The organism is Bradyrhizobium sp. Pha-3, assembly GCF_042258325.1.
GTDB classification, from domain to species: domain Bacteria; phylum Pseudomonadota; class Alphaproteobacteria; order Rhizobiales; family Xanthobacteraceae; genus Bradyrhizobium; species Bradyrhizobium elkanii.
In genome coordinates, this window is the sequence record NZ_CP170151.1 from 8084980 (window position 1) to 8142650 (window position 57671).

Annotated in this window: 47 protein-coding genes and 13 pseudogenes (1 of these 60 running past the window's edge); 28 read left to right on the forward strand and 32 right to left on the reverse strand. The window is 60.0% G+C overall.

Annotated features, from left to right (window positions below; all coding sequences use genetic code 11):
- Positions 1-309 carry the 5' end (the start) of an IS5 family transposase gene (locus tag ACE10X_RS38645; protein ID WP_026191823.1) on the reverse strand. The gene continues 1038 nt to the left of window position 1, outside the view, so 309 of the gene's 1347 nt are visible here — the first part of the coding sequence; its start codon is at positions 307-309; its stop codon lies off the left edge, out of view.
- Between the two features lie 335 nt (positions 310-644).
- Positions 645-1012, reverse strand: a pseudogene (locus ACE10X_RS38650) (acetyl-coenzyme A synthetase); the annotation flags it as partial.
- A gap of 60 nt (positions 1013-1072) precedes the next feature.
- Between ACE10X_RS38650 and ACE10X_RS38655 the strand changes: the two are divergent.
- The 4 genes from ACE10X_RS38655 to ACE10X_RS38670 all read left to right on the forward strand — a co-directional run bounded on the left by ACE10X_RS38655 (position 1073) and on the right by ACE10X_RS38670 (position 2972).
- Entirely contained in the window at positions 1073-1330 is a 258-nt protein-coding gene (locus tag ACE10X_RS38655; protein WP_244436045.1) for a helicase-related protein, read from the forward strand.
- A 103-nt stretch (positions 1331-1433) separates the two neighbouring features.
- On the forward strand, positions 1434-1694 hold the full coding sequence (locus tag ACE10X_RS38660; protein WP_016843623.1) for a hypothetical protein: 261 nt from the start codon (positions 1434-1436) through the stop codon (positions 1692-1694).
- The gene (locus ACE10X_RS38665; protein WP_016843624.1) at positions 1694-2272 is read left to right on the forward strand and encodes a hypothetical protein; all 579 of its coding nucleotides are present in this window, start codon (positions 1694-1696) and stop codon (positions 2270-2272) included. Before ACE10X_RS38660 ends, ACE10X_RS38665 begins: the two co-directional genes overlap by 1 nt.
- 346 nt (positions 2273-2618) lie before the next feature.
- Complete coding sequence (locus ACE10X_RS38670) at positions 2619-2972, forward strand: hypothetical protein (protein WP_016843625.1); 354 nt, start codon at positions 2619-2621, stop codon at positions 2970-2972.
- Positions 2973-3160: 188 nt separating this feature from the next.
- On the opposite strand, the pseudogene ACE10X_RS38675 reads toward ACE10X_RS38670, so the two are convergent.
- Positions 3161-3736: pseudogene (locus ACE10X_RS38675) on the reverse strand (ISNCY family transposase); the annotation flags it as partial.
- An 87-nt stretch (positions 3737-3823) separates the two neighbouring features.
- Positions 3824-4668 (reverse strand): annotated as a pseudogene (locus ACE10X_RS38680) (IS30 family transposase); the annotation flags it as partial.
- Positions 4669-5644: 976 nt separating this feature from the next.
- On the opposite strand from ACE10X_RS38680, the gene ACE10X_RS38685 reads away from it, so the two are divergent.
- Both ACE10X_RS38685 and ACE10X_RS38690 read left to right on the forward strand, forming a co-directional pair.
- Complete coding sequence (locus ACE10X_RS38685) at positions 5645-5896, forward strand: hypothetical protein (protein ID WP_375763673.1); 252 nt, start codon at positions 5645-5647, stop codon at positions 5894-5896.
- Positions 5897-6691: 795 nt separating this feature from the next.
- Positions 6692-7183 carry a hypothetical protein gene (locus ACE10X_RS38690; protein WP_075969327.1) on the forward strand — a complete coding sequence of 164 codons (492 nt, stop codon included), beginning with the start codon at positions 6692-6694 and terminating at the stop codon, positions 7181-7183.
- A gap of 14 nt (positions 7184-7197) precedes the next feature.
- Here ACE10X_RS38690 and ACE10X_RS38695 read toward each other — a convergent pair whose 3' ends face one another.
- The 3 genes and pseudogenes from ACE10X_RS38695 to ACE10X_RS38705 form a co-directional block, all read right to left on the reverse strand.
- Positions 7198-8259: a tyrosine-type recombinase/integrase gene (locus tag ACE10X_RS38695; protein WP_307724597.1), complete on the reverse strand. Its 1062-nt coding sequence runs from the start codon at positions 8257-8259 to the stop codon at positions 7198-7200.
- 144 nt (positions 8260-8403) lie between these two features.
- Positions 8404-8703 (reverse strand): annotated as a pseudogene (locus ACE10X_RS38700) (transposase); the annotation flags it as partial.
- A 30-nt stretch (positions 8704-8733) separates the two neighbouring features.
- Positions 8734-8943: a hypothetical protein gene (locus ACE10X_RS38705; RefSeq protein WP_157183396.1), complete on the reverse strand. Its 210-nt coding sequence runs from the start codon at positions 8941-8943 to the stop codon at positions 8734-8736.
- 142 nt (positions 8944-9085) lie between these two features.
- On the opposite strand from ACE10X_RS38705, the gene ACE10X_RS38710 reads away from it, so the two are divergent.
- The 4 genes from ACE10X_RS38710 to ACE10X_RS38725 all read left to right on the forward strand — a co-directional run bounded on the left by ACE10X_RS38710 (position 9086) and on the right by ACE10X_RS38725 (position 13533).
- Positions 9086-9586 carry a DUF1269 domain-containing protein gene (locus ACE10X_RS38710; protein ID WP_016839870.1) on the forward strand — a complete coding sequence of 167 codons (501 nt, stop codon included), beginning with the start codon at positions 9086-9088 and terminating at the stop codon, positions 9584-9586.
- A gap of 664 nt (positions 9587-10250) precedes the next feature.
- Positions 10251-11303: a patatin-like phospholipase family protein gene (locus ACE10X_RS38715; protein WP_050994015.1), complete on the forward strand. Its 1053-nt coding sequence runs from the start codon at positions 10251-10253 to the stop codon at positions 11301-11303.
- 4 nt (positions 11304-11307) lie between these two features.
- The gene (locus ACE10X_RS38720; RefSeq protein WP_016839867.1) at positions 11308-12762 is read left to right on the forward strand and encodes a GntP family permease; all 1455 of its coding nucleotides are present in this window, start codon (positions 11308-11310) and stop codon (positions 12760-12762) included.
- A 369-nt stretch (positions 12763-13131) separates the two neighbouring features.
- Complete coding sequence (locus ACE10X_RS38725) at positions 13132-13533, forward strand: hypothetical protein (protein ID WP_075969019.1); 402 nt, start codon at positions 13132-13134, stop codon at positions 13531-13533.
- 652 nt (positions 13534-14185) lie between these two features.
- On the opposite strand, the pseudogene ACE10X_RS38730 reads toward ACE10X_RS38725, so the two are convergent.
- The 6 genes and pseudogenes from ACE10X_RS38730 to ACE10X_RS38755 form a co-directional block, all read right to left on the reverse strand.
- Positions 14186-15938, reverse strand: a pseudogene (locus ACE10X_RS38730) (oleate hydratase); the annotation flags it as partial.
- A 40-nt stretch (positions 15939-15978) separates the two neighbouring features.
- Positions 15979-16737 carry a glucose 1-dehydrogenase gene (locus tag ACE10X_RS38735; RefSeq protein ID WP_018268828.1) on the reverse strand — a complete coding sequence of 253 codons (759 nt, stop codon included), beginning with the start codon at positions 16735-16737 and terminating at the stop codon, positions 15979-15981.
- Between the two features lie 22 nt (positions 16738-16759).
- Positions 16760-18424: an oleate hydratase gene (locus ACE10X_RS38740; RefSeq protein WP_198390619.1), complete on the reverse strand. Its 1665-nt coding sequence runs from the start codon at positions 18422-18424 to the stop codon at positions 16760-16762.
- Positions 18425-18921: 497 nt separating this feature from the next.
- The gene (locus ACE10X_RS38745) at positions 18922-19677 is read right to left on the reverse strand and encodes a hypothetical protein (RefSeq protein WP_018268830.1); all 756 of its coding nucleotides are present in this window, start codon (positions 19675-19677) and stop codon (positions 18922-18924) included.
- A complete protein-coding gene (locus ACE10X_RS38750) occupies positions 19640-20485 on the reverse strand; it encodes a hypothetical protein (protein WP_016839856.1) in 846 nt (281 codons plus the stop codon). The genes ACE10X_RS38745 and ACE10X_RS38750 overlap by 38 nt, the downstream gene beginning before the upstream one ends.
- 493 nt (positions 20486-20978) lie before the next feature.
- Complete coding sequence (locus ACE10X_RS38755; RefSeq protein ID WP_157183397.1) at positions 20979-21251, reverse strand: hypothetical protein; 273 nt, start codon at positions 21249-21251, stop codon at positions 20979-20981.
- Between the two features lie 889 nt (positions 21252-22140).
- On the opposite strand from ACE10X_RS38755, the gene ACE10X_RS38760 reads away from it, so the two are divergent.
- Complete coding sequence (locus ACE10X_RS38760) at positions 22141-22305, forward strand: hypothetical protein (RefSeq protein WP_018268832.1); 165 nt, start codon at positions 22141-22143, stop codon at positions 22303-22305.
- A gap of 164 nt (positions 22306-22469) precedes the next feature.
- On the opposite strand, the gene ACE10X_RS38765 is transcribed toward ACE10X_RS38760, so the two are convergent.
- Both ACE10X_RS38765 and ACE10X_RS38770 read right to left on the reverse strand, forming a co-directional pair.
- On the reverse strand, positions 22470-23981 hold the full coding sequence (locus tag ACE10X_RS38765; protein ID WP_011084703.1) for an ISNCY-like element ISBj12 family transposase: 1512 nt from the start codon (positions 23979-23981) through the stop codon (positions 22470-22472).
- 647 nt (positions 23982-24628) lie between these two features.
- On the reverse strand, positions 24629-24973 hold the full coding sequence (locus tag ACE10X_RS38770) for a hypothetical protein (RefSeq protein ID WP_210291314.1): 345 nt from the start codon (positions 24971-24973) through the stop codon (positions 24629-24631).
- 243 nt (positions 24974-25216) lie between these two features.
- On the opposite strand from ACE10X_RS38770, the gene ACE10X_RS38775 reads away from it, so the two are divergent.
- Complete coding sequence (locus ACE10X_RS38775; RefSeq protein ID WP_018268837.1) at positions 25217-26485, forward strand: IS256 family transposase; 1269 nt, start codon at positions 25217-25219, stop codon at positions 26483-26485.
- A 242-nt stretch (positions 26486-26727) separates the two neighbouring features.
- On the opposite strand, the gene ACE10X_RS38780 is transcribed toward ACE10X_RS38775, so the two are convergent.
- Complete coding sequence (locus ACE10X_RS38780) at positions 26728-28074, reverse strand: IS5 family transposase (protein WP_026191829.1); 1347 nt, start codon at positions 28072-28074, stop codon at positions 26728-26730.
- Between the two features lie 1340 nt (positions 28075-29414).
- On the opposite strand from ACE10X_RS38780, the gene ACE10X_RS38785 reads away from it, so the two are divergent.
- Positions 29415-29558 (forward strand): hypothetical protein, encoded by a 144-nt coding sequence (locus ACE10X_RS38785; protein ID WP_155258664.1) that lies wholly within the window; start codon positions 29415-29417, stop codon positions 29556-29558.
- A gap of 505 nt (positions 29559-30063) precedes the next feature.
- Positions 30064-30186 (forward strand): hypothetical protein, encoded by a 123-nt coding sequence (locus tag ACE10X_RS38790; protein WP_375049250.1) that lies wholly within the window; start codon positions 30064-30066, stop codon positions 30184-30186.
- Here the strand turns inward: ACE10X_RS38790 and ACE10X_RS38795 are convergent, their stop codons facing one another.
- Positions 30187-30885, reverse strand: coding sequence for a hypothetical protein (locus ACE10X_RS38795; RefSeq protein WP_018268842.1), 699 nt, complete (start codon positions 30883-30885; stop codon positions 30187-30189).
- Positions 30886-30940: 55 nt separating this feature from the next.
- On the opposite strand from ACE10X_RS38795, the gene ACE10X_RS38800 reads away from it, so the two are divergent.
- From ACE10X_RS38800 to ACE10X_RS38825, 6 genes and pseudogenes are all read left to right on the forward strand, one after another.
- Positions 30941-31357, forward strand: coding sequence for a hypothetical protein (locus ACE10X_RS38800; RefSeq protein ID WP_244436048.1), 417 nt, complete (start codon positions 30941-30943; stop codon positions 31355-31357).
- Positions 31358-32109: 752 nt separating this feature from the next.
- Positions 32110-32547, forward strand: a complete 438-nt coding sequence (locus tag ACE10X_RS38805) for a transposase (RefSeq protein WP_038388370.1) — start codon at positions 32110-32112, stop codon at positions 32545-32547.
- Positions 32544-32897 carry an IS66 family insertion sequence element accessory protein TnpB gene (tnpB, locus tag ACE10X_RS38810; protein WP_038388371.1) on the forward strand — a complete coding sequence of 118 codons (354 nt, stop codon included), beginning with the start codon at positions 32544-32546 and terminating at the stop codon, positions 32895-32897. The genes ACE10X_RS38805 and tnpB (ACE10X_RS38810) overlap by 4 nt, the downstream gene beginning before the upstream one ends.
- Positions 32898-32947: 50 nt before the next feature.
- The gene (locus ACE10X_RS38815; RefSeq protein WP_209910342.1) at positions 32948-34510 is read left to right on the forward strand and encodes an IS66 family transposase; all 1563 of its coding nucleotides are present in this window, start codon (positions 32948-32950) and stop codon (positions 34508-34510) included.
- A 29-nt stretch (positions 34511-34539) separates the two neighbouring features.
- Entirely contained in the window at positions 34540-35130 is a 591-nt protein-coding gene (locus ACE10X_RS38820; protein WP_018268847.1) for a UPF0149 family protein, read from the forward strand.
- A 275-nt stretch (positions 35131-35405) separates the two neighbouring features.
- Positions 35406-35555, forward strand: a pseudogene (locus tag ACE10X_RS38825) (IS110 family transposase); the annotation flags it as partial.
- Between the two features lie 64 nt (positions 35556-35619).
- Here ACE10X_RS38825 and ACE10X_RS38830 read toward each other — a convergent pair.
- Both ACE10X_RS38830 and ACE10X_RS38835 read right to left on the reverse strand, forming a co-directional pair.
- On the reverse strand, positions 35620-36126 hold the full coding sequence (locus tag ACE10X_RS38830; protein ID WP_018268848.1) for a GNAT family N-acetyltransferase: 507 nt from the start codon (positions 36124-36126) through the stop codon (positions 35620-35622).
- A 783-nt stretch (positions 36127-36909) separates the two neighbouring features.
- Positions 36910-38256 (reverse strand): hypothetical protein, encoded by a 1347-nt coding sequence (locus tag ACE10X_RS38835; RefSeq protein ID WP_244436049.1) that lies wholly within the window; start codon positions 38254-38256, stop codon positions 36910-36912.
- A 616-nt stretch (positions 38257-38872) separates the two neighbouring features.
- On the opposite strand from ACE10X_RS38835, the pseudogene ACE10X_RS38840 reads away from it, so the two are divergent.
- The 3 genes and pseudogenes from ACE10X_RS38840 to ACE10X_RS38850 form a co-directional block, all read left to right on the forward strand.
- Positions 38873-39145, forward strand: a pseudogene (locus ACE10X_RS38840) (transposase); the annotation flags it as partial.
- 171 nt (positions 39146-39316) lie between these two features.
- Positions 39317-39888 (forward strand): annotated as a pseudogene (locus tag ACE10X_RS38845) (transposase family protein); the annotation flags it as partial.
- A 1626-nt stretch (positions 39889-41514) separates the two neighbouring features.
- Positions 41515-42168, forward strand: a complete 654-nt coding sequence (locus ACE10X_RS38850) for a PAS domain S-box protein (RefSeq protein WP_244620937.1) — start codon at positions 41515-41517, stop codon at positions 42166-42168.
- A gap of 21 nt (positions 42169-42189) precedes the next feature.
- Here ACE10X_RS38850 and ACE10X_RS38855 read toward each other — a convergent pair whose 3' ends face one another.
- From ACE10X_RS38855 to ACE10X_RS38865, 3 genes are read right to left on the reverse strand one after another with little or no spacing between them, the layout of a single operon-like run.
- The gene (locus ACE10X_RS38855; protein ID WP_125459342.1) at positions 42190-43242 is read right to left on the reverse strand and encodes a DUF5700 domain-containing putative Zn-dependent protease; all 1053 of its coding nucleotides are present in this window, start codon (positions 43240-43242) and stop codon (positions 42190-42192) included.
- A 6-nt stretch (positions 43243-43248) separates the two neighbouring features.
- A complete protein-coding gene (locus tag ACE10X_RS38860; RefSeq protein ID WP_018268853.1) occupies positions 43249-44574 on the reverse strand; it encodes a radical SAM/SPASM domain-containing protein in 1326 nt (441 codons plus the stop codon).
- Between the two features lie 11 nt (positions 44575-44585).
- On the reverse strand, positions 44586-46079 hold the full coding sequence (locus ACE10X_RS38865; protein ID WP_016841999.1) for a radical SAM/SPASM domain-containing protein: 1494 nt from the start codon (positions 46077-46079) through the stop codon (positions 44586-44588).
- A 565-nt stretch (positions 46080-46644) separates the two neighbouring features.
- Here ACE10X_RS38865 and ACE10X_RS38870 point away from each other — a divergent pair.
- Positions 46645-46908, forward strand: coding sequence for a hypothetical protein (locus ACE10X_RS38870; protein ID WP_016841998.1), 264 nt, complete (start codon positions 46645-46647; stop codon positions 46906-46908).
- A gap of 133 nt (positions 46909-47041) precedes the next feature.
- The gene (locus ACE10X_RS38875; protein WP_018268855.1) at positions 47042-47479 is read left to right on the forward strand and encodes a hypothetical protein; all 438 of its coding nucleotides are present in this window, start codon (positions 47042-47044) and stop codon (positions 47477-47479) included.
- Here the strand turns inward: ACE10X_RS38875 and ACE10X_RS38880 are convergent, their stop codons facing one another.
- From ACE10X_RS38880 to ACE10X_RS38895, 4 genes and pseudogenes are all read right to left on the reverse strand, one after another.
- A complete protein-coding gene (locus ACE10X_RS38880; RefSeq protein ID WP_018268856.1) occupies positions 47480-49063 on the reverse strand; it encodes an IS66 family transposase in 1584 nt (527 codons plus the stop codon).
- Positions 49064-49162: 99 nt separating this feature from the next.
- Positions 49163-49513, reverse strand: coding sequence for an IS66 family insertion sequence element accessory protein TnpB (tnpB, locus tag ACE10X_RS38885; protein WP_026191835.1), 351 nt, complete (start codon positions 49511-49513; stop codon positions 49163-49165).
- Positions 49510-49677 (reverse strand): hypothetical protein, encoded by a 168-nt coding sequence (locus ACE10X_RS38890; RefSeq protein ID WP_244436053.1) that lies wholly within the window; start codon positions 49675-49677, stop codon positions 49510-49512. The genes tnpB (ACE10X_RS38885) and ACE10X_RS38890 overlap by 4 nt, the downstream gene beginning before the upstream one ends.
- Before the next feature lie 42 nt (positions 49678-49719).
- Positions 49720-49881 (reverse strand): annotated as a pseudogene (locus ACE10X_RS38895) (transposase); the annotation flags it as partial.
- 1040 nt (positions 49882-50921) lie between these two features.
- On the opposite strand from ACE10X_RS38895, the pseudogene ACE10X_RS38900 reads away from it, so the two are divergent.
- Positions 50922-51354, forward strand: a pseudogene (locus ACE10X_RS38900) (integrase core domain-containing protein); the annotation flags it as partial.
- Between the two features lie 280 nt (positions 51355-51634).
- On the opposite strand, the gene ACE10X_RS38905 reads toward ACE10X_RS38900, so the two are convergent.
- Entirely contained in the window at positions 51635-51829 is a 195-nt protein-coding gene (locus tag ACE10X_RS38905; RefSeq protein WP_016841989.1) for a hypothetical protein, read from the reverse strand.
- A gap of 1115 nt (positions 51830-52944) precedes the next feature.
- Here ACE10X_RS38905 and ACE10X_RS38910 point away from each other — a divergent pair.
- The gene (locus ACE10X_RS38910) at positions 52945-53130 is read left to right on the forward strand and encodes a hypothetical protein (protein WP_016841987.1); all 186 of its coding nucleotides are present in this window, start codon (positions 52945-52947) and stop codon (positions 53128-53130) included.
- A 60-nt stretch (positions 53131-53190) separates the two neighbouring features.
- On the opposite strand, the pseudogene ACE10X_RS38915 reads toward ACE10X_RS38910, so the two are convergent.
- Together ACE10X_RS38915 and ACE10X_RS38920 are read right to left on the reverse strand one after the other, a co-directional pair.
- Positions 53191-53433, reverse strand: a pseudogene (locus tag ACE10X_RS38915) (IS3 family transposase); the annotation flags it as partial.
- A 919-nt stretch (positions 53434-54352) separates the two neighbouring features.
- Positions 54353-54499: pseudogene (locus tag ACE10X_RS38920) on the reverse strand (IS5/IS1182 family transposase); the annotation flags it as partial.
- Positions 54500-54503: 4 nt separating this feature from the next.
- Here ACE10X_RS38920 and ACE10X_RS38925 point away from each other — a divergent pair.
- Positions 54504-55716: pseudogene (locus ACE10X_RS38925) on the forward strand (IS110 family transposase).
- 222 nt (positions 55717-55938) lie between these two features.
- On the opposite strand, the gene ACE10X_RS38930 reads toward ACE10X_RS38925, so the two are convergent.
- The 3 genes from ACE10X_RS38930 to queD form a co-directional block, all read right to left on the reverse strand.
- The gene (locus ACE10X_RS38930) at positions 55939-56118 is read right to left on the reverse strand and encodes a hypothetical protein (RefSeq protein ID WP_244436051.1); all 180 of its coding nucleotides are present in this window, start codon (positions 56116-56118) and stop codon (positions 55939-55941) included.
- Between the two features lie 252 nt (positions 56119-56370).
- A complete protein-coding gene (locus tag ACE10X_RS38935) occupies positions 56371-56625 on the reverse strand; it encodes a 7-cyano-7-deazaguanine synthase (protein ID WP_370144071.1) in 255 nt (84 codons plus the stop codon).
- A complete protein-coding gene (gene queD, locus ACE10X_RS38940) occupies positions 56606-56968 on the reverse strand; it encodes a 6-carboxytetrahydropterin synthase QueD (protein ID WP_026191838.1) in 363 nt (120 codons plus the stop codon). Before queD ends, ACE10X_RS38935 begins: the two co-directional genes overlap by 20 nt.
- Positions 56969-57671 lie beyond the last annotated feature (703 nt).

Genomic DNA, 57671 nt, shown 5'->3' on the forward strand with positions numbered 1-57671 from the left:
CGGAAACGCGTGCTGAAAGAACTCTTCGCCGGTGAAGTACTGGAAATACGGGTCGTGGACCCAGCGCTCGCACACCCCCTCATCGGACAGGCCGTAAATCTGCTTGAGCAGCAGCAGCCCGATCACGAAGCGGGTCGCGATCCCCGGCCGACCGTTCTCGCTGTAGAGCGGCGCGATCTCGCCGTCGATCCAGTCCCAATCGACCTTGCCGGCGAGCTGAACCAGCTCGTGCTTCATGTTGATGATCTGGTCCAGCCTGGCCCGGAACAGATCGCCAGATCCCGTCGTCCTTTGCTTCTTCGGTCGCATCGTCACCTCCGACGCGACCACGGAATCATGACTGGCGATTCGACTGAATCCTGAAAATGAAATTGCAAGGTTCCGAGGCTCGAAACATCAAAACCTTGCAATCCAAAAACAGTCCACACCAGCAAATGCGATTCTGCCTCAATCGCTTAGCCGATCTTCACGGACGACTAGCTTCGATATGGTGGAGGCGTCGGGTTTGAGCCCGGACCTCGGCTAACCGTTATCCCGATTGGCGTTCCTTGGGATACGTCCGCTCGCAACATATTGCCGGTCGATAGCTCACAGCGTTGTCTCCACAGGTTCGAGCATTGGGTTGGTACGATACGGTCACTTTCCTACGCCTGCGCACCCCTCTTGTTCTGCCGGTTCTGCACGAGGTCGTCGACCGCGGCCGGATCGGCCGGGGTCGAGGTGTCGCCGAGGCTGGACGGTTCGTCCTCGGCGATCTTGCGCAGGATGCGGGCGCATGATCTTGCCGGAGCTCGTCTTCGGCAAGCCGGGCGTGAACTGGATCAGGTCGGGCGAGGCGATCGGGCCGAATGTCCTTGCGGACCCAGGCGACGAGCTCCTTGCGCAAGGCTTCGGTCGGCTCGGTGCCCTTCATCAGCGTGACATAGGCATAGATGCCCTGGCCCTTGATGTCGTGCGGATAGCCGACGACGGCGGCTTCAGACACCGCCTCATGCGCGACCAGCGAACTCTGTGGCGACAGAATCCGAGTGACAAGATTGTGGTCTTCGCCACCTACCTCGGCACAGTCGATATGATCGCCCGCGAGATCGAGCAGACGTTCCCCGGTCAGGGCGTCGTGGTGCTGCGCGGTGGTGACCACAGAGCCAAGGTGGCGGCCGAGCGCCGCTTCTGCCAAAAGGATGGCCCGCGTGTGCTGGTTTGCACGGCAGCAGGACGCGAAGGCATCAATCTGCAGTTCGCGCGAATCCTGTTCAGCTTCGATCTGCCGTGGAATCCGATGGATATGGAGCATACGCATTGGGCGCATCCATCGCTACGGTCAACGTGACACCGCACAGGTTTACCATCTCGTTCTCTCGGATACCATCGAAGGACGTATCTTTCTGCTGCTGGACGAGAAGCTGACCGAGATCGCACGCACGGTCGGAAAGGTGGATGAACAAGGCAACGCGGCGGAGGACTTGCAAGCGCAGATTCTCGGGCAGTTGTCCGAGCGGCTGAATGATGACCGCCTTTATCAGGAGGCGCTTTCCGACCCCGCGCTGAAGCGCACCCAGGTGGAACTAGAAGCCGCGCTGTCGAACTCGCGCGAAGCGCGACAAGTGGTGTTTGACTTGTTTCAAGACCTCGATGGCTTCAGCCTTGATGACTACAAGCCTTCTCGGATGTCTCGTCCAGTCTGGATTGGCTAGTGCGTTTCTTCTCGACTGCGGCCGCAGACCTCCAGCAGAAGCTGATCAAGCTGGATGACGCAACCTACGACCTCATCACCGCGGAAGGCACTCGCCGTGCGCGCTTCACTTTGAACCGCGAAGCTGCGACGAATCAGGACGAACTGCAGTTGATGGGCTTAGACCATCCGTTGGTACAGGAAGAGCTGGAACGTTGGCGCAATTTGCCGCCAGAGAATCTCGGAATTGCAGTGTCGGGCGAGGTTGGCGGGCAGGTGCTGCTGTCGCTCTGGATGGTTGAGACATCTGGTGGTAACGGCGAACGCCGTGTCGTGGTGCAGCCGATCGCGGTCAAACAGGATGGAGCACGTGCCCCGGCGGTCGAACGCCTGCGCGAGAAATACTTTCAGGCGCAATCGGCTGTCCCGACCTTGCGTGCCGAGCAGCTGCTTGACGTGTTCACACGCGCCGTCGAGCCGACTTTGCAGCGAGAGCTGAAACATAAAGGTTCCGCAAGCGGCAACGGTAGCTATTCGGCTGAGCTGATCGGATACGCCGAGATCATCGATAAATTTACTCATCGCGATCGGCTCGATTAGAGACCGCCAGAGACTCGCTGTGCCTGGGTACAATCACTATACGAACTGCACTTGCGGATGGTGCGTAAACCACGGTCGCCTATCGTATTCCGAACGTGCGCGGTTGGTGTCCGACATGCGCCGGCGCGACGCCAAGAATCTCTTGAAACGGGGGTCAGCCAGATCGGTACCGGCTTGCTACGTCAATTTGAACGCGCGTTAACCCGAATGTACTTTTTTACACAAACGAACACGGCAGCCGCGTGTTCTTCGACCATCTGGGTCCGCCTTGGCCCAAACACCCCTGTACAGACCGAGGGATTACCGACCCAAGGACCGGTCGCCGCAACGGCGGGCCCGCGGGGCCGTGCAGGAGTTGATTTCTGCTGCCAACGTCGTCGGCCTGTTTGATAACAAAGTGTTCGGTCGTCGAGCCCCCGACGAATGGACGGTGCTCATCGTGCTCGCGGTGGACCGCAACAGCGACGAGAACGCCGTCACCGTGGAGTATCTCGACTCAAGTAACGGAGAAACTACGACGTTCGCTTGCCACTCCGAACTTCCGATCTTCGATGTGGGCGACTTCATCAACATGAGAGGGGATGAGATCTCCTTCATACACAAGGAGGCGCTCAGGCCGGTCTTCTTCCGGATCGGTGTAACGGTGACTATGCCTGCCGCGCCGGCGGAGGAAGTAGCGCCTCCGCCACAGGGAGCGTAGCCTCGTCTCATCCCTGCGGGAGGCAAGCGGCTAGTCGAGGATTCACGAGCCCCGATGACCGAAGCCGAGATGATCCACTTCAATTCGAACGAGGTCGACCTGGGAAAGCTGTTCGGAAAGTTGGAGCCGATCTTCCGGGCCTACACCCGCGAGCACACGCGTAAGCCATGGGACGTCGCCCGTCGCCTGTCCGTGAGCACGAGGGTCTGGATAAAGCTGCCGCGCGCAGATAGTCCGCTATGCGCTACAAGGTCAGCCTCGACGAATCCTGGCGCCGGATCGTTCCAATCCGCCGACGTCCGTATTGGAACACTGCGACGCAGAGAATGCGCTGTGTGCCGCCGGCGTTTGCGACCCAATTTTTCTCGGATCGGCACCAATACGCGGTCAATCGTCGCAGCGCTCATCGCCAAAAGCTTGGCGCGGATCTCGGGGGCAAGATCGAGGTGGCCATGCCGATCCATCGCCTCAATCAGCGCAGGCATTAACGCCTTCAGCCGCTTCCCGCAGATCCGGTCCGACGCTTCCCAAAGGAGCACGAGCGCGTTGTGTTCTGCCTCATTATAGATCCGACGTCGCGGCCGTCGGCCTGGGCGTGCGTCTTCCTGGCCTCGAAGTAGTCGCATCGCATGCTTGCGATGAAACCCAGTGATGTCGACGAACTCGTCTAATATTCGCGCCTTCTTCGCGCGATCCGAATGCCGATAACGCACACCTGCCGCCGCCGTCAGTTCCTTCCGCGTTGCCATGCTCAGCCCCCCCATCTGCGCCCCCGCTCGTCCCCGATCCAGGGGAGCAATTTACGTGAGGCAACGGCTCAGCATCCGGTAACAATTAAGGCGAGGCAATGCGACGGCTTCGGCCCCGTGTCCGGCGAGCGCCGGGCCGTTCTTCATGCGCGGCTTCTCGCCATGCCCTGCGAGCCGAGGAAGATGAAGCAGCATCGTGAAGCGCGTGGGACGCTCCACCAACGTACCGATGGCCGAACTGTCAAGCCCAAGGATGAGATCCCCCTCCCAGTGACCTGGCACCGCGCGATCGGCTGTTTCGGCGGGGCGTTCGCTGATCATAATCTCTGGTGAGACAAAGCCTTGGCCTCGCCGGCGTACGCGCGCTCTGGGCACTCTTAACACGCGCCCAGTTCGCAAGCAGGCCGTCAGTTCACGGCGCAACGCGCCCCGGCTCTGAACAAAGAGGGCCTGATAGATGACTTCGTGGCTGATGCGCATCGCCTTGTCGTCCGCGAAGTCGATCGGCAAGCGTCGAGCAATCTGCTCCGGACTCCAGGCCCTGGCCCATTGTCGATCCTTTCGCGGGCCGTGCCGACGGCCCTTCCACGGAACGGCGGGGCCAGGAACGGGAGCGCCGCTAGACGTCATGGCGACTCCGGCCAGTCTCTGCTCCACATAAGTGCGCAAGGTTGTGTTGAATGCAAGCTTGGTGGGTTTGGGCCGACGGGCCGATCGCTCGGCGTGCCATTAGGCTGTCGATGCACGATACTCCAAGCCGCCGCTGCGCGTCGCGGCGTTACGTCGTAACTCACGCGAGATGGTCGAGGCAGATCGACCAAGACGGCGCCCGATCTCACGCCTCGAGAGGCCTTGAACGCGAAGAGTGCGATCTCCTCGCGTTCTGCAAAAGAGAGATACCGCCCGGTCGGCGGCTTGGCTGAAGATCTGAACGTCGCTGGTGGCATTCCGCCTGCCTTTCGGAACAATCTGGTTCCCACAGGCTGCGACATACCAGCTGTTAGCGCAGCATCCTCGCTGGTCATTCCCTGTGCAATCCCCAACCAGAATCGTTGAAGTTCAGATCGCCCCGCAATTGACGGCCGTCCCGGGGACGGTAACGGCGCCCGTCCAGATCACAGTGATCGTCGCTTTCGAATGGCCGAGCGTGAACTCGGCGTCCGGAAAACGCGACCGGCACCTACGCATATAAGTAGGTGTAGGGCTCGGATTGCTGTGTCAGGTTGGCAGAGCTTGGTCGCTTTTGAATGACCCTCCTGAGCACCAAGCCTCGTCCTATGGGACCGTGCGGGCGGTCCGTCAGCGGCGGCAGTCGCCCGCACGTTTCGATGTCCTTTAGGAGGCCTGGAGCTGGGTAATGCGCAGCGACCTAGCGTACGTTGTATGCGTCATTTTGATGGGGCTAGGCTTCCTCGCGATCATAGCGATCGCCATGCTTATGCAATAAGGCCCGGGGCCGATGTAGCGTTCAGCCCGTTCAAAGGGCAAGGACGCCCTTCCGGGAGTCACATGCAGGCTTTCCGACCTAGCGCGGGATCAGGCCCTTCAAGATGGCTTCCGCGCGGATAGAGACGGCCGTGTAGTGCTGTGCGGCCTTGATGGACTATACCGCCCCGGATCGGTTTCCGCGATGTAGGGATCAGATAGAAGGCGCTGGAGCCCGCTTCCGGCGCCATGCCTGCACCCGGCGAAGCCGCGACAGCACAGAAGGCCGTCCTTCGACCCTGATCCGCTTCTCACTCGTCACACGTCCGCTCCTCATGAGGTTGCGAGCCTAGCTCAATGTGCGGCGCGGAGGGAAGGGCTCCCGGAATGCTACGGACGCCAGCTGACCTCACGAGCGTTCGATGGGTCCGGATTTGCAAGGCTCAGCAGCTCATAGCTGACAACTTACGGGAGCACAGCAAGATGGATGGTTGGATAGTGACGGTCGCTGTCTTCAAGGAAGACGGCGACGATGACGAAGAATTCAGGCACATAACTTACGTCGTTGCTGCCGCTGACCCGGCGGAAGCAGTGAAGCTGACCGTAAAAGACAGCGGCGCGAAGGCCGCAATGCTCAACTGCCCCATCGAGGAGGAGCAATTGCGAAGACTTGGCGTGAAGCCCGGCGAGCTTCTCGTTATACACGATGGCGAGTTCGATCCGATCATCTCGCGCCATCGTCGTCACTAAGCGCTCCACGTCCGATCTTGATCAGTTGCGTCGAGTTCATGACATTGTCGTTCGGAAGCCGCCGCTCGCACGAGCAGTCAATCTGCACAAGGTATGAAAGCGCGCCGTTTGCTTGTCTCCGCAATGTGGCCGCCTGGCACGCTGATTGCTGAACCATGATTGCTTGGTCGCTTATTGATTGAGTGAGGGCCAAGTCTACGCATCGTAACTCGTGCGGGCGGTCGTCAGCAGCCGCCCGCACGCTTTTTCATAGCGCTACGCGCTGCTTTGTGAATGGCACGCGAGTTGCTGAGAGACGCTTCGGCTTGGCTCCTCATACTTCACGCAACCCCCATGAGATAGCAAAGCCTCTTTGTTGGCGCAACTCGCGCGGGTGGTTCCTCCAGCCGCCCGCGCGTTTTTTGCGCGAAAAGCCGCGAGATGATCCGCGCCCCCTGAAAGGGTCGCCAAGAAGGCTGTTGCAATGGACAGGCTCAAATTCGTCCCCGCATTCGAGGCCGCTATTCGCTCTGCCGATCCAGACAAGCTCGCCGCACTTCGCGAGACGATCCGTGAGCGCGGAGGCCCTGACGACTTCGTACTGACGAGCACGGAACTCATCCGCAAACATCCGCTTACGCTCTTTAGACTGCTTAGGATCATCTCCGACGCGGCACATGAGGACAAGCTAATGAGCATCCACCCAGCCTCCGGAAGTCACACCATTCTCATTGCAGAGGCAGCCGTATCGCTCGTTAAGGTGGCTTGCGCAGCATGGCGGCTGTACGTGCGATCCGACAGAGAAGACCCAAGTGGTTGGACTGGGATGAAGGCAAAGAGATCGGCCAGAAACGCAAGGCCAGCGCGATGGCCGGCCCCATCAATCTCCGATCGCTTGATGGTTTCAACGGAATTACGAGGTCAGCCGACATGTCACCGCTCATCCTCATTGTCGCTTCGACGCACCTCAGCATTTTAGCCACCGTCAACATCGCTGCTCGGCCATCAAAGACTTTAGATGAGTGTCGAAGGATTGGTGAGCTAGCGATAGAAGCCGCGACCGCGAAGCCCAGCCGCTCCGCGTCCTATGTCTGCCACGATACTACGCGCGAACAGGGTTTAACGGGCGCACTAGGTGTGATTGCCTACGTTTCGCAAGAGGACGGTAAAATAACGATCCTTGAGGGCTACATGGCGACGATGTCTGACTGCAAAGTTGCCGGAATGGCGGCAGCCGCGAGCAAGGCTGTTCCCGGCGTTAGAACCCGGGCTTGGGCTTGCTACGATCTCGGCATCTTTCAACAATGATGCGATGAGCGTTTCTAATCTTCGCGCGTGTAGCGTACGCGCTGCATCACCTTCAGGAGTTGTCGGAACGTTGCGACCAACGCGCGCACGCTATCGGCAATCCGTATCCCGTGCGACTTTCCGGATGTGCGGAGCACGTCCGGCTTTCCGTAGGCCCGTAGGGCCTGCGGCTTGCCCGTGGTACGTGGTGTGCTGCGACTCATTATGCGGCCCTCGCCTTTCTCGGACGTTTCGCATCCCGAGTAAGTTTGAGCCCGAGCAATTCGAACACCCGGCGCGAGATGGATTCTTGCGCCTCGCGTAGCTCCACTGACCGCAGCACGGCCAATTCGCCGATGTAGCGCCCGCTGATGCCCGGCACGGCGTGGCCTAGCAAAATGCTGGACAGAATTTCGGGCACGCCCAGCGCGGTCGCCAGCGATTTGTAAGAATGCCGAGGGCTCCGCGCCAGCTCCCGTCGCTACCACCGCCCAACCGGGCAAATCCAACAGCCGGGGCGAACTCAGGACCGGATAAAACTTGGGGGCAAGGTCATCGGTAGCGAGACTATGTCGGAAGATATGGGCGCCGCGGTGGGCGCAACCTTCGATTCCAACGCGATCGAGAGCGGCCTTGGCGATCATGGTGATCGCGCATCCGGAAGCAAAGCCGACGTGTGGCGCGAGTGTGCGGACGAACAGCCGTCGGCACGACGACTTTGGGCGGCCATTGCGCAGATATGCAACGATAGCCGCGCCAATGTCTGGCGGTATCGGCATTCGTGCACACTGTCGGCCCTTGGCGCGAACGAGTATCTCGCTGGCGCGCCAGTCGATATCGTCGACGGTGAGCGTCGCAACCTCGTCGGCCCGCAGGCCGAGCTTGGCCAGCAACAACAGAATGGCGTAGTCGCGCCGTCCCATCACCGTCTCTCGGTCGCAACCGTCGAGAGCCTTCCGCACCTGAGCGGCACGCAGATAGGTCGGTAGAGTTGCGAGCTTCCATCGGCGCATCGATGGAACGCAATCCGCCAACGAGCGCGCGTTCAGCCCCCGATGGTGGAGGTAACGGAGAAAGGCACGCAACGACCGGCACATCGCCTTGCCTGTTTCCGGGCCCCAATCCTGGGCGTGGCGCTCAACGTAGCGGATCACGTCCTCTTGGCTGATCTTGCGCAGGGCGCCGGCGCCGCCGGAGCACACCAGTTCACGGGCGATAGCGGTGCAGACTACCGTCGTTCACTTGCCGCGCGCAGCCAGCTTCCGGTAGCGGGCCGTCAAGCAGCTCTGCGCCTTCCAACCAATCTCTCGCACTGCCGGCGACACCTGCTCAAGCCGGTATAGCTTTGTCTTGCCGATCTTCGGCGGGTGTCTATGGGTCCAGACGCTTTCGACCAACATGTGGCGAACACGGCCGTTGCCCGCCTTGGTGATGCTACCACGCCTGACAGACTCTCCCGTCGATCGTTCGCTTGGCACTAGGCCGAGGTAACCCATAAGTTGACGTGGGCTCTCAAAACGGTTCACGTCACCAACCTCGGTCAGTGTATTTGCGAGCGCCTGGCTTGAAGGTCATCGCGACTTCATTTCCGCCCAAAGCCGACAGCGATGGCGAGCGAGCCGACACTCGCGGTCGAGCTGATCGGCCTCAATTTTGTTTTCGCCTCCCGGCCAGCGGATCGTACTGGCGTCGGCGATCAGGCCCAGCTTTGACGGGTCGGTTTCGGCTGCGACTGTTTGTTTGAGTTCCGTTACGTTGACCGTTGAGAGTTGGACTTCCATTGGGCGCGGCCCCAGATCAAAGCATCTTGAGATTGTCAACCTGCTTGTCTGACCAGTCGACAAGAGATCTTCGGGCGGTAAGCTTCGGCCGTGCATCAAGCAGGCAAATGGGGAGCACTAGAAGTCATCAGGGGAGCTTTTAATGTCAGACCTTGTTGCGATCGTGTACCCATCCGAAGCTAAAGCAGAGGAAGTTCGGCAAAAAATATTCAAGCTCCAGAGCGAGTATCTGATCACGATCAGCGATGCCGTGATCGCCGTCAAAACTGGGGACTCTGTAAAACTCAGTCAACTTGTGAATACCACTATGACTGGCGCCGCAAGTGGCAGCTTCTGGGGATTGCTATTGGGGATGGTCTTCCTGAATCCGCTTCTAGGCGTGGCTCTCGGAGCCGGCGCAGGCGCACTGAGCGGTGCGCTGACCGATTTCGGGATCAGAGACCAGTTCATGAAGGATCTCGCGTCGAAGGTAAGATCGGGCGATGCCGTCCTCTTCCTGCTGATCCAGTCTATGACGTCAGACAAGGTTCTCAATGCGATTAAGGATGCGGGAGGGATTGTCCTGACAACCTCGCTCGATGAAAAGAGAGAGCAGCACCTGCGCGATGCTCTCGCAGCCGCAACTCAGGCCAAGCCTGCCTAGCCAGTGAGCCAAAACCTGGCGCCAGCGTCAAAGCGTCGCCGAGAACGGTAGTCGCTGCGCTGTCACGGCAGTCGCTGTGGCAGCGGAATACGCTACAGTTTTGCGTAGGGATCGGTGCGCAACGGCATCGGTCCCTGGGCGGGATCGCCCGCGAAGGAGGCCGGCTGCAGCCATGCGGCTCGCGGCCGCTCAGCCGGCTCTCTTCCGCGCTATCAAAAGCCGGGAGAAAATCATGCGAAGATTGCTTCTATGGGGGTTCGCACTTGGGATTGCTTCGGCAGGGATTACGGCGACCAGCGATCGCTCGCAAGCCGGCCTTATGGCGCCGCTGGGCGTGCGTCAGGCCGCCGACGAGCTTCGTCTCGCGGAAACTGTCCAGTTCACGTGGAGAGGCCATCGCTATTGTTGGTACAGTAGGGGATGGCGCGGTGGCGGCTGGTATCGGTGTGGTTTTGCTTCGAGGCGCGGCATGGGCTGGGGTGGTCCGGCGGGATGGCACGGATGGCGACGGCCAGGCCACCGCCCGGTCACTCGGCCTCCGAGGCCAAGTCGGCCAGGAATCGAGCGGCCGCGACCACTCCCGCAACCGTTCCCTGGCAGGAGCTGACGACATCTTTGTATGTCGTTCGCCGGCCGCGACGTGGCACTCCAGTCGGAGCCCGCCATGGCCTTGAAGGAGCCGCAAAAACGCGCGGGCCAAGCGCGCGATGCCGTGCTGGTCGATCTCGCGCTGCAGGGCGGTGGATCGCACGGCGCTTTTACCTGGGGGGTGCTCGATCGGCTCATGGATGAGACCTGGCTGCGCATCGAGGCGATATCGGGCACGTCGGCCGGCGCGATGAACGCCGTCGTGCTGGCGGGCGGTTTTATGACCAACGGCCGGGCCGGCGCCAAGTCTGCATTGGAGGCCTTCTGGCGGCGGGTCGCTGACTCAGCGCGGTTCAGTCTCATTCGGCGAAGTCCGCTGGACGTCATCCTCGGTCGCTGGACCCTTGATACGTCGCCCTTCTATCTCGCCTTCGATCTGGCGAGCCGCGTGTTCTCGCCGTACGACCTCAATCTTGCCGGCACAAACCCTTTGCACCAGGTCCTCGCCGAGTCGGTCGATTTTCGACAAATCGCGAACTCCCCGATCCGCTTGTTCGTGACGGCGACCAACGTTCATACCGGCCGCGGGCGTGTGTTTCGCAACGCCGAGCTTACACCCGACGTTCTGCTCGCTTCCGCCTGCTTGCCCACCCTGTTCCGCGCGATAGAGATCAATGGCGAGCCCTATTGGGATGGCGGCTACTCCGGGAACCCGACGATCACACCGCTCGTACGCGAGTGTGACTCGCATGACACGCTTCTCGTCGCCGTCAACCCGGTCGAGCGACCCGGGACACCGCGCTCCGCGCGCGAGATCCTCGATCGGTTGAACGAGATTGCGTTCAACGCCACGCTGCTCAAGGAGTTGCGCATGATCGCGCTGCTGCGGCAGGTCGCGGACGCCGGGAGTTCCGAGGGGCGCAAATGGGCCGAGATGCGCATCCATCTGATCGCGAGCAAGGTTCTGGCCGGGCTGGGCGTCTCGTCAAAGCTCAATGCCGAGTGGGACTTTCTCTGCATGCTGCGCGACGAAGGCCGCCGTGCCGCGGAGGCATTCCTCGTCGCGAACGACCAGAATATCGGCAGGCGTTCCTCGATGGATTTGGATTTGCTCTTGGAGCAGGTTTGACGCCATGGGCCTCGTCGGGATCCTGGTTGCCCTTGGCCTGCTCATCTGGCTCTCGTTCCGCGGATGGAGCGTGCTCCTGCTGGCGCCGGCTGCCGCGATCGTCGCTGCGGCTTTCGCCGAAGAGCCCTTGCTTGCCCATTGGACGCAGACTTTCATGGGCGGCGCTGCGCAGTTCATCGCGCAATTCTTCCCAATATTTCTGCTCGGTGCGCTGTTCGGCAAGCTGATGGACGACAGCGGATCGGTCCACGCGATCGCTCATTTCATGAGCACCAAGCTCGGGGCGCGTCGCGCGATCCTTGCCGTGGTGCTTGCCGGCGCGGTCGTCACCTACGGCGGGGTAAGCCTTTTCGTCGCCTTTTTCGTTTTGGCGCCTATGGCACGGGAAATGTTTCGCGTCGCGAACATCCCACATCGGCTCATGCCGGCCACCATCGCTCTGGGCACCTCTACATTCACGATGTCGGCAATGCCCGGAACGCCCGCGATTCAAAATACGATTCCGATGCCGTTCTTCGGAACCACGCCGTTTGCCGCGCCCGGATTGGGCATCGTCGCGGCGGCGATCATGCTTGCATTCGGGCTCTGGTGGCTCCGCCGCGCCGAGGGATCGGCACGCAAGACCGGTGAAGGCTATGGCGGAGACGCAGAGCTCGTCAGCGGCGCGGTCGCTGACGATCAGTTCATCCGCGAGCGCGCGACATCGTCCCACGAGTTCGATCCGGCCGAACTAACGCATGGCAAGCGCGGCGACGTGCCGCCACCGATCGGCACGGCGATCATCCCGCTTCTCGTGGTCGTGGGCGTGAATCTGCTGATGTCGCTCCTGATCCTGCCACGGCTCGATTTCTCGTTCCTCGCGCAGGAGCGCTGGGGCGGGACATCCCTTGCCGGCGTCGCCGGGGTGTGGTCGGTCGCAGTCGCTCTCGCCGCCGCCGCGGCGACGCTCATCGCGCTCAATCGAGCCCGTCTGACGGATCTAAGGGCGAGCATGGATGCCGGCGCAAACGCCTCGGTGCTCCCCATTTTCAGCGTGGCGAGCCTCGTCGGCTTTGGAGCCGTCGTCGCTGCGCTACCGGCCTTTGTGTCGGTGCGCGACTGGGTACTGTCGATCTCCGGCGGTCCTATCGTCTCTCTCGCCATCGCGATAAACGTTCTTGCTGCCTTGACCGGATCGGCCTCCGGCGGATTGACCATTGCGCTCGATGCCCTTGGTGACACTTATTTGCAGATTGCCCAGACGTCTCACATTGACCCGGCGCTCATGCATCGCATTGCCGTGATCGGTTCCGGCACCCTCGATAGCCTACCGCATAACGGTGCCGTCGTGACGCTGCTTGCGGTCTGCGGTTCGACCCATGGCAAGAGCTACTTCGATATGGTGATGGCCAACATCGTTGGGCCGATCATCGCCTTGGCCCTCGCCATTTTTTTGGGTTCGATGATCGGATCATTCTAGGAGGGACGACGAGGACGCTATCGACGCGATCTTGTCCGCCGTAAGGGCCGACTTCGAACTCGTGAGCCGTTATTGAAGGCCTGATTGGCCTGTATCGACGTGCGACCTTACCGCCTCGGGCAGCGCCAGCGAGCTACGCATAGCCGGCGCCCATCAGAGGTTACCGCGGTTCTCAGCCTCTGAGCCGGAGACGAGTGAACATTCCGGCAAGTGGCGCGCAGAGTGCGCAATTTGCAGTGTGATCACGCGCTACCAAATGAGGTAGGTATGACATGTTGGCGGTTGTGGTAGCTTCTCAAGGTTGATGATCGAAGCTGAGCAGCGAACAACTCAGCTCGTTACAATCCCCCTTAGGCTAGGAGACGTCGAATGACCGCGAATATAACCGAAGACGAGAAACGCGAACGGCGGGCACGTCCAGAGCCCGGACTGGCCCAGGCATCGGGCGGCGGCCCCGACGGCTTCAGAGAAGCAGCGGCATCACGCATTCCATTAATTTTTCCGGAATGGGAAAAATCGATCGAAGCGACAAGGCACCTGTTCGCGACGGCACTAAAGGACGGATTAAGTTTCGCCGCTTCCTCTCTGCACGACCAGGCCAACTTTCTGAGAAATCTTTCCGACTCCAAGACTCCCTCGGAGCTCCTGAAGTGCCACCTGGACTTTGCGGAGAAGTTCTGGTCGAAGTCGTTCAGCCAAGGCTCGAAGATATTGGATCATCTCAAACCACAGCCATCATCTGCGGCAAGCCAAGCAATCCACCGAGCTTGAAGCAACGGCCCGACCGTACTCTGCTTCATCCGGGACCACACGTCGGCGGTCGGGGACGTTGTGGATACTGCATTCGGCTCGACCTGAGAGCACCTCCGTCCGCCTCCCGCTCGATATGGAGCTCAGATGGCGCATCGAACGCGATTATCAAGCAACGGTCGGCCATCAGCATTATGTGAAGGCGCGATGGTTGCGGCTTCCAATACCACGCCATGTTATGCATCGCGCCCGAAGGAGGACGTTTCCGTCCTCCCGATCTCATCGGCTGGAGTCCGAAAAACCTCAAACTTCTCAGAAATCAAAGCCCCTGCACTCCCGCTCAGAACCGAGCGTCATGCCGAATTTGGTCACTACCATGGCAGCGGCTCCTCAAGAGCGTCGTTGGCTGGACGCCTAGATGTCCGAGTTTGCGCAATCCGAGCGAGGCCCATGCGTCCGATCTGTGACGCCTCAAGAACCGGTTTTCATGTCCGATTTGACAGGATGGTAGCCTCGCGTGCGCCGTCATGCGCAATATTATGAGTGCGCCGCTTTCGGCCCTCGACGAAGCATTCGCCCCTTGCAATTCACTCTCGTACGAGCAGTGGAGAACAGAGCTCTCCAGCTGCACAAGACAGGTGGGACCGCACAAGGCCCCCTCACCTGGAGATCGATGATATTCATTGAGCAGTTTTGCCGGGCTCCATAGCGTCGATATTCTTCAGCATTAGCTCGCGCAAGAGCGTCGATCCGGGGATTCTGACTTCCTTGCCGTCGCGCAGTCTGCCGATTGCAGCGAGCAGCTTGCGGATATCATAGGTCGAATTGAACACCTCCGGCACACCGCGTTCAACGTTGAGGAGCGTGTAGGCGGCTTCCATCGCAGTGCGAACTGAGTATTCGGTCGTGAAGATGCAATCGCGCTCCGCCGACTCAGCAAACTGGCCGATGAAGGCAAAATTGACAGCGCCTTTGGGCACAACATTTGGTCGATCACCCGCCTGCCGCGGCATGAAGAAAGATGTGACGTAGGGCATCATCACCGGCACTGTTTTTGCGGCTGTCGCGGCCAGTCCCGGTATTTCATCGATCGGCACGCCGAGGTGATACAACCATTCCTGCGTAATTTCCTCGCCCGTGCAATCTTGCATCGGTTTGTTCACGTAATCGCCGGGCTTGTCGACGAAAAGTGAATAGAGCCAGACGACGATCTGATCACTGGGCTGGTGCTTGAAATGCGGTTGACGGTTTACAGTCCAACTGAGCAGCCAGTTCGAATCCTTCGCCGTGACGACCCCTCCCGTGACGACCTTGCCGCTGAACGGATCGCGTTTGGCGATCTTGCGGATATAGGCCGGAATGCGCGCGTCAAGAGTCGTGATCGTCGCCGATTCCCATTTTGTTGCAGGGATATTGCCGCCGAAGACGTCCGGGCGGCCGAAAGCCGCGTCCTTGGCCGCAATACGCCGCCACAGATCCCAAGCTGGCGCCGGGCCTTCATCGAGCCTGGAGGGCGTGTGATGGTCTCCCTTGTCCGAGTTTTCAGTGAGCGACCCGATCGTTATGAATACGAGATCGTCGGCGCCAAGGCCGATACCGCCGGCGACGCCATCCTCCAGCCAGTGGATGGCCGTGGCCTGCTTGCATCCGGCCTTTAAGTCGAAATCGACATCGGTGACTTCGACGTCGTAGCGGAAGTTGACGCCCTGCTCCAACAGCCATTTGCACAACGGTAGAACCAGCGATTCATACTGATTGTACCTGGTAAACTTCAGCGCACTGAAATCCGGCAGGCCTCCGATATGGTGGATGAACCGATGCAGATAAAGCTTCATCTCCAGGGCGGAATGCCATTCCTCAAAGGCGAACATCGTCCGCCAATAAAGCCAAAAATTGCTGCAGAAAAACTCTTTCCCAAACACTCCGTCGATGCGCTTGTTCTCCATCTCCTCACGGGAGGCAAGAAAGACGGCAATCAATTCCTTCTGCGCTTCTTCGCTCAGAGTGAAAAGGCCGTCGGTACGCGCATCCTGTCCCCGGTTCACCGTCGCCCGCTGCAGCGAGTAGTTCGGATCATCCTTGTTCAACCAGTAGAATTCGTCGAGCACGCTGGCACCTTCGATTTCCAGCGACGGGATCGAACGGAACAAGTCCCATAGGCACTCGAAATGATCCTCCATCTCGCGGCCGCCCCGGATCACGAAGCCCCTTCCCAGGTCTTGGTTACCGTCGAGCGCTCCACCGGGGATCTTCAGCCGTTCGAGGATGGTGATCCGGTCGCCACGCATATGGCCATCGCGGATCAGGAAGGCCGCACCGGAAAGCGCCGCCAGGCCCGCACCGACCAGCCACGCCGTCTTGCTGTCCGCACCTTCGGGTTTGCGGGGGCGGGCAAAGGCTTCGTAATTTCCGCTACCGTAATACATGGAACATTCCGTCCGATTGGATCGACAATCCTTGGGCTCATTAAAAGGTGTTCTCGGGCGCCAGGCATTTGCGCGGGACGCCGATCGTTAAACCGCCATCGATCACGATCTCGGAACCGGTAAGGTAGCTGGACTCGTCGCTGAGTAGAAACAAGACTGCCTGCGACACTTCCTGCGGCTCGGCTGCCCGCCCGAGTGGAACGGGGAAAAGGGAGGACTCGAAACTCTCGGTCATCGGGGTGGCAATGAAGCCGGGATGGATCGAGTTGATGCGGACTCCCGAGGCTGCGGCTTCCAGCGCAGCGGATTTTGTTATGCCCCGAACGCCGAACTTGGAAGCGACATAGGCGTGGAGCCCGGCACTGCCCCGCAGCCCCTCGACCGAGGAGATGTTGACGACCGAACCTCCGCCGGCGCGCCTGATGGCCGGCAGGGCCGCCTGCATTCCGAGGAATACACCGGTCAGATTGACGGCGAGGGTCTTGTTCCACTGATCGAGCGGGAACTGCTCGATAGGGGCCATGTTGGCGATCCCGGCGTTGTTGACCAGCCCATGCAGCGCGCCGAAGCGCCGCTCGGCGCTTGCGACCGCCTCGGCCCACTCCTTCGGCTGGGTAACGTCCTGAGGGACATAAACCGTGGATTCGCCCAGTTTAGCGGCGAGAGCCTCTCCTTCTATATGAAGAATATCAGTGATTACGACCCTCGCCCCCTCAGCCACCAGCAGACGCGCGTGAGCCGCACCCATCCCGCGAGCCCCGCCGGTCACCAGAATAACCTTGTTCTTCAAACGTCCCATGATCCTTGCCTCGTGCCGTTGGTCAATGGCGGTGCAGCGTCTTCCAGGCGTCGAAGAGGACGCGGGGATCATGCTGGCCCTTATAAAAGGGCGAGACCGGACGCTGGATGTCGAGCAAGCCGAAAACGGCGGTCTGCGCCGCGCGCACGGAATATTCGACGGTAAAGACAACGTCGTCGGGAATCTCGCAGAACTGGCCGATGAAGGCGAGGTTGCGCGAGCCCTTCGGGATGACCTTCGGCCGGTCGGTCCTCACGCGCGGCATGAACTGGGCGGTAATGTAAGGCATCATCGCCGTTATGACGCGCGAAGTGTCGAGGATGTGCGGAATACTCTCTGTGAATCGCAGGTGCGAAAGCAATTCGATGAGAATTTCACGCCCCGTGCACTCCGACATGGGCTTATGCACGAAGTTACCCGGCTGATCCGGGAAGAGCCCATAGCCCCACCACACCAAGACATTCTTCGGCTGTTCGTAAAAGTGCGGTTGACGATTAAGGACGACGGTCAGGAGCCAATTGGAGTCTTTGATCGTTACCAGTCCGCCCTTGCCGGCTCTGCTGCCGGAAAAGGCTTCGAGCCGGTCGAAGAAGCTCGAATCGTCCGCCGTGACTGTGAAGGATTCCCATTTGGACTGGTCGATCCTGGAAACGAAGACGGCGGGGCACCCGAAGTCTGGACTCTTGACAGCCAGACGTTCCCAAAGTTCCCACGAACCTCCATTTCGCGTCGTATTCAGCGCCGGAACCGTGTCCATCGAACCGTAGCTGGTATCGGATGTCATTGATCCGTTGGTCACGAACACTAGATCCTGTTCAGCCAGATCGATGACGCGATCTTCACCGCCCTGCCGATAGTGCAAACGCGTCGCGGTCTTCTGCCCGCCTTCGATCACAACATCAATATCGGTCACTTCCGCCCCCATCTCGAGCCGCACGCCCCGGGCCTTCAACCATGCAACGATCGGGCGGACCATGGCGTCGAACTGGTTGAACTGCGTGCGGTAAATGCCCGCCATAGTGTCGATCGTCGAGAACAGATGCAGGAAGCGTAGACAGTAGCGCTTGAACTCGATCGCACTATGCCAAGGCGCAAAAGCAAAGGTCGTGGACCAGATGAACCAGAAGTTGCTGCGGAAAAAGTGGGGTTCGAACCAGTCCTGGATCGTCCTGATGTCGAGCACCGATTCTGGAGTCGCGCAAAGCGCGATCAGGTCGAGCCGATCCCTCTCCCTGAAACCCAGATCGGAGACGTCGACGATCTGACCGCCCGAAACCAGACGCGCCCTGTCGTTCCAGAAGAACTCCTGATGGAACTCCATCAGCTCGTCCTTCGCCGATTTCATGGGGTCGGCAATTGAGGGGATGAAGGACAACAAGTCGTAGGTGCAATTGAACCTTTCCTCGAACATGCGGCCGCCGCGCATGACGTATCCATCCTTCGGATTGCCATGCGCGTCGAGGCTTCCGCCGAACAGCTCCATCTGCTCGAACAGAACGATATTCGGGCCCGATAGCCCGCCCTCCTTGACGAGGTAGGCCGCTGCGGCCAAGGCAGCGATGCCTGTTCCGACCAAATAGGCGTTGCGAGGAGCCACCTGCTTCGGTGGATCAAGGCGGGAAACGAGAGAAGCAGAGCACATAAAGTTCTCCGGCATGTAGCGGTTGGAAATATAGATTCCATGCAATCGGCGCGCCGATGGCGGCGCGTGCTAAAAATATGATCGCGAACCACCGTTCCCGAGACTGCAATCAGCAAGCGCCGAAGCTCTTCGACGTACACAAGCCATATGCAGACGCCGTCGGGCGCCTGACTATAAGCAGCAATAGCGCCGCGTTGATCGGAATCGATCAAGTCATACCAGCAGCGGCTGTGCGCCGCGCAAGGAGCTGGTTGCGGGCCCTGCTTGAAGACGGAATGCAAGCGTCGTCATGTCGGGCTTCCAACCGACCCGTCGCCAACCAGACAAGACAGAAAGCAACTGGACAAGACAGAAATTGAGTTGGTTCCGGTTGTCGCTTTTGCCAAACCCGACCATATTGCAGCACGACGATGCCAAGGTGACGTTACAAGGTGCTTGGTCAGCGACCGGGTCGAGTTCGAGCGCAAGCACTAGCGGTCCTTGCCGCCTCGCTAAAGTCTTTCGGGATGGCGCGGCACTCTTCGCCTAGAGCCCGTGAGCCTTCATTTCGTCTGCAAGGTGCTCCAAACTCTGAGACTTCGGGCTGTGAGGCTGGCACTGGCCAGTTCTCTCCAGGACTTCCGCACCTCCATCCAACGGCCCTTTCGAGCGGGCAGGGTGTCGAGCATTTTCTCGGCAATCGGTGCAAGGCGCGCGGCTTCCGAGTTCGGGTCGCACTTAGCATCTTCGAGAATTTTAAGAGCGGTCGTTTCGGACCGCCTCCACCCCGACTCGGTGAACCTGCTCTCCGCGAAATACTCAAAACAGGTCCGGAACGTCAAAGCGCGGCCGATGATCGTATGGGCTGGCAAGCCCGCCTCACTCAGCCACCTCCGAAGACAGTCACACCACACTCGGCTGCTGAGGTCGAGAAAGTCCGCACCTTCGAAGACCAAAAGCGCCGCCATGCCAGCGATCTCGCATTGCACCCCGTCGTCCTGTTTTTCGAACCAAGCCCGGATTGCATGCAACGGCGTCACCGGCCGATTCACAACCGGTACCTGCGCCGTGCCGGCGCGATGGAACTGAACCACGTTTTCCAGCGGTGGCATGCGCGGCCACGGCCTCCCCTCTGCGTCCCACAAGACCCAGCGCTCGGCGATCTTCTTTGCCTCTTCGGGAGACCTGCTTCGCCAAAGCTCCTTGAGCGCCTCATTGACGTAATATGAGACGTCAGCTTTCAGACCGCATGTACGTGCTATTGCCGCGAGACGACCGGCGTCAATCAGCCGTGCCGCGAAATTGTTCTCTGCGTTCATTTGCCGAGGCCTTGCGTGCCCTTTCTAGTACGTCCCGTTCATCCGGCTCGATGTGATCAAACCAAGAGCCCGGGGGAAATGTCGCAATACGCTTGGCAAGGAAGGATTGCGGCTCCCACTCTTGTCCCTCGCGCTTCTCGAAGGTGATGACCCCCTTGCGGGTAAAATAACGGGGTCCCGGAATATTGCAGTTCACCAAAAGCAGCACGCGCCACAGATCACCTTTCGTGGCCTGATTCTCGTCCACCTTCGGCAAGCAATCCACGCTAACAGGTTCAACGATCGTGCAACGGCCGTGCCCGAGGAGATTACCCAGCTTGCCTTGCGCGGTCGTGACGAAGTTGAAATTGGTCGGATCATGCAGAAAGCGAAGGTTCACGTTCTTTTCGCCGTCAGCGACTTCACCGGCAATCAATGAGAGCGCGAAGGCCCGCCAGCTCAATTCCATCGGCTTCGCATATGTCGACGCAATCTTAATCGCTCCGTCCGGCCTGACCTTCCAGGTGATAACGTATTCTTCGAGTGATCTGTGGTGGCGGTGCCTAGTCCACGAAAGAAAGACATACTCAGATTGATCAATTGCTCCGGCAACTCCCCACGTTCGTGGGACGAAGTGCGCCACCTTCGCGACCCTGGAAATAATTTGCTCTACTGTCTCGCCGTCTTGTGCTCGCCACATCGACTTGACCTTGTCGACAAGTGGATTGTCGTCGGCGCGAACACTGTTGCTCGAGGCGGCCTCAGCCAGGCAGATCAGCAGCAGGCCGAGACAGAACCAAAGCACGCGTCTTCCAACCATTTTGTTCATAAGTCCGCCCATCCACTCTTGTCGACACGCCAATTCTAAAGCGGACCAACCGCCGAACGCGCTATTCGCGAAAGATAGAAGTTAGCGGCGACGTGACGCAGGTGCCTGCCAGTGTCGCGCACGAGCAGGCGCCGTCCCCCGTCTATGTCACGCGCCGCCAACCTCGGGGGCCAGCCACAGCCTCAACTTGCGATGGTGGCCATGCCCAAGGGAGGGCACCCCGGGCATATCGAGGGTCTGCATTCTTCGTGCCAGGCAATGGCCGGCAGTTCGCACCATGCTTGTGTTGGCCTTGTCTGCTTTCCGACTTGTGCACGTCTTAATGTTTGCACCTAGGGCCTATCCAGAACGACTTCATGTCGATCGTTGTCGGCCTCGCAATCATCGACAGCGCAAGCGAACGTCTTGCTGCCAGTTCCGACACGGATGAAAAGCCCCTAGCTTACCGTCATCGCCGTTGTTTGAGTCGGCGCTGTTGCACCATGGTCGACGCTCAAGCCCGGCCGCGCTTTTGCACACATGCGACCAAGGCTTCCAAGGCGGCGACTTGGCGCTCCTGGAGCCTGAGGGCGGCATCGGCCAGCTGTGCTTGGCACTCTACAGCCGCGACGATGCGGCGCCGCTCTTCAGGGCGAAGCGCTTCGACGTCGGCATCGAGCAGGTCCTCGGCTTCGAGCAAGCGGATAATGCGGCCGCGCGTTCGGATCTCTGCACGCGCAATGGCGCGTGTCAGCCTGTCGTCCATCTCCTCGCCTTCGCTATTCATGATTGGAGGCCCACGCTTCCACGCCATCGCGTCGGTATGGGCCTCGATTCGCTCAGCGCCGATCCGTGCTGCTCAACGATTTCGTGAGCATCTGCCTGATGGACCGACTCACAAACGGCCTTACCAGCCACCCGAAGACACCTACCGAAAAGACACGAACCGCAACACGCCGAGCACACCCCAAACAGCCATTTTGATTGTGGGCCTCTCTGCGTTGAGCTGGTTCAATATGCCTACGTTGGTCCAGTATCGGTAAAAACACGACCGCGAGGCTCCTACCAGAAATGGCGGGCATCCCAAATCAACGCGCTCGCTCAGCATGCTGCTGGCTCCACAAATGTCTTGCGCCTTAGTCAACTACTGAGCTTGGTTATTGATGGAGAGGACCGACACATGGCAGTCGTCCCCGATGAACCATCGGGGAGTCAATTCGTATGAAGAACGTCCTGCTGGGTGCAGTATGGGTCATCGGGCTGTTGACTTCTTCTTTTCAACCGGATTCGTGGGCGGTCCGCCTGGCGCACTTGCAGGGACCGCGCGTATTGGTCAGGACGTTGATATCGGTTTGGTCGGCGTGAACTACCGCTGGGGTGGCGCGCCGGCTGCGAGATATTGAGTCGCCAGGACGAACGAATTTTTGAAGTCGTGACCGGCTGAACCGCCGTGTTTTTCGAAGGTAATGACTCAGCGAACTCCCTCCACGCGCAAGTGGATGAGCGCGTCATGCGCATGCTGCCGCACGACCTACCTCCGGGCAGCCGTTGAGGCTAGTCAGGGGCATGTTTCCTGATCGCGTGCGGCCGCGCTGGGTTGACGGCATGCATGTCCGATGGCTTCGAATTTGCAGGATCATCGGTACGAGCCGACCTCATGGCGACGGCTACTCCCGATGCGCAGCAAGATGGGTGGTTGGATAGTGACGGTCGCCATCTTCAAGGATGACAGCGATGAGGACAAAGAGCTCAGGCACGCAACGTACGTGGTTGCCGTCAACGATCCAGCAGAAGCCGTGAAGCTGAGCCTGAAAGACTACGGCGCCAAGGCCCGAATATAGCGCGACAATCTGGCTGGGAAGCCGTATTGCCTCACATATCGATGCTCCCGGGCGCGATCAGTTGCCTCATTTATTTTGCTCCTGGCCTGAGTTGAGGAGGAGGCCGGGTGCGGAGATGGCCGGGGTTTCGGAGCGCCCGGCCTCCTCCGCTGGCACCTCGCACGTCATTGGGGTGTTGTGACCTCATGCCCTGGCGGCATTTTTTCTGAAGCAAACAGCAGCGCATTCGCTTGCTCGCTGCGCCAGGATTTCAACCGACGTTGAAGGGTTCGAAGAAGCTTGTTCGGATAGTCTCCAGGATATTCCACCTGCAGGCGCGAGAGCAGTTCGCTGCCGGTCCGCCAAGGCTCGGCTTCAAACCATTTTCTCAAATCTGACGTTGCCCGGATAAGCGGATCGGGACGACGCCGGCCCCTTTTAGCCTTCACGATTGGCCGATCCGTCGGGCGCGTGGCGCCGTCCTTCCAGGCCGTTCGCAGGCTTGCCAGGAAGCGATCAATCGATTGTGATGCCGCAGCAGGATGGGCGGATGGTTGGATATCCGCGAGCGCCGCGAGGCGCTCCTGCACGTCGCGGATGTCGCGCAACAACGTGACCGGATCGAGAGCGGTATAGATTTCCTGGAGATGGTGGCGGACCGCATCAGGCGTGCGGGCGTCCGCTGACAGGCGCTGGTGGGGTGTTGCCGGCGCGCTGTATGTCTTACGTACACGAGCACCGTCGCGCTGCTTGGCTAACAGTTTGAACGAAGGTTGGAAGAAGTTTACGAACAGCCGCGCTGACCGATAGAGTTCCGCCAGTAGCTTGGCCGCCTCCAGGCCTTCGAACCTACGATAGCCGACCATCCTGCGCACGACGGCGCCGTTCTTTTGCTCGACGAACGCCTGGTCATTCTTCCGGTAGGGACGGCAACGCGTGAAGACAATGTTGGCCGCCTCGCAGTAGGCCTTCAACGTCTCATTCATGAACACGGTGTCATTGTCCGTGTCGAAGCCGAGCAGCGCAAAAGGCAATTGCTTGCGCAATTCCGTCAGCACCGTGCTCACCAGCGTCTGTTCGCGCACGATCAGAGGTGCGCACTCTGTCCAGCCGGTAGCAATGTCGGTGAGCACGAGGGTCTGGATGAAGCTGCCGCGCGCAGATGGACCGCTATGCGCTACAAGGTCGGCCTCGACGAATCCCGGCGCCGGATCATTCCAATCTGCCGAAGTCCGTATTGGAATACTGCGACGCAGGGAATGCCCCGCGTGCCGCCGGCGCTTGCGACCCAATTTTTCTCGAACCCGCACCAAGGCGCGGTCGATCGTCGCAGCGCTCATCGCCAAAAGTTTGGTGCGAATCTCAGGGGCAAGGTCGAGGTGCCCGTACCGTTCCATCGCCTCAATCAGCGCGGGCATTAATGCTTTCAGTCGCTTCCCGCAGATGCGGTCTGACGCCTCCCAAAGCAGCACGAGTGCGGTGTGTTCTGCTTCATTATATATCCGACGTCGCGCCCGTCGGCCCGGATGTACGCCTTCCTGGTTTCGAAGTAGACGCATCGCATGCTTCCGATGGAATCCGGTGATGTCGACGAACTCGTCCAATATCCGCGCCTTCTTCGCGCGATCCGACCGCCGATAGCGCACGCCTGCCGCCGCCGTCAGTTCCTTCCGCGTTGCCATGCTTAGCCACCCCATCTCCGCCCCTCGCTCGTTCCCGGTCCAGGGGAGCAATTTACGTGAGGCAACGGCTTAGGATCCGGTAACAATTAAGGCGAGGCAATGCGCGCTTCCATCCAGATTGCCGCGCGGCACCCGAATGCTAAACAGATCGAGGAAGAACAACTGCAAAGGCCCAGGCTTGCAGCCCGGCAAGCTGATCGCCATACACGATGACGAGATCGACCCAATCACCGCGCGGCCGCGGCGTCACTAAGCGCTGCAGGTCCGATCTCGTTCAGTAGCGTCCCGGTTGATGACGCGCATGTCCGGAAGTCGCCATCGAAGTGCGAGTAGCTGTTCGAGGTCGCGCTTAAGGCGCAGCGTTCTGCATCTGTTTAAGCGGAGAGGCGGTGCGATCGTTTGACACGCTGGTTGCTGAGACATGTATGGCTCGGCTGCTCATATGTTCACGCCCCCATGAGACAGCAAAGCCTCTTCATGCGCAAACTCGCGCGGGTGGCCCTCCAGCCGCCCGCGCACTTTTTCGTCGCCGGTCCGCGGAGATTATTCCATCATGCGTAAAAGGGCTTTGGACTATGCCATAGAGGCGCTTAAGAAATAGTCTCAAGAGAAGATCGCAACCAGCATCGCGCTTACAAAGCTTGAGGCAAGCAAGCCGACACCTAGGCTACCGCTAGAACGATAACGCAGGCGAGACCGGGCATCGGGTACAGCAGCTTCTTGCCTGTGTCGGCGCCCGGGGTCACCGGTATCAACCGCGCTGACGTCGCCTCGCTTTCGGTGAAAACAGAGACCGGTATCGCAAAACCATGATGCGCCAGGCGGAAGCCGTTGTTGATCGCCCTCACCTGCACGGCGATGAAGTTGCCATCGATCGTGCCCCGCCAGACGGGTTCGACCGGCCCCCATCTCGACACGAGGTTGTGCGGATTGCCGGGCAGCCCGTCGGTGCCGATGAAGAGCACCGCAATGGCGTCGTCTTCACGCGGGATAGGATGCGCCTGCAAGGCTGTGGATCGACGCCTTCGTGATGCTGAAAACGTCTTCGCGGCGAGCGACCCTGAAGGGAATATCGCCCTCGAGCGTCATGAGAAGTGACTCCAGATGTGCCTTGTCCGATTTGCAATTTTTCCGGTGTCCGGTCATGCGTGGGGAGCTATGCGGGAAAGTGGGTGATGACGGACTGAGATAGGCGGCGTATCGAGGCGGGTGTCGAGCCTGCCAGAACCTCTCAAGGAGAGCGATACGCCATGAACGAGATTAGCAACATTGTCCCGCTTCGTCAGCCCGACGAGATCGACGATCCACTGACCAATATTTTGCGCGCCGGCGCGCGGCAGCTTCTGGCGCAGGCCGTGGAGGCCGAAGTCGAGACGTTTCTTGCCTCGGTGAAGGATTTGAAGCTAGCCGACGGGCGCGCCCGTGTCGTGCGGCATGGTTACGGCCCGGCGCGAACGATTGCGACCGGCATCGGACCGGTCGAGGTCACGCGGGCGAAGATTCGGGACCGCGGGGCGGCCGGCGATGGCGAGCGGATCCGGTTCAACTCGGCGATCCTGCCGCTGTGGGCGCGGCGCACCCGGAGCCTGGATGCGCTGTTGCCGGTGCTGTATCTGCGCGGCATATCGACCGGCGATTTTCAGGGGGCGCTGACGGCCCTGCTGGGCAAGGACGCGCCGAACCTGTCGCCGGCGGCGATCTCCCGGCTGACAGCCGAGTGGCAGGGCGAGTATGAGCGTTGGCAAAAGCGCGATCTATCGGCGCGGCGATACGTGTACGTGTGGGCTGATGGCGTCTTCTTGCAGGCCCGCATGGAAGGTCACGGCGAATGCATGCTGGTGCTGATCGGCGCGACGCCGGAAGGCAAGAAGGAGCTGATCGGCTTCCAGGTCGGCGTGCGGGAGAGCGCGCAGAGCTGGCGTGAGCTCCTGATCGACGTGAAGCAGCGTGGGCTGCAAATCGCCCCGGAAATCGCCGTCGGTGACGGCGCGCTCGGTTTCTGGAAGGCACTCGACGAGGTCTTTCCCGGCACGCGGCACCAGCGCTGCTGGGTCCACAAGACCGTCAACGTCCTGGACAAGGTCCCGCTCTCGGTGCAGGCCAACATGAAGAAGGACCTGCGCGAGGTGTATTGGGCACCGAACCGGGCGACCGCCGAAGTGGCTATCGACGTCTTCGCCGAGAAATACCGCGCCAAGTACGGCCGGGCGGTCGAATGCCTCGCCAAAGACCGCGACGCGCTGCTGGCCTTTTACGACTTCCCTGCCGAGCATTGGGATCACTTGCGCACCAGCAATCCCATCGAGAGCGTGTTCGCCACCGTGCGGCACCGGACGGTGCGCACCAAGGGTGCGTTGTCGCCGACCACCGCCAAGTTGATGGTGTTCAAGCTGGTCATCGCCGCATCAAAGACCTGGCGGCGGCTCAAAGGCACAAATCAGTTGCCGAAGGTCATCGCTGGTGTCAGATTCAACGACGGCATCGAGGTCATCCAAGTGCCGGCAAACCACGCCGCCTGATCACCTCGTCACCCAAAATCCCGCATAGCTCATGCGTGGGTCGGCGGATCACGGCACTCTTCGGCGAATATCCTTCCTAAGGAGAACCCCGAGCAGATTCTTTTAGCCGTGAAAACGAATCACTTCATATTCGCTCTTTACTACGTATTGATGGATCTTTTGCGCGGTACCACGCACGGCTCCTGCAGACTTCGGTCAGGATGCGCGGCTAGACGCAGTCAGCAAAACTAGTTGGTTGAACGTTAAGAAGCCTGATCGAGCTGAGCTGGACAGTTGAGGGTGCGCGAGAGCGAGACGAGCAACAGGCACAAAAGCTCTCTGAACCAGGCGAGGATGCGTCGGAAGTTGTGGCCGGCAGCGGAGAGGACGACGTTGGCGGCATCGCCGGCGCGGCCTTTGAGGTAGCACCGGCCGAGGTGTCCTTCGGTTTTGAGATGTCCGATGATGGGCTCGATGGCGGAGCGGCGGCGCAGCTCGCGCTTGATGACGCCGAAGACGCCGCGCTTCTGGCCGGAGATGAAGACGCGACGGGGATTTTGTGCGTCGTGGCCGCGGTAACCCTTGTCGACATAAGCCCGCTCGATCGCACAGCCGGTGAGTGTCTCGGTGCGGTCAATGACGTCCCGCAACGTGTGACCGTCGTACGGATTGTCGGGCAGCGACCTGGCGTGCAACACGAACAGGCCACCGGGCGCCCGGCGATTGTTGGTGACGATGGATGCCTTCACCCCGAACTCATAGGGCGCGGCGGCCTTGCCCTTGCCGATGCACTCGACCTCCGGGGCGTGGAAAGAATAAAGCTTGAAGCCGCGCTGGCGCTGCTGCTGCGAGCGGATCTGCGTGGCCCGGCCAAGCGGGAGGGCGAATGCCTCCTCCAGTGCGGCCTGGCCTTCGGTCTTGCGGCGAATGTCGCGGATGATCCGGCCCAGCCGACTGCGCAGAATGCGCAACTGTCGCTGATGCCGGTTGAATTGTTTGGCATGAGCGTAGCGGCCCGCCATCATCGCCGCGCTTTTGGCCACGCGAGCATAGGATTGCCGCAGCCTGACCCCGTGCTTCCTCGCCAGGCGGTTCAACCCGCGGATCGCTGCATGCAGGAGTTTGGCGTCGGTCGGGAAGCTGATGGCCTTCGGCTGTACGGTCGTGTCGACCGTGATCCGCTTGAGGTCCTGGCTGCGCAACGCACCGGCTTCGTGCGCCACCCGAAGGCTCTCGGCCAACAGCCGCTCCAGCTTGTCGCCGAGCCGCTTGCGCCAATGGCTGAGGTCCGAGCGCTCGTGCGGGAAAACGTGCTGGAAAAACTCTTCGCCGGTGAAGAACTGGAAGTACGGATCGTGGACCCAGCGCTCGCACACCCCCTCATCGGACAGCCCGTAAATGTGCTTGAGCAACAACAGCCCGATCATGAAGCGGGTCTCGATCCCCGGCCTGCCGTTCTCGCTGTAGAGCGGGGCGATCTCGGCGTCGATCCAGTCCCAATCGATCTTGCCGGCGAGCAGAACCAGCTCGTGCTTCATGTTGATGATCTGGTCCAGCCGTGCTCGGAACAGATCGTTCGATCCCGTCGTCTTGTGCTTCTTCGGCCGCATCGTCCCCTCGATGCGCCACACAAGCACGGTTCACAGCGAAGGGGAATCCACAAAAGCGAATTTGCAAGGTTTGCGGCGCTCAAGCGTCAAATCCCTGCAATCTCAAACGGCCCTCAAATCCCAAAAACAGACTCCCGTTCAATCGCTTAGAGGCTTGTTCACGGGTGACTAGTTGAGATGAACAAGCCCGCAATCACAGCCGGCGCCAGGTGCTCGATGCTTCTTTGGGCGCTAGGGACAGTCGCCGCTGTTAGCACGTGGGTTCTGGCCTTCATTTCCACAAGATACGTTGACAAGAGCGAACGGGAGAACACTCTACAGTCACGCCATATTCGAACATCAGATCTGTATATGCGGGCCGGACTCATCGCGATTGTGAGCTCGTTGGTTTTGTTCGTAGTTGGGTGCGTCACCCTGGCCGCCAGCGCGCACGGCTAGGCAGCCAGCCGCCGATCCAGCCCGCGCGCCGACCCGCCTCCACAGCTCATTGGGGTTCTTTTCCGGAATCATACGGATAGCGAAGACGGAAGCTCCGCTCCATACGTCACGCAGGTCAGGATTTTGTCATCCCTCCTGCGGATAGAGACAGCGCCGTCCACATATATTTTAAGCGCGGGCGGCGTTACTATCCGGGTACCGACATCATCTGGCTGCGCGGCGCTGGCTATGAACGTTGCGCCTCCTCCACCTCCAAAAGGCAAACGTGGAGTGTCATCGGGCGCATGTTTCCGTCCAAGAGGACGCGCACCCTTGTCCTGGTCGTACCAAGACCGACGATGAGGCCGCGCCGCCATTTTAACTTTGAACCTGTCGAGTACGCCACTATCACGCGAGACCCAACGGTCATTGCATCATTGGGCCGCGAAAACTGGATCGGTTCAACGGGGCGGTCGGCTTTGGGAAATCTCTCCGCTATACGGGACTGGCGACCGTCCCCGCTCTCTGGCACCGGGGGGGCAGTCGTTCTCTTAGCGGATCTAAACCATTTCGTTGGCAGACCCAGCGCGTAACCGCGACGTCTGAGATCCTGACAGTTTTTGTTCAGTTCCGCCGCGATGACTTCCTCTGGAGTTTGCTTCCTTACCAAATGCCAGAAGATCTCATCCTGCTCGCGCGTCCAGCCGTCTGAGGTTTCGCTCATCACCAAATAATAAGCTCGTTGAAAAATCGGCTGCGACGATGCCCGCGAACCTGGCGATTCTACGTTCGCGGCCGATTTCGACAAAGACGAAAGAGAGCGGCGCCTATAGGGTTTAGCCGAGATCATCCGTTCCGCGGCAGTAGCCCCCCACAGCCCAAACGCAGCGCGAATCCTAAGATCACACCCAGTCATTGCGCTATTGGCGAATGAAGGCGCCACCGATGCCGATGGTTTCGACATTGAAATCAACGAGGCCACCGAAGCTCTTGAGCCGTTTGAATTCCTGGTTTTCGGCGGTCAAGGACAAGGCGACATAGCCAATATCATCATTCAAACCGGTTAGAACCGCTACCGTGGTTGGGCCAGCGCTGTTCTTGAAGTGTAGTGGCCGGTTGCAGGATAGTTATGGCCATTATAGCTGATCGAAGCAGCAGTAATCTGGCCGTTTGCATCATTGGCCTGTGAGATACCAGCTTCGCTCCGATGTTGTCGTTCACATAAGTCCCCTGAAGTTTCTGGGCATGATTCTGCTTCCTTACGAGTGACGATATCGCGCAATGAGTCTGCATAAGGCATTATCGTGAAAGGCGAATTGCGACGCACCTACCAGGATTGATAGTCTACGAAGATTTACCGGGCCCTTGCTGTGGCGATGAGAGCCGACTCAATCTGGCCTTTTGACAAACTGAAGAAAGAACCCGTCAAGTCGATCGCCCAACCTATTGATGGCTGCCGTGATTTTGTCATCGAGTCCTTGCTCAGATATTCAGCCGCACATGTTCTCTGTAGTCGGCCAGTTCCTTACCAGGTCCTACAACGCTGGTACTAGTGCCGTGTGCAAATCGCCAATGTTAGCCAGAATCAACGATGGTGATTTCCGAGGCGCGTGCGCGGCGTTGCTGACCAAACAAAAAGGGCAATTACAACGGTTGGTTACATCCGCGCGCAGGGCAAGATTCTTCGGGGCCTGATTAACCGGCGTCGCGATGACCAGAAGATGTGTTTCTCTGGCGTGGACCGAGAACGCAACCGCACGCCAATGCACAAAACTCAGCAACCAGATTGTGCCGGAATGCCTGTGCTTCATCGTCGAACCGTAGCCGCTTGTCAATCATGATGGCGCGATTACCACAGAGGCCGGCTTGTAGCTTGCGCAGCTTGTTCAACCCATGAACCACTTGATGTAATCCGCGACCGCGGGCGGTGTCTCGACGTCTCGGCCTAGGCCCCCTCCTCCCAGCATGATCGGAAAAAATCGCTGCATAAGGCTGTCGTAGTTCAATATCGATCTGACCGGCATTCAGGTGTTGCAACGCCTGTGCCTTGAGGCGATCAGCCTCCTGAGCCGATACCATGAGCCGCCCCTTCGGCGGCATGCCTTGTAACTTCTGATGATGCCAATCCGCGGTGCCATTCAGCTTGTTGAAGTATTTCTCCAGACTGGTGTCATGGCTTAAGAAAATGAACTGAAGCCCGTCCGGCACGGCGCTATAGCGCAGCAATGTCCGAACAGCATCCATCAGCGCGAACTGGTCACCAGCGTCGAAGCTGGACGTCACGTCATCAAGCACCGTGAAGCGCGGAACGCCACTATGCTTGGTCGCAGCCGCCAGGAAAATCGCGGCCGCAACAGCGTTGCGATAGCTTTCCGATAGGAGAGCCCCGGGCACTGAGATCCTGAAGGCCGAAAAAGTCCGCGAGCTTTAGATCAACGTTTTCGCTGTTTTGAGCCCGGCTCAGGGGCGGCTTCACATCAGGCCAGCCGCGCACGAAGCGAGCGAACAGATCCTGGCAGGCGGTCTGAATCTCGGCAATCCGCTCGTTAGCCAGCGCCGCCTCGGCGTCGGCGAAGCTCTGGCCGGCGCGCGTGATAAACGTCTACCACCGGTCCAGCAGATTGAGCTTGTCCTGCTTCGCCTTGAGCGCCGGCGCACCAGTCGATATTCCAGAACGGCATCACGGAACCGCTTTGCAAAGCTGAGGATACGGGTTACCTGCACCAATGACGGCGGCAACCGCGTCTGCCTCGCCCTGCACCCGGGAAAGGGTCTCGCCGCGCTGCGTTTCAAGGACCCCGAGACGTTTGCGTCGCAGTCGCCATGGCGTCCTCTTCTATCAATAGGCATTACCAATGCAAAATAGCAGCTCGGATCACGGCCCTATCGTGACGTTAACCACGTAGACCCTTGAGGGCGTCTCCGAACACGTTTCGTTACCCAACCCCTCGCGATCATTTGGGCGAGATCCTCCATCTCTTCGAGCGATGCGACGGGGGCCTTGTTGGAGCAAACGACGAGCCGCTTATCGCGCCCGAGGTGTTCGCGTGCACAACTCAAGACTCCACGAAGACGATCTGAGACGACCTCTCCCGCGGGATCGGTTTGTGCATGAGGTGATTTTGAAGAGCAGGATTTACGATGCCAGCACGGCCATCAGCGGAGTACCCTTGGTCTACAACGATGATCGCTCTTTGCCCCAGCCATTTTTAGCTGGGTCCGGCTGCTTAACCATTGGAATTGGTCTTACCCTGCATACATGCTGCGCTGCTGAGTTAGGCGCGCTGAGCGTATCCATAGTCGTTGCGGCGAAATATCTCCTGTACCAACTAAGAAATCAGCATATTCCGCATTTTCGAAATCGCTCGCATCCAAACTGAGCCATATCTTCTCCGGCGTGCCATCGGCATAGAGCTGACGAAAGACCTCAGGCGTTGCCCGCCGCACGCCGAGCGAGAGGTAAGCCGATCGAGGCCGCGAACTCGCCCGTTTTTTTGCGTCCGCGATAGTCTTCCGCGCGGAATCGGCTCAACGTAACCGGCATGAGGCCCCCACCTAGCCCACCCTGGGCTTACGCGCGATAGAGCCTGGCATGAGTTGATCGGAGGAGGTGGATCGATGGTAAATGCCATGCTTGATGCCAGGCAGGAAGGTAACTCCTATCGTCGTGTCGAGGTGATCACCGGGGAGCGCCGGCGGCGACGATGGACGGGCGAGGAGAAGGCCCGGATCGTGGCGGAGAGTTTTGAGGAAGGCACGAACATCTCCGAGGTAGCGCGGCGCAACGGCGTTTCCCGCGGGCTGCTCACGGTGTGGCGACGCCAGATTACGGCAATGGCCGGCAAGGCGCCGAGCTTCGTGCCGATCCAGATTGGCGCCGAGAGCGGCCAGCTCGCAGCGTCGGCGCAAGCGAGGCCCTTGAAGGTGACCGCGCCGCCGACCATGGCCTGTGGGGTGGTCGAGATCGAGGTGAGTGGGGCGCGCATTCGCGTCGAGGGAGAAGTGGATACTGCGACGCTTTGCACGGTGCTGTCGGTGCTCAGAGGCGATCGATGATAGCGCTGCGGCCCGACCTCAAGGTGATGCTGGCATCCCAGCCGGTCGACTTTCGCAAGTCGGTGCACACGCTGTCGGCGCCGGTGAGCGAAGCGTTACACACGAGTCCTTATGACGGCACCGTCTTCGTTTTCCGTTCCAAACGTTCCGACAGAGTGAAGCTGCTGGCGTGGGACGGCAGCGGCATGGTGCTTGTAACGAAGTGGTTGCACGAAGGGCATTTCACCTGGCCGCCGATCCGCGACGGCGCGGTGCGTTTGAGTGCGACGCAGCTCGCGATGCTGGTCGACGGGCTCGAGTGGACGCGCGTCTCACCCAAGCCTGTGAAGCAGCCGGCCGTTGTCGGCTGAGAGGCGAGGATTTCGCTGGAGCGTGTCGCGCGCGGATGTATCGTCTGGTCATGGCGATTCGCCCCGACGCTCTCCCGACCGATCCGTCAGCTCTGACCGAGATGGTGCTCGCGCTTGACGCCGAGAACGAGAAGCTGCGCGTGGCGATGCAGACGCTCAAGGAGATGATCTTCGGGAAGCGCTCGGAGCGACTTGCGGTGCTCGTGGACGAGCAACTCGCGCTTGAGCTGGGCGATCTCGAGACCGACGCCACGCCACCTGCCGCTGCCAACGACGATGCGGCAGCGGCGAAGCCGCTTGGCAAGCCGCCGCGGAAGAAGGCGCGCCGCAACATCGGCGCACTCCCAAAGCGCCTGCCGCGCTGCGAGCAGGTGCTGGAGCCGGAGGCGACGGCTTGCCCGTGCTGCCAGGGTCAGCTCCACAAGATCGGCGAGGACGTCAGCGAGGTGCTGGACATCATCCCGGCGATCCTGCGGGTGCTGCGCACGATCCGTCCCAAATATGGCTGCCGCAGCTGCACCGATGGTGTGGTCCAAGCGAAGGTGCTGCCGCGCCTGATCGAGAGCGGCATGGCCTCGACCGCACTCGTGAGCCACGTGGTGGTCTCGAAGTTCGCCTGGTATCTGCCGCTGTACCGGCAGGTGCAGATCTTGGCCGGCCAGGGCATCCAGCTCGACCGCGCGACGCTCGCCGGCTGGGTGAGGCGTGCCGCCTGGTGGCTCAAAAGCCTCTATGAGCTTCAGCTGAGGACGATCCAGAGCGCGGCGCGCGTGTTCTGCGACGAGACGCCGATGCCGGTGCTCGACCCCGGACGACATCGCACCCGCATCTGCCAGTTCTGGGCGCATGCCATGGATGACCGACCATGGGGCGGGCCCTCGCCGCCGGCGGTTGCCTACGTGTTCGCTGCCGGCCGCGGCACGGAGCAGATCGCCGGACAATTGACGGACTTTTCCGGCATTCTGCAGGTGGACGGCTATGCCGCCTACAAGGCGCTCGCCGGCGATCATGGCGGTGAGATCCGGCTCGCCTTTTGTCTTGCTCATGCCCGACGTAAGTTCGTCGAGGTGTTCAAGACGACGCAGTCGCCGTTCGCGCGCGAGGTGATCGAACGCCTGCAGGCGGTCTATGCGATCGAAGCCGAGATCCGCGGCTCGAGCGCCGAGCAGCGGCTCGCCGTCCGTCGCGCCAGGACCGCTCCGTTGATGGAGGCGCTCAAGGCACGATTGACCACAATGGTTGGCCAGCTCTTCTCGCAGTCGAAGCTGGCGGAGGCGATCAACTATGTACTCAATCACTGGGACGGGTTGACGCTGTTTCTTCGCGACGGCCGCGTCGAGGTCGATTCGAACACGGTAGAGCGTTCCATGCGCCCGATTGCCATGGGAAGACGCAACTCATTGTTCAGCGGCAGCGAAGGCGGCGCCGAGAGCTGGGCGATCCTGTCGTCGATCGTGAACACGGCAAAACTCCATGAACTCGATCCTCAGATCTATCTGACGGACGTGCTGGAGCGGATTGTCTCCGGGCGAACCAAGAGCCACCAGCTCCACGAGCTGCTCGTCTGGAACTGGAAGGCGGCCCGTGAGCGCATCGCACAGGCTGCAGCATGAGCCCACGTCGCCCTAAAGCTTCATCGTCGATGGCGGCCGCCGCCATGCCGCTTGCGGAGCTCGAGCAATGGCTCCAGGCTCGCGTCGATCAGCATCCTGCCGCCACCGGTCTCCCCATGCTCGACGGCTACGTCGCCGCGATCGTGGCCGGACCGGTGTCGATGAGCCCGCTCGATTGGATATGCCCACTGCTTGCCATCGATGCCGATGCCTTCAACCGCGGCGGCACCCCGGAGTTCGCTGCGATCTCCGCCGTCGCGCTGCGTCATAACGAGATCAGCCAGATCCTTTCCACCACGCCTAACCAGTTCGCCCCGATGCACCGGCGTCAACCCAACGGCGTCGTCGATCCGCGACCATGGTGCCAGGGATTCTACGCCGCGATGCGGCTCAGGCTGTCGGCGTGGGCGCCATTGCTGGACGCCGGCAACGTCAATCACCGCCTGCTGCTGCCTATTCTGCTTCACTGTCGCGACGATCAGGCCGGTCCGCTGCTCGGACCGCCACGGACCGGCCGCGAGACCCGAGACTCTCTGCGCAACGCCCACCTCGATATTCCCGCAGCCGTCGAGGCCATGCGCCAATACTGGATGCCGATCCGCTACGCACGCGCACGCTAATCACCGCCGACGTGGGAGCTCATACCGGTTACGGCTCAACTGTTCGCGAAAGCTCCGATACTCGTTGCGTGCACTCGGATAAAGGGGCGTCGGCGCTCGTGTACGACGGCTCCAAATCCACCGACAACACTGCGTCAACGCTAAATACATAGCTGCAGCGTCGATCAAGGGTAAGACCTTATGTCCGCCTCTGTCGAGGAGGTGGCTCGCCCTACACTGCGCGTCCGAGGGTTGCTCGGACGGACCAAGCCGATCCTCATCACAGGAGGACGAGCGTGGCAGATTATAGGGAAGTATTTGTCGGAATCGATGTGGCCAAGCTGAGGAACGCGGTCGCGATTGCGGACGCAGGCCGGGAGGGAGAGGTTCGTTTCTTCGGTGAGGTCGAAGGTGCGACCGGAACGGTACACGCGGTTGTTCGACGGAGGCTGTCCGAGACCGGTTCGAGCGCGTGGCTTAACGCCGCATGAGCCGCGAGCGTGAGGGACATTACGTCGCACCGAGATCGCGGAGCATGTAGGTCGCGCCCTTGTCGTAGGACGCGAGCTTTGCGCTCAATTCCGCATCCGTCGTGACGGGCCGAAAGCCGAAACGTTCCCATAGCGGTCGCGTGGCGTAAACCGAGACCAGCGCGAGAGCCGCAATGCCTGACAGGCGCGCGAGTTTCTCGATCGCCGCGACATAAGCGCGTGCCGTACCACCGCGGGCGTCGGGCAGCACGGCCACGTCATGCACGTAAAGGCAATCTGCATCGTCAGGCAATCGTTCGAGCAAGCCGTCGAGCGGCGGGATCCGATGCTGCTTCCAGGGATGGGCGAGCCCGTAGCCGACGATCGCTACGTCCGCGTCGAGCACGCGGGAGCCATCTGGACAAAGCCGCATCTTTTCTGCGAACACCTCGGAGCGCTCGAACAGAGCGGGATGGATGCGCGCGGCGATCGCGCTGATCGCAGCAAGGTCAGACGCGCGCGCGGGACGCCAATGCGGCTTGCTCATATCGGTCCGTTGCTCCGTCTTATTCACTCCAGTTTATTTCTGAGCCGTTCACAGCGCAGTCAAAGGCCGAAACGGCAAGCGCCTTATATGCGCAAGATGGGCGGTCCCGCGATCCCGCGCCGCCTCGGCTTTCCCAAAGTAACTTTGCAATCGATGGCCCTGGCAGGCCTCGCGCGGGTCAATCGATCCACGTCGCGCGCCATCTGTCGCGCTCGGCATAAGAGAGCACGCGCTGCCGATCCCGGCCGAGCATGTACGCGACGATGGGAGCCGTTCGGATCACGCGCCGTGTCAGTCTACAAGTACGGCAGCGTGGAATTGGCCGATCACCATCTCGTGTGAAGATGAAGTCCCGGCGCACTGCGACAAATTGATTTGGCTCAATCGATAGCCTCGTCGCCACCGCACTCCTCCTTGTACTTTCTGACCAGAATCCTCGATCTGGCCGGACCATCTGGATGCACAAACATCGGGATGGTGATCAGGGTCCGCATCTCCTGGATCAACTCGTCCGACTGGTACTGCAGAAGCAGATCGGCGTCTCCGCTGGAACGTGACCGTTCACATGATAGTTGATCTAGGGTTGGGCTTCATTGATCTGCGTCAACCGCCTTAGCCATCTCTGCTGACAGGCAGCGCGAGTTATTGCTACGGCTGCGGCGCGGAACTCTGAGAAATTACAGCGGTGCGTTCAGTAGGGCAAAAAATCAGAAGTGTTAGTCGTCACTGCGCCACATGCCTGAAGACCTCCGTTCCGCTGGAATGGGCGCACATATCGATTCCCTATTGTGGTTCTCCGTCCCGCCTCGCGGGACCGGAGGGAGGAGTGTCCAGGAGCAATACTGTTTCGCCCGCGTGTAGGCCATGCAGGAAGAAGGCTCTCCGAACGGCACGCTGGTACTCGGGATCAAGTTCCAATTGGTGGCCACCTCGAACCAATAGGAGCCTGCTCCTAGAATAGGCTGACGCGATAGCGTTGCCTATTGCAGGAGAGAATACGACATCGTCCTTTCCTGCGATAACCAAAACCTCCCCCTGATAACGGCTCCGATCCAACTGCAGATTCGGTAAGGACACAGGCTCCTGCAGAAAGTTTTTCAGGACTTCCGCAGACCACACGTAGAGCGGAAGGTCATAACCATATGAGGACATACTCTGTAGGTCCCTTCCAAGTAGCTCGTACATTCGCACTTTCACGGCATCAGCGGCAGGCAGGCTTAGCAGGGTGCGGGTGAGTGCCCACCGCAGGCTCAAGTGCAGGTCGTGCAAAGTATACGGCAAGAAGTTGTGGGTTAGCTCTTCATGGACAATCTTACGAAGCGTTGCTAAGCCTGACTGTCCTTGTCGCGCGAGCTGAAAGACCATATAAGCTAAGTTTGCTCGCCTGCCATTCTCAAGCTTTGCAATCTCCGACAAGGAGGCTGCGGCTTGCGAGTCGATCTCAGCTAAGTTTCGGGCGTAGGTCCATCCGTGCTGACGGGCCAAGTCCGGCGCTCCCGTGGTGGCCAGCAATGTCCGGGTCACGTGTTCTCCATATCGCTGCAGGTACTGCTGCGCAAGTACGCCTGCGCCTGAGGCTCCGAAAATCATAATGCGTCCGTCTGACGGAAGCAGTTTCGCGGAAACCATGTCCTTCCTTACGCGTTCGATATCCTCGACGCGCTGCCAGGAGCCATAAAGGTTCATTGCGCGGCGCAGATCCAGCTTGCCATCTGGATAGACCTCAGGAAAAAGCGTGGGACAATGGCCGCGATGGCCGATCAGCACATATGACACGCCAGGAAGCTGCTCATCAAAGAAAGAAAAATCCATCTCCGGGCCTACCAATTCCATTTGCCCGTCCGTCAGAAAAAAAACCACAGGATCTTTGGGATTAAAGTTAGTGCTGAGCACGTAGAACGCGCGAAAGCGTCCGCTGCTTTCATCTGTATAATCCATCGGAAGATTGAGGTATCGATGGTTTGCATCGGGCGGCATCTCTGGGTAGTACGCATCCAACGCAAGCCGCGCCTCCGGCGGTTCGTGTGTCCCATGCCATCGCCTGCAGCCCCATATTCCACTTGCCGCGCCCGCAACCGAAAGTACAACAACCAATAACGACCGAATCTTTTTACGCGGACTTTTCATCATGGAAATCGCCTGGTACGGCTGCGTGACAATAGGATCGAAATACTAGTCGATTCACCCTATCACCGCTACGCTGGCGCGCGCCAAGGCCGGTCACTCATGTCGGGCGTCAAAGTAGCGAAGACATCCGAGAGGTGAGCACCCCGGTCCGCTTCGTTGACTGCGCCAAGGTGAACTGTCGGTTCGCCGGCCGTGCCAACCGTCGGACTCGCTCGCTTCGACATCTATGGATCTATGGCTACAGCCTGCGGCCAATACATCACACGACTTGCGGAATGCTGATGCATTCGAGCCTCGACCTGGGCGGTGTCGGAGTCTACCGCTGTTAGTCGGCCGCGGTGAAGCTCTGAGCACGGAAAAAATTCAAAGGCACGGCGCAGTCCAGAGGAAGATCAAACCCGCCCCGCATTCCGACCGAGAAGAAGGAAAGCGTTCGCTGGCTCGACAAACCGACAATCTCAGGCAATCGATCGAGTGGCTCGGGCAGCCGGAGCGTTGCATTCATATCTCGGTGGCCGCGAAAGCGACAACGAATCGTATAGCCTGACGCAAGAGCCTCGTGCTCAATTCCGTCCGCGCCTACGTCGATCGCGTGAGGCGATGGCGATCATACGATTGTATTCGCTCGGAACGACAACTGATGGAGCAGCTGGATTACAACTGCTGTATCGGTGGTTTGTAGGGCTGGCGCCGAAAGATCCGGTGTGGGACCCGACGACGTCTACGAAGAACCGCTCCCGACAGCCGGCTTTATCGGAAGGCTGCCGGGCGGGAGGCGAAGCTCTGCTACATGGGGCATGTCACCATGGAGAACCGGAATGGCCTGGCCGTGGCCGGTCGGGTCACGCACGCCACGGGAACGGCCGAGCGGCGCGCGTCGGAAGACATGCTCAAAGCCAGGTGTGCTTCGGCATAAAATAAGGGCTCTGTCCCACTTTTGATGCAGTTCGGGGGATGTCTGGCGCTCGCGCGCCAGGTTGGAGGAGAATCAGCGCCATGCAGCAGGCACTCCACCGCTCCAGTTTGGTCACGCGTGGGTTTATTGTAGAGAGTGCTTACTACTGTGGTTCGGGCTTCCGGGGGCGTCGTCCTGTGCCCGTCGTGGAACGGTTTCGCGACGTGTCCATAGCCGCTATCGACGCCGCGTGACCGATCTGCCGCTGTCTGGGCGCCTCGTAGAGCTCCTGGTGATCGTCCGCCACTTCCGCTGCGACGCTGTCCTGTGCGGACGTCAGATCTTCACTGAGCGTTTCGCCGACGGGATAGCTCCATCGGCGCGACGCGCGGCAAGGCTGGACTCTATCGTCCATCACCTTGGTCTGGGGCTTGGCGGTCGACCGGCAGCGGGTTTCGCAAAACGGCTGATGCTACCAGTGAGCAAGGATCCGCTTCTGCGCGTTGTCCGACGCCGCAGCCGTTTGTCGGCCGATTCTCTCAAGGTCATCGGGATCGATGACTGGGCTTGGCGGCGCAATCACCGATACGCCAGCATTATCTGCAACCTGGAAAGGCGCCGGGTAGTCACCTTGCTGCCGGACCGTGAGCCCGAGCGCACAAGCCTGGCTGGCTGCTCATCCAATGATATCGGTCATCACCCGCGATCGTGGCGGCGGATATGGCAAAGCGGCAGCAAGGTGGCCCATGGCGGCACGTCAGTGGCTGGCTCAGGCGCGCGGCCTGCAACGCGCCAGCGACCGCAGCCAATCTTGCCAAGACGCTCGGCAAGACGGCGAAGGGCGGCAAGCCTCGTGCCACACACCGGCGATCCGTCGGCCCTATAAAACTAGAGTTCGCATGCCGTCCAAGCTGAACCCGCATATTGCACCGATCGGGGGTGGCTCGCTGCGCAGTCGCAGCTGACGTCACTCGCCATTGTCAGCCGACTGAGCGAGAAATACCCTGAGGAGTTCGGGACGAGACATTCGATCGTCCAGCGTCTGCTGAGGGCGCTTAGACTCAGGGCTGCCGAACACTGGTCGCTCAGGAGGCGTTTGGCGCCGCCACGACCGCTGCCCCATTGCCCGGGGTTGTGGACGGCTCGGGCTATGTAGGGCCCGATCCGCCCCAGCCCCTCTCGTCGAGCAAGCTGGGAGAGCCACGTGGCGCTGACGGTCAATCGACATTGGATCATCATAGGCAATGACGCCATCAGGGTAACATCCGCAGATGAGGCAATACGGGGGGTCCCATTCCAGTGCCGATTGACACTTATACTCGCATCCAGAACACGGCGAGGCCCCCGGGCGCCGGCGCAAAACGGCCCCAAGGCTCGACCTGGCCTTTTGCGATGCGAAGAGAGACCCTAAGATCGGAACGCACGCGCATCTCGACGCGAGACGCCATCTGTTTTGCAGGCTGCGCGATGAGGAGGACCTCCGCTTGACTCGGCTATCGCCGCCGTAACCTGAAACAGGGCGATAATGATAGTTGCATGTAGGAGACTGATCAGCTCGTGATTCTGGTAGGGCGTTTTTCAGCAACGCGCGTTGAGACTTGGAAAGAGCAGTTCGACGAACATAACTTCGAGGCGGCTGGAGCGATATTAGATCGCGAAAGCCATGTACCTTTGATTCTGAGCGCCTCGTCTTCATCGATGAGGGCGAGCTTCGGTTAGCATAGGCCCGCCGCGTGCCGCGGGTGACCGACCGTCGCGTGTCCAATGCATTTTCTGGGTCGCCGGCATGTGGATCGCGCTTCGGACGCTTGCCGCCCGCTCGCTGAACCAAATGGAACGGGACGTCTGAAGGGGTCTCTGCGATCGAGAGGAGATGATCCTCCCGAGCTGACATTAGACCACATTCGCCTTCATTCGATCTCCGTACGCTGTGGGTGCGCCGCCCGCGGCTAGCCCAGGGGCGGCCTGCCCTGCGCGGCGGCCTGCGCAACATCTGACGCTAGATACCCGCCACTTAGTGCGATAATGCCGATACATTGCGTCTTGCTGACGGGATCAAGCGGAATGGCTAGAGCGCAGCAACCTATGCGCCGTACCCTGGCACGTAGCCCAGGCCGAAGATGGGCCATGAAGAGGCATCACGATAGTCAACGCCCAAACTCATCGGGAGGCCAAAAGGCAATGCCGCCCCGATGCCATCGGGCCGAAGTCAAGCCCATGTGGCGGTTCAGAAGCCACAATAGGTGCGCGCCGACCGGCATTTCCCAACTTCTTGTCATCTTTGCATCTACGTTCCTTGATTGCAGAGCGAGTTACTTCGCACTATTGTTGTCCTGGTGTCTTTTCCTGGCCTCGGGTAAAGAGCGATGAGTTCTAATCGTGTTGCATTGCTTCTGAGCCGCACTGCCGATGCAGGGTTCGCCGTCAACCGCGAGGGTATGATCCGCGCCTGGAATCGCAGCGCTGAACAGTTGTTCGGCTACAGCGCCGCCCAAGCGATGAACATGCCATGCGTCGACCTGATTTCATTTCACACCGGCACCCACGCGGACACCTGCTGCAAGCAATGTGGTGTGATTGGCCAATGCCTAGCGGGCACGACCGTACCCAACTATGACGTCAGGGCGAAGACAGCGGCCGGAACACCCATTTGGATCAATGTCTCAATTCTCGCGTATCAGGACGAGGTCAACAACGAGCTGCTCGTGGTGCATTTCGCGCGCGACATCACGCGGCAGAAGGACGCGGAGAACTTAAACCAGCAGCTCATCGATCTGGTACGGCAGATTGTGCAACTACCTCAGGCCGAGCAACGGCGGCCGCCGATCGTTCCGCTCACCGACCAGGAACACCGGATCCTGCGCGACATTAGCGACGGCAAGCACCCGCGGACGGTCGCGCGCGAGCGACAGATTACGCTAGGCACGCTGCGCAACCATCTTCACCGTGTCAACCAGAAGCTCGGCACCTGCAATCGTCTGGAAGCGGTGATCGAGGCCAAGCGGCGCGGCGTTATTTGATCGCGTTGGGCGAACCTACGGTCAAGGCCTCGTTTCGCGACGTGACGGCACCAGCGCGCGCATCAACTCCATCGACCAGATCGGCCATTCTTCGGCGCTTTCGTCACGCCCGGCGATTACCGCAGCTGAATTGTAGCAGAGCAGCAAGAGCCGCGGATCGGACATGCAGTCGATCAGCAGGTCGCGGCCAAATCTTCGTTCGACCATCGCCGCCATGCGCCAGCCGACCGTGTACCATGGGCCTTGCCGGCCGAGGAATTCCATGGCTATGCGTTCGGATTGCGCCGGAGCGAGCCGTTCGTTGACCACATCGAGCAGGAAGCTCTCGATTGCCTTCAGCTCATGACCGAAATCGTTCATGGCGCGGTCCCACAATGCGCGTTCGGCCGCGCCGTCGAGATGACGCGGATGCACGTCAGATCCGCCGGCCGCCGCCAACATAGCGTAACCCTCGCGGAAGTCGCGCATGAACCCGACGGCGCGACGGACCGGCGGCCGCAGATCCTGCCGCTGGTTGCTTTCGCATTCGAACGGGTAGAGTCCGATGTGATGCAGCTCGTGCACGATCAAGGCTTCAACCTGCGGCATGCGCAGGGTGGGATCGAGATACAGGAAAACCATCGCGTCGTCGCTCGCCCCATGCACGAAACTGTTCGGCGCTGGCTTGATGACGGGGAATAGTCTTGCGCGAATGCGCGCGTGAGCCGGCAAATAGTCTAATGTGCTTACGCCGATCGCGGACAGCGGCAGTCGACACCAGGCCGCCAGCGTATGCTTCAATGCCACCCGTTGCCGCTGTGTATCCGAAGACAAGAGAAAGCTCTTGAAATCGGTGTCGGTGAACGGCCGATTGATCGAGACCTCACGTTCTTTCAACCGGATATAGGGTTCGGCCGCATACAAGTCTTGCCAATCATCGTTATCGACGGGCGTTGCTTGCGCAATCTTATCCAAGATGTTCAGCACCGCTGCGACCTGCGCGCTATCAAATTGCAAAGACACCCGGTCGTCGCGGGGAATATTGCAGTCTCGTTCGGCGTCGTGAACATGTGTCCGCTGAGCCTCGTTGCACATAGCGCGTCAGCCATGCAGGCGATAGAAGGCAAGAGTCTTTGCCAATCCTTGTTTGAGTGGACAAATCACAGAATGTTCCGGGGCATGCGAGCGCGGGCATGAGCCAAGGCACACCGGCAACAATTCACAATTGCGGCAGACACTCCCATAGGGGTCGAAATCCGAATAGGGCGCATTCGATATGCTCGTCTCCCGCATGGTGCGCGCGATGTCGTCGGGATAAATGCAGCTGAACACGGATTCGTCGGTACCAATTACCGGCACGCATTTGCCGATGCGTCCAGTGGGATCTATGGTGAAGTTGTTTCGTAACGGTGCAGAGCATGGAAATTTGCGCGGCCCGGGCTCGCCATAGACGCGGTAGCCCTGCTCGACCAGGAAGCGACGGAACTCCGCCTCCGTATCGGAGAATTCGACATCCGATAAGCAATCGTGCGGAATACAGTCGACAATACCATCGCGGTTGTTGAGAAAGCCGAGCCGGAAATCGATACGCGGGTCGACACACCCCTTCCGTTTGAACATCCTGACCACGTCGTAGCCGGCGGCGGGGTTCTCCCGATCGACGTTAATCCTGATCGTCACGCTGCCCGTCGCATCCACCAGCGCGTGCATGTGGTCGACCAAGACGTCGTGGTACGCCTGGGCTCGTTCACGGCTGACACCCTTCCGCCGTGCGTAGGTATCGACGTCACCGTCCAGCGGGATCTGGATCGCCTTGACCGCCAGCTTGGGCAAGTTTGCGATGATCTCAGGCGTGAGCAGAACGCCGTTTGTCAATATTTCCGCGTAATAGTTGACGCCGCGCTCAGCACAGACGCGCTGGAACGCCTCAGTCATCGCGACAATACGTTTGTAACGCAGCAACGGCTCGCCCCCGAACCACTGCACCACCAGCGTCTTGCAGCCCTCCAACTTACGCCGCGCGAACTCGATAATGCCGCGCTCGATGTCCGGCCGCATGGTCTTGCAGGGTGCAAAGTCCTGTTGGAAGCAGTAGCTGCAGTGCAAATTGCAGGCCATGGTCGGCGCAATTGTGAACCGCAAGGTCTCGGTGCTTGCCTTCGTTGCCTGGAAAACCGCCCGTTGCACCGCCAGTTCGTCATGGTCGGCCGGTACCACGAAGCCGAGCGCATAAAGGCAACGCAGTAGCGCCTCGTCCTTGCACGACCCGGATTGAGCCACTTCATCGAGCGCATCGTTGAAAACACGCGCCTGCGCCTCGCTCATCTCCAGCGAGTAGGCAATGATACTATTGAAAGCAAGGTGCCTGCCCTCGTGCCGCAACTTGACGTTGAAGGCGGACGGCTTAAGCCGGACGGCGGCGGTCATTCTGGCCTCCTTCAGCTCAAACGCAGTCCGGAGCGATAGTTACTCGGGCAGAGCGGCGGTGGATGGAACACAGTTCCGTACGAGAAATAGGCGTCGCGGTAACAACGGCCCTTTTCCCACATGCAGGTTTCGAATTCGGGACAGGATTCACATGCCGTGCCAGCGAACTGCATTTGCTCAGGATAGATGAAGCGCTTCAGGTGCGCGCCGTGCCAGATCTCTTCGATCGACTGATAGCTGGCATCGCCGACGAAGAACGGGTCCGCCATTTTCATCTGTTCGCACAAGAAGGCCTTCCCACTCGGCGAGATACCGAGCGCCGACCACCCGCCGCCGCAACCGATGCGACCGTCCCAAATGGCGCGCGCCGCATTCGCGTCGAGTTCGCTCTGGTCCGGCGGCGCCTGCGTGAGATTCTCGACGATATCGGCGTCATCGTAACGGCTGCGGATGCGATCAAACTGATCGCGCAGTGAAGCAATCGCAACCTCATCGACAAAGAGCTGGTCCGTGTGCCGGTGAAACGACCGCCCATAGCGGACGAAGTGGAAGACCCGCGCCCCGCGCTCGTAGAACCGGTGGACAATCTTCTCCGGCTGGTCGTGGTTGAGGCCGGTGATCACCGCCTTAATCTTAGGCATGATGCCGAAGGAAAGGAAGTTCTCGATCGTCTCTTGATTGCGGGCGACGTTCGATCTCTTGATGCACAGCACGCGTCGCGACACGTCGTCGTCGACGGCATCGATGCTTAACTGCACCTGACGCTGGATTACGCCGCGCACCTTCTTCGTGAAGCCGGCGTCGATCAGGCGTTTGATGTAGTCTTTACTGACATAGGCCTTGGTCGACAGCAGAAAGTGCATCTCGTTCTCGAGCAGGCATTCGAGGAGATCGATGCCGTCGCGGCGGGCGAAAGTGTCGCCATTGTCCGGTGACGCCAGCCAGATGCCCAGACTGCGCATCTCGCGAATGATCTGACGCCAGCGCGAAATCGGCATTTCCGTCATCTTGCAGCGATCCGCGTAGCAGTAAACGCAGTCGGTCAGACAGCGATGTGTGAAGACGGTATAGACATTGATCGGCGTATCGAGCCGCAGCGACGTCTTCGGATCGTTCTTACGAGCCGCAAAATGAGCTGGATCGATGATGAACTCGCGCGGATCGAAAGACTGCGCATCGGCAATCGGCTCATCAGAAATATCGAACAATCCATCCTTGCCGAGCCCGGTCTGCGAGGGCGACGTACGGACAAGCGTGTCGGCGGAGCGCAACACGTCAAGCAACGGCTTATCGGTTCTCGGGAGCAGGCTCTTAAATAGGACGCTAAGCTCGGAGATCGATCGTTGTCCGTCAAGCAAGGACAGCGCAAAGCCTTCGATTGGCGCCAAGTAATAGATTTGAGTGTTGATGTAATCGAGCGAATAAACGATCGGCCGGGCACCGTCGACCTTGAGAATGAATTCGCATCTGACGGCGGGATATTGTGAACCTGATGTATTGAGCATATGCGATCACCGGCGGCTTGGAATCAGTGGTTAGCTGGAAGGCGGACGCTTTGACCTACAGCCAACGATTCGATTCATGCCCGAAGCGTGGAGACCGTCGGCTTGCTACATTCGCGATGTCGAAGTTGACGGTGCGCAAGCCGACAGCCCCAGCCACTCGCACTACCAGCAGATAATGCACGGGCAGACCGTGCACTGCGAGCAGCCCTTCAAGGTCGGAGCGACCGGCCGACCAACCACTAGTTCCACGTCGAGATTTTTTGCCCTGATCAGCTCTTGCATTTCTTCAATCAGTTTTTCGCGTTCCGCCTCGGACGCTCTGCCCCTGTCAATTCTCGTTGCCATTGTGAGATCTCCATTGCCAAAGTTTCCACTTGGCAACGTTATCATCGGGGCCCTAAACGGGTAAACTGAACAAGCGTCATTCGCGAGTGATGAATGTAACGGAGGGGATGGAGTGCCACATGTGAAGCAAAAGCAACGCCATTCAATGCTGTGTGTTTGATCCGCAACAATTGCCCGGGCACGGAGATATTCCAGCTTCTTTTCGCAGAAACGTTATGGCGTGGAGACCGTGGTTCCGTCATTGCGCGCCGAAGCAGCTTGGCTATCGCTCTGGCACCCAGACATTCAGAACGAAGTCATTCGCCGCGAACCGCTCACCCTTATTTCTCAAGGCGATCCTAGCTCGCTCTCTATATCGATCTGCGAACAGCTTCTCTTACGATACGCATCCAAGCAGGCGGCGGCCGAGATTTCCGACGACCACGTGGACGCTCGCGAGCTGCGGATGTTTGCCGGCCAGCAGCTCGCCCCCGGCAGTTCGTGAGCGTCACGAGAGGATCACCGGTTCCCGGGCTTGACCTGCGCGGAATGCTCTGGATAGCGCGGTCGGGATGATTGACGCCGCCGGCGCACGATGATGGGTTGATCCCGGTTCGGAGTGGGCGACGGGGATCAGAATGACCAGCGAGTCGCAGCTGCGCGAGAAGCTTCGGAAGATCGAGGCGTTGTTCGTGGGTGCCGGAACTGCTGGCGAGCGCCTTGCAGCGGAAGCCGCACTGCAGCGGGTGCGGGCCCGGGTCGAGGAACTTGCTCGCCACGATCCACCGATCGAACAGCAATTCTCACTTCCCGACCAGTGGTCTCGGCACCTGTTTCTGGCACTTTGCCGCCGATATGGGCTGCGGCCGTTTCGTTATCGCCGGCAGCGACGCAACACGGTGATGGTCCGTGCGTCACGGGGCTTCGTTGATCGAGTCCTGCTGCCGGAGTTCACAGAGCTTGAGGGTGCGCTACAAGTGTATCTGCACGAGGTGACGCTGCGCGTGATCCGCGAAGAGATTTACGACGACGCCAGCGATGCGCAGGAAGTTCCCGACGCCTTGCCGTCGAACTGATCAAGCGGCGAGCTTTGCCTCGGAACCGTCGCGCGCGGCTTTCCAATGCCACGGCAACAGCGTGTTCAGCTGATTGATCTTGGTGCGTCCGGAGACGATGCGCTCGAGAACGTCAGTAAGATAGTGCCGCGGGTCGATGTCGTGAAGTTTTGCCGTGTTGATGAGCGACGCGAGAATGGCCCACGTCTCGGCCCCGCCTTCACTACCGGCGAACAGATAGTTTTTCTTTCCCAACCCGATCGGCTTGATGCTGCGCTCGACCGTATTGCTGTCAATCTCGATGCGCCCATCATCGATGAATCGCGTCAGGCCTTCCCAATGGTTGAGGGTGTAGCGGATTGCCTTGCCAAGGCCGGATTTCTTCGAGACTTCCAGCAGTCGCGCTTCGAGCCAGGGCTTGAAGTCCTCGATCAGCGGTCTGGTGTCGGATTGTCGCACCGCAGCTCGCTGCGTCGCCGGCAAACCGCGAATGCGATCCTCAACGGCGTAGAACATCGCGATCCGCTGCAGCGCTTCCGCGGCAATCGGCGACTTCGTCGCGACGTGAACGTCCCAGAACTTCCGCCGCGCATGCGCGAAGCAGAACGCCAGCTGCATCAGACGGCTGCCGCTCTTGATCAAGCCCTTGTAGGCGGCATAGCCATCAACCTGCAGGATGCCGCGATAGTCCCCGAACAGCCGCTTGGCGCGGATCGCCTTGCGATCCTCGGCGAACACGTAGACCACCGCCGGCGGCGCCGGGCCGCCCCATGGGCGGTCATCGGTGGCGATCGCCCAGAACTGGCAGATTTTGGTTCTGCCACGGCCGGGATCGAGAACTGGCAGCGGCGTCTCGTCGGCAAACAGCCGCGGATAGGACATCACCGCGTGGTGCAACAGCGCGTGAAGCGGCTTCAGCCACCAGGCGACGCGGCCCATCCACGAGGCCAGTGTTTGCCGGTCGAGCGTGATGCCTTGGGCGGCAAACATCTGTTCCTGGCGATACAGCGGCAGCTGGTAGCCGTATTTCATCACCGCGACGTGGGCCAGCAAGGCTTCCGTCACCATTCCACCGTCGATCGCCTGGGCCGACGCGGGTGCCTGTACCACACCCTGGCGGCAGCGCCGGCAGCCGTACCGCGGACGCACGATGCGCTTGATCCGGTACTGCATCGGAATGACGTCGAAGGCTTCCTTGACGGTCTCCCCGATCTTGTGCAGCTGCTCGCCGCAGCAGGGGCAGCTGTGGCTCTCGATATCGATCACGACATCGATGCGCGGCAAATGCTCCGGAAGCTTCCCGCGGTTGCGTCGCGCCGGTCGCTTTCCACGGCCCTCCGCTCCGTCAGGCAGCCTGCCTCCGGCCACATCGTCGTTGGCAGCGGCACGAGCCGCCTGTGCGCTGATGGTGAAGAGAGACAGCTGTCCGATATCCAGTGTCTCGGAGCGCGGACCGAAGATCATGCGCTTGTACTGGGACAGGATCATCAGGAGCTTGTCGTTCTCCTGGATCGCAGCGTCGCGGTGAGCGATCGCTGCATCACGCTCGGTCGCCAGTGTGCTGCATTCCTCCGACAACGCCGCAAGCCGTGACGATAGCGCCATCACGGTTTGTCGGAGCAATGCTGGATCGGAAGGCAAATCACTCATGCAGAGTAATTCTACAACAACTCCGCATGAGTGACGAACGCCTCTTGATAATGATCAACCAGCTCGTACCGGCTGATCCACAGGTCGCATCGGCACACGCTTCCAGTCCGAGCCATCGAGCAGCACCGAGAGCTGAGCATGAGATAGCGACATGACGCCTTCCTTGATCGGCGGCCAGGTGAACTGCCCCTCGATTCTTTTGTAGTAAAGGACAAGGCCGCTTCCATCCCAGGTCAGGATCTTCACGCGATCTCGGCGCTTGGAGCGGAAGACATAAAGTCCGCCGTCGAACGGATCGGCTCCAAAGGCCTCGCTCACCAGCATCGCCAGCGAGTCCATGCCGCGGCGGAAATCGACCGGCTGCGTCGCAATCCAGATCGACAACCCAGCTCGAAGCCCGATCATCGACCAACCGTCCCGACCGCCGCCAGCACCTCGCACAGTGCCTGCCGGTCGACTGTCCCCCTAACACGGATGCGAACCGCGCCGACCTCGATCTCGATCGTCGCCTGCTCCTCACTCGGGCCGCTACGGCCGGTGATCGCGACCGGCACAAAGCCAACTGGCATGCCTCTGTCCCCGTGCTCCGCGACCTGCGACCGCGTGGCCTGGCGACGCCACAGGAACAACAAGCTTGGACTGATGTCGTGTCGCCGAGCCACCGCGGACACGCTTGCACCCGGCGCAAAACTCTCCGCGACAATCGTCGCCTTTGCATCGGTCGACCAGCGCCGACGCCGGCCCGTCCCGGTGATGATCTCGACACGCTGCAGCGTGTCAGCGCCGTGTTCGAGGATAGGTATATGCCTATCCTTATCGCTATCCTTACGACTATCCTTGGACATTGTGACCTCGCGACAAACCATTCCGCGAGATCTTCCTAGCCGACCAGATCAACCCTCAGTGCGTGGTCTCTGCATGACGCTCACGGCAGTTCGAAAGCCGAAGGCAATCCTGCGCCGCGTCAGAGGAGATGTGCGACCGCATCAATCGGGTCAAAAAGCCGCACTCTCACGAATAGGAGGGGTTAGACTTGCTGGATTACGGAGGCCTCATAGGCGAACTCGCTATCTAGCGAGCCGCCCACGCCCGCCTGCGCTTCGTTTGCCACTCGGCGAGAAGTCGGTCGACGCGTTGCCGGGTGGTTTCGTTGAGCGAAACGACCACAACCAATGCTGCACGCCGTTTGCGACTGATAGCGGTCATTGAACGCGCACCACCTTCGAAGATAGCTATTCCCTTTTTCCGGTAGGACGCAGAAAAACCTGATCCTCATAACCTCGCGGCTCAATGATGGCCGTGTAAGTCACGCCCTTAAGAGTGAGGTTTGTCTACGGTTGAGACGCGGTTGGCAGCACGCGGTGCAAGCACATTTCCTCCTTAAGGTCATCCGGCGCCCACTGCGCACCGTGCTGCCAGTCCAGAGGAAGATATACGGATATATTCGGCACTGACCCGTCTCGTTGGGATCATCAGCCAGGCCCGTCGACGCATCGGCTTGAACATCCAACAGCCGCCGGGAGGTCTTCGGGAACCGCGTCCAACCTCGGCGACGGGGCAGCCTGGCCCCGGGCTGCTAAAAAGAACAGCCGATGGTTCTCGACGCCAGCCTTCGCGCCGTCCTCCTCGGTCATCTGGTTCAGCGCGCACCACGCGCGCCGCGTCGGTGAGCGCCTTGGCTCCCCGGCTCGTCACCTCGGTGCCTGCTGGGGCCTTGCGTGTGTGATGCACTAGATGTGTGGCACAGCTGGCCTGCTCGGCGATCCGAGCGCCCAGCATGGCACGCGATCCATCGCGAGGCATACCAGCGCGCGCCACCCTCGACCAAGCACTCGCTGTATCCGGTCTTGACCACATGGCCGTCGCGCACCGGCCAAGGCTTCTCAGCGACAATGGTTCGAGTTACGGTGGCGGACGATCTGGCCACGTGGCTCGATCACAATGGCATGCTGCATGTGCGCGGCGCTCCGTACCCATCCCCAGACCCAGGGAAAGATCGACGCTGGCATCAGACGCTGAAGAACCGCATACCGCTCGACAATTACTGCCTGCCCAATGATCTCGAACGCCGGGTACGGGCCTTCGTCGAATACTACAATCACGTCCGTTATCATGAGAGCATCGACAACCTCACACCAGCCGATGTCTGCTTCGGCAGGGCCGAGGCGATCCTCGCAGAACGAAAATGCATCAAGCGCGACACCATCGCAAACCGCCGCTTGCAGCATCAACTGCAGGCTGCTTAAACTCTAACCCGGATGAGCTAGAGCCTCTCTTCTCAGAACGCCTGATCAGTCTTAAATCATCTGACGACGGACAGGTGAAGTCCTGAAGCGCGTCTGCGGCAACGCGCATATGATCGTGGAGTCCGGTTTCGCCTGTCATCACGATCTCCTTTTCATTTGGAATGTGCTCGAAGAGGTATATTCAAGCTGGCGCTGTCTTTGGGACCACCTCTAGGCCGGAAGCGGGTGGCGGGTGATATGAATTGCAGTTCGAGGCCACGGAGACGACCCGCCGAGCTATTCAACCGCCGGTGTGACTAGATCTCCGAGTGCCATCTCGTGGCGCCATCTCGTGGTCGTTAATGAACGCTTGATATTGCGCGAGGTCGGCGGCCTTCAGGCGTTGCAACGCACGCTCGGCGTCGTGACGCGAGTCAATGCTGTGACGTTGCTTGACCTCTTCCGCGCCTTTTATCATCTCTTCGAGACGATTCATTGCGTGTCCGGCGCTCGCGCGACTTTCCCTTCAATTCTTTAAAGGCAGCGAAAAGGGCCTTGAGCTGTTGGCCTGGGCTGTATTTCTCTAAGATCTTCTTTTCGATCTCCGAGACTTTGACGACGTTCGTTTCAACTTCCTGATTCACACCTCCGCTTAGTGGCACAAAGAATGAAACGAATACCACGAGAACCAATTCGGGTTTGACATCGACATCCTCTCGATCACCGTGACGATGGCGTTCGTTCTCATTGGCGGGCGCATTGCGCGGAGTCCGCTGATGGCCGCAGCGGTCTGATGCCTCGACTGAGCAAGCAGCGCGCGTGAGAGACCTTCGTGGAAGAACATGTGGTTTACAGTGGAAAAGGAAGGAAAACATGTGCTTTACGACCGAAGCTCGCTCTCCAAAACGTCGGACTCGAAACACGAAAGCATCAAACACGGCAGCGTGCGGCGGGAGTGAAGTGCGAATGGCTCGCGCGGTGCGAAAAACACTCATCGCTTTGGTTCTTTTGAAGTCTATGCCTGTCTGGCACACTGGTTTCTGAGGGATGTATGGCTTGGCCGTCTATTCTTCACGTCTCCTCAGACAGCCGAGCTTGCCGTAAAAACTTCGCGCGGGTGGTTCTCTGCAGTCGGCCTCCCGTGCGCTTTTGTGGTATCCGACCGTCGCACATCGTGGAGATCGTGCCATGGCCGCGAAGAGGCTTTGAAGAACACGATAGAGGCGCTCACACAATGGTCTCAAGAGAAGGTCGCAACGAGCGTCGTGCTCACCGCGACCGCGAAGCTCGAAGTGATGAGGCCACCACCTAGGCGGCGTCCGAAACAGAAGCTCACTCCATGATCCTAGTTAGTTGAAGGGATCTTCCGTCATACTCCTCTTACCGCTCGTCGTACTGCGGTCCCGGTTGAGCCGTCAAACCCGGCAAACGCATCGTACTAATCACGACAACATCAATCGGTCCAAATTGCGTACGACAAGCAGGGCGCAGTCCGCTCAGGAGAAGCCATGCGCGAGATCCCGCCTAATCCCCAGTCGCCGACACGACACCGGCGGATGATTTGCTCACGCCGTATGACCACGACACGAACATGCGATCACGTATTTGCGCATGCTGGACACGGGCGCCGAAGGCTCTGACTGGCGCGAAGTGGCCGATATCGTGCTGCGCATCGAGCCGGGGCGCGACCTTGATCGCGCCAGGAAAGTGTACGAGACGCACCTTACAAGGGCGAAATGGCTGAGCAATCACGGATATGAACTGCTGCTGAAGTACGGCTGGCCCGCGTCAAACTGAGCAACACAGTCGATATCCCATGTGGGCCGGCTGAAGAGATTTGGTGAACGGAAATTCGGGACGAAGCTTCTTGAGCTTCTTGAGCTGGTCCTTCACCTCGCCGGAGGTCGCAGCTCGCGCCGTGTCGCCGGCCAGGCGGCGCTTGCCGGCCTCCAGGAACTCCTTGGACCGGTCGTAATGCATCGAGGCGACAATGCCTTCTCGGCAGTAGAGCTTGGAGATGTTCTCCTCGCCGCGCAATCCTTCCAGCAGCGTACGGGTCTTCTCTTCCGCTGAATAATGCCGGCGGGCCTGTCGCCTGATGTCTTTTAGACCTTGTTCTGCCGGTGCTTTGCCCGGCCCGGATTCTGTTTCATCTTTGCTCCTGGTGGCTACGACGAACCAGAACTCCGCCTTCCGCAAATCCCCCCACTGTTTGTCTCACAGGCCCTGACGGCGAACACGCCAACATCAGACCGGGAAGCTACTGTCTAAAATGGCAAGGGACCTCGCAAGACAGCGTACAGCGCGACCGGCACGCTAACCAGATTCAAAAGCCAGATCAGGTAGGTTCGTTCCTGGATGCCGCGGGTTAGAGTTGCTTCTTGCGTTTGTAGGCTCAAACGGAGGACAGTGTGAATGAAGGACTATCCCGATCCCGCCATGGCAAAGAACTACGTAGAATTGCTCGCGCTGTTGAAGGAATAGCAGAAGATTGCCGAGCGTGGCACATCCTGCATGCAAATCGATTAGATCGCCTGATCAAGATTCTTGTCTACCGACAGGGCCTCAAAACGACAAACGGATTCAACGGCTGAGAGTCGTCAGCATAACGTCGTAAGCTGAGCCGGGACACCAAGTTGGCCAATGCGCGATAAGGCTCAAACCAGACATGAAAACTCCCCGCTTGCGTGCCGACTATGGGTGTCCGAAGGTATTTCCATTTCCAACGACAACCGGATGGGTTCTTCCAAGCGCTTCTTTTCGTCCAAGGCCAAGTTTCAAGTTCAGCAATTTGGATCGAGAATGATCGGGGAATTTGGCCTCCTGAGTATGCTTTCGGGATCCGCCCTAGCCTTGTACGCACGTCGGCATCAATCAAAGATCATGGAGGCATGCGCTGGCGCGCTGCTGATTCTTGGCCTCGCCTGCTTTGGCGCGTCACTGCCGAAGTAAGCACCAATCAAGGCGTCTGCTCGCGCGGCGAGCAAAACGCTTCCTACGTCGCATACAACTCGCGGCCGTGGCCGCAGTAACCCTTGTCGACATAAGGCCGCTCGATCGCACAGCCGGTCAGTGTCTCGGTGCGGTCAATAACGTCCCGCAAGGTGTGACCGTCGTACGGATTGTCGGGCAACGACCTGGCGTACAGCACGAACAGACCGTAAGGCCGTATGTCCGCCTCTTCCAGTGAGGTGGCTCGCCCCACACTGCGCGTCCGAGGGTTACTCGGGCGTACCGAGCCGACCTTCATCACGGGAGGACGAGCCGTGGCAGATTATGGGGAAGCATTTGTCGGAATCGACGTCGCGAAGCTGAAAAACGCCATCGCGATCGCGGAAACAGGCCGGGAAGGAGAGGTTCGCTTCATCGGTGAGGTCGACGCGTCGGCGACGGCCATGCGCCGGGTCGTTGAACGGATCGCCAGCCGGTTTGGTGGTGTGCATTTCTGTTACGAGGCCGGTCCGACTGGCTATAGCCTTTATCGTATAGCGCGACAATCAGGATGGGAAGTCTCACCCTGATCGCCGCCGCGCACTTTATCGCCTGATCCGGTCGCTCGGCCATGAATGCACCGTGGTTGCGCCGTCGCTGATCCCGAGGAAGCCAGGTGATCGCGTGAAGACGAACCGCCGGGACGCTGTTTCTCTTGCCCGGCTGCTGCACGCCGGCGAGCTGACGGCGGTGTGGGTTCCCGATGAAAGCCACGAAGCGATGCGCGATCTCGTCCGCGCCCGGGCGGCGGCGGTTGAGGCGCTGCGGGTCCACCGCCAACAGGTGAGCGCCTTCATGCTCAAGCACGGCCGCACCTATCCCCGCAAGAAGGGATGGACGATGCGCTATCTGCGTTGGCTTCAGGAACAGCAGTTCGATCATCCCGCGCATCAGATCGCGCTCCAAGAAATGGTCGAAGCGGTTTGCCTCGCCAGGGAGCGGGTCGAACGTCTGGAGCGCACGATCGAAGAGTACGTCTCTGCCTGGTCCTTGGAGCCGCTCGTGCGGGCGCTTCAAACACTGCGAGGTATCGATCTAATCGTCGCGGTGACATTTGCCACTGAGGTTGGTGACGTGAGCCGTTTTGAGACCTCACGTCAGCTCATGGGCTATCTCGGCCTGGTGTCGGGCGAGCGATCGACCGGGGAGACGGTCAGGCGTGGCGGCATCACCAAGGCCGGCAATGGCCGCGTTCGCCACATGTTGGTCGAGAGCGCCTGGACGTATCGGCCCCCGCCGAAGATCGGAAAAACAAAGCTATACCGGCTCGAGCAGCCATCGCCAGCGGTGCGAGAGATCGCATGGAAGGCGCAGACCCGCCTGACCGCTCGGGACATCTGCCGCCGAAGATCGTCGAGCCGCACGCGATCGCCGCGCGCGTTGACGACATGAAGGATCGCATCGCCCTCATGGACCACGCTGAGTTGCGTCGAACCCTGCGGCGGCTTCGCGCTCACGGGGCCGTGGATCGGCGAGCGCAAGGTCACGATCCTGGCATTGACCACGGCCTCGACGCCCGAGGTCTGCAGCACGGCCTTCAGCGGCAACCATCCGAAGACGGCCACGATCGCAAAGGCCAATGCCGACCTTGAGCAGGCGGCGAACCCACCGGCCCTAGCCTGCAGGTGCTTCGGGATGGGGAGCGCTATCGCTGACGGGCGCGCTCACCGGCTCGTCGTGCGCCGGCTGCAACCGGTCTTGCAGATCGCGCTGCAATCCGCGTGCACCCGATTCCTCGTCCTTGCTGACGGACGTATGATCTTCGGGAACGGGCTTCCGCTGTTTCTGATTCATGATCACCGGCCCCTGAACTGTCAGTGCGCGCGGGGTGCAGAAACCGTAACCCTTCGGCGGGCGTCGAACCGCAGGAGACCATCGACAGCTGTTTCTCGAACCAAGGCTTTCCGCAAGGGTATCGATGGTCTTGTTGCGCTTGTGCGCGATGCCGGTTCGGATCCGTTCTTGTGTGTCGGACGAGATTGTGTGGCAGAGGCACCCTAACACCAGCCAGGGCCGGCCACCCAGAGATTCTCCGCCACATAGTAATCAGATGCTGGCCGGCAGCTGCAGGATGGTGTCGTTCGGCAGAAGCGCGCGCTGCGGTCGCCTGAGACGCCCGCCTTCTCGAGTCCCCAGCCCATCATGGAGCACGCCGTGACGAACCGCGCGGCTGTCGTAGCGCGTCAACGCCCAGGCAAGGCAGGTCGTAGAATCATGGCCTCCAGAGAAAAGCACGAGTGCAGATCTTGTCATCCCCAGTGTCCCAAAATGGCTCCGAGCCTCACGGTTCGTCTCCATCATATTCGGCCCAGCATCCGGCGGTCTCGAAGACCTTGACCGCGGAGAGTTGCTGCAATCGGGGTCTTATCTTGTCCCAGATCCAGATCGCGATGTTCTCCACGGTCGGATTCTCGAGCCCGTGGATATCGTTGAGGCAATGGTGATCGAGTTGTCGCAACAAAGGCCCTAAAACCTGCTCGAGCTCGAAGAAGTCTATCACGAAGCCCGTCCGCGGATCGACCCGACCGCTCAAGACGAGTTCGATCCGGTAGGAGTGACCGTGCATCCTGTGGCAGCGATGCGTCTCGGGCACGTTCGGCAGCCGGTGCGCGGCTTCAAACTTGAATGCTTGAGATATTCTCATTTGATTCCGAGGTGTTTGTGAGTTTGGACGCTGAGACACCATTTGGGATGAGACCGACAATATTCGATGGCATCGCGTGTATTGGCGACGACATCGGGACCATCCATCGGCTGGAGCAGGAAGTTCGCGAAGTCAAGGTCTTCGAGACGCTCGGGTAGCGCCTCGGGCTCGTTCGGAAACTCGCTCACCTCGTTTAAGCCGTATCAGCAGGTCCTTCCGCCGTTCTTTTGCAACCTTCTGCCCGAAGGCCCTGCATGTCGAACCTCTCTGTTGGCAATGGCCTTGAAGAGCGCAATCGCGATCCGACCGCGTTCCGTGATTTCGAAGCGAAGGGGCTTGCGGCCGCACTACGCCACGGAGCCGGCGATCAGGGCACCGGATCAGTGACGAGCCGAGCTCGGCCCATGTCCGCGAATTGCCGTTGGGGTAAAGGCCGGAGTCGCGGCCGATCTCGAGCGCCGTCACCTCGCGGTCGGCGGCCAGGACCGCGGCCTGCCGCGGCTTCAGCGTCTGTCTCGGCCGCCTCACAGCCCCAACTCCTCCGGCGACCGGCCGCCCCCCGGACCCGGACCCAGTCCCGGCGTTCCGCCGCGACCGGCTGGACGAACGGGTGGCTGGCGCGCGCCTCAAGCGGAGGCGATCCTCGCCGAGCGAGAACGCATCAAGCGCGACACCATCGCAAACGGCCGCTTGCAGCATCAAC

Bases quoted from the DNA above. Each gene is read 5' to 3' on its own strand.
- tnpB (WP_026191835.1), bottom strand. From the start codon at position 49,513: ATGATCGGGCTTCGAGCTGGGTTGTCGATCTGGATTGCGACGCAGCCG.
- ACE10X_RS38875 (WP_018268855.1), top strand. From the start codon at position 47,042: ATGACCAGCGAGTCGCAGCTGCGCGAGAAGCTTCGGAAGATCGAGGCG.
- queD (WP_026191838.1), bottom strand. From the start codon at position 56,968: ATGAGAATATCTCAAGCATTCAAGTTTGAAGCCGCGCACCGGCTGCCG.
- ACE10X_RS38860 (WP_018268853.1), bottom strand. From the start codon at position 44,574: ATGACCGCCGCCGTCCGGCTTAAGCCGTCCGCCTTCAACGTCAAGTTG.
- ACE10X_RS38655 (WP_244436045.1), top strand. From the start codon at position 1,073: ATGATCGCCCGCGAGATCGAGCAGACGTTCCCCGGTCAGGGCGTCGTG.
- ACE10X_RS38720 (WP_016839867.1), top strand. From the start codon at position 11,308: ATGGGCCTCGTCGGGATCCTGGTTGCCCTTGGCCTGCTCATCTGGCTC.
- ACE10X_RS38890 (WP_244436053.1), bottom strand. From the start codon at position 49,677: ATGCCAGTTGGCTTTGTGCCGGTCGCGATCACCGGCCGTAGCGGCCCG.
- ACE10X_RS38905 (WP_016841989.1), bottom strand. From the start codon at position 51,829: ATGAATCGTCTCGAAGAGATGATAAAAGGCGCGGAAGAGGTCAAGCAA.
- ACE10X_RS38880 (WP_018268856.1), bottom strand. From the start codon at position 49,063: ATGGCGCTATCGTCACGGCTTGCGGCGTTGTCGGAGGAATGCAGCACA.
- ACE10X_RS38865 (WP_016841999.1), bottom strand. From the start codon at position 46,079: ATGCTCAATACATCAGGTTCACAATATCCCGCCGTCAGATGCGAATTC.
- ACE10X_RS38735 (WP_018268828.1), bottom strand. From the start codon at position 16,737: ATGGGACGTTTGAAGAACAAGGTTATTCTGGTGACCGGCGGGGCTCGC.
- ACE10X_RS38705 (WP_157183396.1), bottom strand. From the start codon at position 8,943: ATGGAAGTCCAACTCTCAACGGTCAACGTAACGGAACTCAAACAAACA.
- ACE10X_RS38765 (WP_011084703.1), bottom strand. From the start codon at position 23,981: ATGGGGTGGCTAAGCATGGCAACGCGGAAGGAACTGACGGCGGCGGCA.
- ACE10X_RS38830 (WP_018268848.1), bottom strand. From the start codon at position 36,126: ATGAGCAAGCCGCATTGGCGTCCCGCGCGCGCGTCTGACCTTGCTGCG.
- tnpB (WP_038388371.1), top strand. From the start codon at position 32,544: ATGATAGCGCTGCGGCCCGACCTCAAGGTGATGCTGGCATCCCAGCCG.
- ACE10X_RS38790 (WP_375049250.1), top strand. From the start codon at position 30,064: ATGTTAGCCAGAATCAACGATGGTGATTTCCGAGGCGCGTGCGCGGCG.
- ACE10X_RS38850 (WP_244620937.1), top strand. From the start codon at position 41,515: ATGAGTTCTAATCGTGTTGCATTGCTTCTGAGCCGCACTGCCGATGCA.
- ACE10X_RS38820 (WP_018268847.1), top strand. From the start codon at position 34,540: ATGGCGGCCGCCGCCATGCCGCTTGCGGAGCTCGAGCAATGGCTCCAG.
- ACE10X_RS38815 (WP_209910342.1), top strand. From the start codon at position 32,948: ATGGCGATTCGCCCCGACGCTCTCCCGACCGATCCGTCAGCTCTGACC.
- ACE10X_RS38930 (WP_244436051.1), bottom strand. From the start codon at position 56,118: ATGAATCAGAAACAGCGGAAGCCCGTTCCCGAAGATCATACGTCCGTC.
- ACE10X_RS38910 (WP_016841987.1), top strand. From the start codon at position 52,945: ATGCTGGACACGGGCGCCGAAGGCTCTGACTGGCGCGAAGTGGCCGAT.
- ACE10X_RS38780 (WP_026191829.1), bottom strand. From the start codon at position 28,074: ATGCGGCCGAAGAAGCACAAGACGACGGGATCGAACGATCTGTTCCGA.
- ACE10X_RS38745 (WP_018268830.1), bottom strand. From the start codon at position 19,677: ATGAACGCAGAGAACAATTTCGCGGCACGGCTGATTGACGCCGGTCGT.
- ACE10X_RS38835 (WP_244436049.1), bottom strand. From the start codon at position 38,256: ATGATGAAAAGTCCGCGTAAAAAGATTCGGTCGTTATTGGTTGTTGTA.
- ACE10X_RS38725 (WP_075969019.1), top strand. From the start codon at position 13,132: ATGACCGCGAATATAACCGAAGACGAGAAACGCGAACGGCGGGCACGT.
- ACE10X_RS38710 (WP_016839870.1), top strand. From the start codon at position 9,086: ATGTCAGACCTTGTTGCGATCGTGTACCCATCCGAAGCTAAAGCAGAG.
- ACE10X_RS38755 (WP_157183397.1), bottom strand. From the start codon at position 21,251: ATGAATAGCGAAGGCGAGGAGATGGACGACAGGCTGACACGCGCCATT.
- ACE10X_RS38695 (WP_307724597.1), bottom strand. From the start codon at position 8,259: ATGTGCCGGTCGTTGCGTGCCTTTCTCCGTTACCTCCACCATCGGGGG.
- ACE10X_RS38715 (WP_050994015.1), top strand. From the start codon at position 10,251: ATGGCCTTGAAGGAGCCGCAAAAACGCGCGGGCCAAGCGCGCGATGCC.
- ACE10X_RS38750 (WP_016839856.1), bottom strand. From the start codon at position 20,485: ATGAACAAAATGGTTGGAAGACGCGTGCTTTGGTTCTGTCTCGGCCTG.
- ACE10X_RS38760 (WP_018268832.1), top strand. From the start codon at position 22,141: ATGCGCAGCAAGATGGGTGGTTGGATAGTGACGGTCGCCATCTTCAAG.
- ACE10X_RS38775 (WP_018268837.1), top strand. From the start codon at position 25,217: ATGAACGAGATTAGCAACATTGTCCCGCTTCGTCAGCCCGACGAGATC.
- ACE10X_RS38935 (WP_370144071.1), bottom strand. From the start codon at position 56,625: ATGATGGAGACGAACCGTGAGGCTCGGAGCCATTTTGGGACACTGGGG.
- ACE10X_RS38855 (WP_125459342.1), bottom strand. From the start codon at position 43,242: ATGTGCAACGAGGCTCAGCGGACACATGTTCACGACGCCGAACGAGAC.
- ACE10X_RS38805 (WP_038388370.1), top strand. From the start codon at position 32,110: ATGGTAAATGCCATGCTTGATGCCAGGCAGGAAGGTAACTCCTATCGT.